The sequence below is a fragment of the Leptospira kemamanensis genome (genome assembly GCF_004769665.1).
Taxonomy (GTDB): Bacteria; Spirochaetota; Leptospiria; order Leptospirales; family Leptospiraceae; genus Leptospira_A; species Leptospira_A kemamanensis.
In genome coordinates, this window is record NZ_RQGG01000036.1 from 115,026 (window position 1) to 172,696 (window position 57,671).

The 57,671-nt window shown below is 39.1% G+C and carries 56 protein-coding genes and 4 tRNA genes (2 of these 60 cut by a window edge); 18 read left to right on the forward strand and 42 right to left on the reverse strand.

Features of this window, described 5'->3' with window-relative positions; genetic code table 11:
- The 7 genes from gyrB to EHQ59_RS13345 form a co-directional block, all read right to left on the reverse strand.
- A protein-coding gene (gene gyrB / locus EHQ59_RS13315; RefSeq protein WP_135620138.1) for a DNA topoisomerase (ATP-hydrolyzing) subunit B crosses the window boundary here: on the reverse strand, positions 1-1,378 show its 5' portion. It extends 542 nt beyond the left edge of the window; 1,378 of the gene's 1,920 nt are visible here — the first part of the coding sequence; it begins with the start codon at positions 1,376-1,378; its stop codon lies off the left edge, out of view.
- 78 nt (positions 1,379-1,456) lie between these two features.
- The gene (locus EHQ59_RS13320) at positions 1,457-1,780 is read right to left on the reverse strand and encodes a DciA family protein (protein ID WP_135620139.1); all 324 of its coding nucleotides are present in this window, start codon (positions 1,778-1,780) and stop codon (positions 1,457-1,459) included.
- Positions 1,777-2,880, reverse strand: coding sequence for a DNA replication/repair protein RecF (gene recF, locus EHQ59_RS13325; RefSeq protein WP_135620140.1), 1,104 nt, complete (start codon positions 2,878-2,880; stop codon positions 1,777-1,779). Before recF ends, EHQ59_RS13320 begins: the two co-directional genes overlap by 4 nt.
- Positions 2,880-3,998 (reverse strand): DNA polymerase III subunit beta, encoded by a 1,119-nt coding sequence (dnaN, locus tag EHQ59_RS13330; RefSeq protein WP_135620141.1) that lies wholly within the window; start codon positions 3,996-3,998, stop codon positions 2,880-2,882. Before dnaN ends, recF begins: the two co-directional genes overlap by 1 nt.
- A gap of 246 nt (positions 3,999-4,244) precedes the next feature.
- Complete coding sequence (gene dnaA / locus EHQ59_RS13335) at positions 4,245-5,570, reverse strand: chromosomal replication initiator protein DnaA (protein WP_135620142.1); 1,326 nt, start codon at positions 5,568-5,570, stop codon at positions 4,245-4,247.
- Between the two features lie 273 nt (positions 5,571-5,843).
- On the reverse strand, positions 5,844-6,776 hold the full coding sequence (locus EHQ59_RS13340; protein WP_135620143.1) for a hypothetical protein: 933 nt from the start codon (positions 6,774-6,776) through the stop codon (positions 5,844-5,846).
- Positions 6,777-6,782: 6 nt separating this feature from the next.
- Positions 6,783-7,706 carry a branched-chain amino acid transaminase gene (locus tag EHQ59_RS13345; protein ID WP_135620144.1) on the reverse strand — a complete coding sequence of 308 codons (924 nt, stop codon included), beginning with the start codon at positions 7,704-7,706 and terminating at the stop codon, positions 6,783-6,785.
- A 168-nt stretch (positions 7,707-7,874) separates the two neighbouring features.
- Between EHQ59_RS13345 and mnmG the strand changes: the two genes are divergently transcribed.
- Positions 7,875-9,749: a tRNA uridine-5-carboxymethylaminomethyl(34) synthesis enzyme MnmG gene (gene mnmG / locus EHQ59_RS13350; RefSeq protein WP_135620145.1), complete on the forward strand. Its 1,875-nt coding sequence runs from the start codon at positions 7,875-7,877 to the stop codon at positions 9,747-9,749.
- A 568-nt stretch (positions 9,750-10,317) separates the two neighbouring features.
- Here the strand turns inward: mnmG and EHQ59_RS13355 are convergent.
- Complete coding sequence (locus EHQ59_RS13355) at positions 10,318-11,043, reverse strand: hypothetical protein (RefSeq protein ID WP_135620146.1); 726 nt, start codon at positions 11,041-11,043, stop codon at positions 10,318-10,320.
- Between the two features lie 58 nt (positions 11,044-11,101).
- Between EHQ59_RS13355 and EHQ59_RS13360 the strand changes: the two genes are divergently transcribed.
- From EHQ59_RS13360 to EHQ59_RS13370, 3 genes are read left to right on the forward strand one after another with little or no spacing between them, the layout of a single operon-like run.
- Positions 11,102-11,845, forward strand: a complete 744-nt coding sequence (locus EHQ59_RS13360) for an RsmG family class I SAM-dependent methyltransferase (RefSeq protein ID WP_135620147.1) — start codon at positions 11,102-11,104, stop codon at positions 11,843-11,845.
- Positions 11,838-12,599: a ParA family protein gene (locus tag EHQ59_RS13365; RefSeq protein ID WP_135620148.1), complete on the forward strand. Its 762-nt coding sequence runs from the start codon at positions 11,838-11,840 to the stop codon at positions 12,597-12,599. Before EHQ59_RS13360 ends, EHQ59_RS13365 begins: the two co-directional genes overlap by 8 nt.
- A 3-nt stretch (positions 12,600-12,602) precedes the next feature.
- On the forward strand, positions 12,603-13,499 hold the full coding sequence (locus tag EHQ59_RS13370; RefSeq protein WP_135620149.1) for a ParB/RepB/Spo0J family partition protein: 897 nt from the start codon (positions 12,603-12,605) through the stop codon (positions 13,497-13,499).
- On the opposite strand, the gene EHQ59_RS13375 is transcribed toward EHQ59_RS13370, so the two are convergent.
- Genes EHQ59_RS13375 through EHQ59_RS13390 form a run of 4 tightly spaced genes read right to left on the reverse strand, consistent with a single transcriptional unit; the run spans position 13,473 to position 17,119 of the window.
- Complete coding sequence (locus EHQ59_RS13375; RefSeq protein WP_135620150.1) at positions 13,473-15,293, reverse strand: ABC transporter transmembrane domain-containing protein; 1,821 nt, start codon at positions 15,291-15,293, stop codon at positions 13,473-13,475. The genes EHQ59_RS13370 and EHQ59_RS13375 overlap by 27 nt on opposite strands.
- A gap of 4 nt (positions 15,294-15,297) precedes the next feature.
- The gene (locus EHQ59_RS13380) at positions 15,298-15,768 is read right to left on the reverse strand and encodes a YaaR family protein (protein WP_135620151.1); all 471 of its coding nucleotides are present in this window, start codon (positions 15,766-15,768) and stop codon (positions 15,298-15,300) included.
- An 8-nt stretch (positions 15,769-15,776) separates the two neighbouring features.
- Positions 15,777-16,130, reverse strand: a complete 354-nt coding sequence (locus EHQ59_RS13385) for a bactofilin family protein (RefSeq protein WP_135620152.1) — start codon at positions 16,128-16,130, stop codon at positions 15,777-15,779.
- The gene (locus tag EHQ59_RS13390; protein WP_135620153.1) at positions 16,130-17,119 is read right to left on the reverse strand and encodes a M23 family metallopeptidase; all 990 of its coding nucleotides are present in this window, start codon (positions 17,117-17,119) and stop codon (positions 16,130-16,132) included. Before EHQ59_RS13390 ends, EHQ59_RS13385 begins: the two co-directional genes overlap by 1 nt.
- 105 nt (positions 17,120-17,224) lie before the next feature.
- On the opposite strand from EHQ59_RS13390, the gene EHQ59_RS13395 reads away from it, so the two are divergent.
- From EHQ59_RS13395 to EHQ59_RS13420, 6 genes are all read left to right on the forward strand, one after another.
- The gene (locus EHQ59_RS13395) at positions 17,225-18,034 is read left to right on the forward strand and encodes a TatD family hydrolase (RefSeq protein WP_208652391.1); all 810 of its coding nucleotides are present in this window, start codon (positions 17,225-17,227) and stop codon (positions 18,032-18,034) included.
- Positions 18,027-19,283, forward strand: coding sequence for a serine--tRNA ligase (serS, locus tag EHQ59_RS13400; RefSeq protein ID WP_135620155.1), 1,257 nt, complete (start codon positions 18,027-18,029; stop codon positions 19,281-19,283). Before EHQ59_RS13395 ends, serS begins: the two co-directional genes overlap by 8 nt.
- Positions 19,284-19,508: 225 nt before the next feature.
- Positions 19,509-20,945: an OmpA family protein gene (locus tag EHQ59_RS13405; RefSeq protein WP_244245536.1), complete on the forward strand. Its 1,437-nt coding sequence runs from the start codon at positions 19,509-19,511 to the stop codon at positions 20,943-20,945.
- A gap of 42 nt (positions 20,946-20,987) precedes the next feature.
- A complete protein-coding gene (locus EHQ59_RS13410) occupies positions 20,988-21,842 on the forward strand; it encodes a substrate-binding periplasmic protein (RefSeq protein WP_135620156.1) in 855 nt (284 codons plus the stop codon).
- 7 nt (positions 21,843-21,849) lie between these two features.
- Positions 21,850-23,394, forward strand: coding sequence for an alginate export family protein (locus EHQ59_RS13415; protein WP_135620157.1), 1,545 nt, complete (start codon positions 21,850-21,852; stop codon positions 23,392-23,394).
- Between the two features lie 183 nt (positions 23,395-23,577).
- Positions 23,578-24,015: a hypothetical protein gene (locus EHQ59_RS13420; RefSeq protein WP_135620158.1), complete on the forward strand. Its 438-nt coding sequence runs from the start codon at positions 23,578-23,580 to the stop codon at positions 24,013-24,015.
- Positions 24,016-24,045: 30 nt separating this feature from the next.
- Here EHQ59_RS13420 and recR read toward each other — a convergent pair whose 3' ends face one another.
- From recR to EHQ59_RS13460, 8 genes are all read right to left on the reverse strand, one after another.
- Positions 24,046-24,654, reverse strand: a complete 609-nt coding sequence (recR, locus tag EHQ59_RS13425) for a recombination mediator RecR (protein ID WP_135620159.1) — start codon at positions 24,652-24,654, stop codon at positions 24,046-24,048.
- Positions 24,632-24,997, reverse strand: a complete 366-nt coding sequence (locus EHQ59_RS13430) for a YbaB/EbfC family nucleoid-associated protein (protein WP_208652409.1) — start codon at positions 24,995-24,997, stop codon at positions 24,632-24,634. The genes recR and EHQ59_RS13430 overlap by 23 nt, the downstream gene beginning before the upstream one ends.
- Before the next feature lie 20 nt (positions 24,998-25,017).
- Entirely contained in the window at positions 25,018-26,487 is a 1,470-nt protein-coding gene (gene dnaX / locus EHQ59_RS13435) for a DNA polymerase III subunit gamma/tau (protein WP_135620161.1), read from the reverse strand.
- 130 nt (positions 26,488-26,617) lie between these two features.
- Positions 26,618-26,704, reverse strand: a tRNA-Ser gene (locus EHQ59_RS13440).
- 44 nt (positions 26,705-26,748) lie between these two features.
- Positions 26,749-27,189, reverse strand: a complete 441-nt coding sequence (locus EHQ59_RS13445; protein WP_135620162.1) for a nucleoside deaminase — start codon at positions 27,187-27,189, stop codon at positions 26,749-26,751.
- A 1-nt stretch (position 27,190) separates the two neighbouring features.
- Positions 27,191-27,264: transfer RNA gene (locus EHQ59_RS13450), tRNA-Arg, on the reverse strand.
- Between the two features lie 392 nt (positions 27,265-27,656).
- Positions 27,657-27,743: transfer RNA gene (locus EHQ59_RS13455), tRNA-Ser, on the reverse strand.
- Between the two features lie 7 nt (positions 27,744-27,750).
- Positions 27,751-27,834, reverse strand: a tRNA-Ser gene (locus EHQ59_RS13460).
- Between the two features lie 70 nt (positions 27,835-27,904).
- On the opposite strand from EHQ59_RS13460, the gene EHQ59_RS13465 reads away from it, so the two are divergent.
- Complete coding sequence (locus EHQ59_RS13465; protein ID WP_135620163.1) at positions 27,905-29,080, forward strand: class I SAM-dependent RNA methyltransferase; 1,176 nt, start codon at positions 27,905-27,907, stop codon at positions 29,078-29,080.
- A 66-nt stretch (positions 29,081-29,146) separates the two neighbouring features.
- Here the strand turns inward: EHQ59_RS13465 and EHQ59_RS13470 are convergent, their stop codons facing one another.
- The 6 genes from EHQ59_RS13470 to EHQ59_RS13495 form a co-directional block, all read right to left on the reverse strand.
- Complete coding sequence (locus EHQ59_RS13470; RefSeq protein WP_135620164.1) at positions 29,147-29,347, reverse strand: YgaP family membrane protein; 201 nt, start codon at positions 29,345-29,347, stop codon at positions 29,147-29,149.
- A gap of 43 nt (positions 29,348-29,390) precedes the next feature.
- Entirely contained in the window at positions 29,391-30,269 is an 879-nt protein-coding gene (locus EHQ59_RS13475; protein ID WP_135620165.1) for an alpha/beta fold hydrolase, read from the reverse strand.
- A complete protein-coding gene (locus EHQ59_RS13480; protein ID WP_135620166.1) occupies positions 30,250-31,269 on the reverse strand; it encodes a CE1 family esterase in 1,020 nt (339 codons plus the stop codon). Before EHQ59_RS13480 ends, EHQ59_RS13475 begins: the two co-directional genes overlap by 20 nt.
- A complete protein-coding gene (locus EHQ59_RS13485; RefSeq protein ID WP_135620167.1) occupies positions 31,266-31,739 on the reverse strand; it encodes a WbuC family cupin fold metalloprotein in 474 nt (157 codons plus the stop codon). Before EHQ59_RS13485 ends, EHQ59_RS13480 begins: the two co-directional genes overlap by 4 nt.
- The gene (locus tag EHQ59_RS13490; protein WP_135620168.1) at positions 31,717-31,908 is read right to left on the reverse strand and encodes a (2Fe-2S)-binding protein; all 192 of its coding nucleotides are present in this window, start codon (positions 31,906-31,908) and stop codon (positions 31,717-31,719) included. The genes EHQ59_RS13485 and EHQ59_RS13490 overlap by 23 nt, the downstream gene beginning before the upstream one ends.
- A gap of 71 nt (positions 31,909-31,979) precedes the next feature.
- On the reverse strand, positions 31,980-33,089 hold the full coding sequence (locus tag EHQ59_RS13495) for a glycosyltransferase family 4 protein (protein WP_135620169.1): 1,110 nt from the start codon (positions 33,087-33,089) through the stop codon (positions 31,980-31,982).
- A 147-nt stretch (positions 33,090-33,236) separates the two neighbouring features.
- On the opposite strand from EHQ59_RS13495, the gene folE reads away from it, so the two are divergent.
- The gene (gene folE, locus EHQ59_RS13500) at positions 33,237-33,788 is read left to right on the forward strand and encodes a GTP cyclohydrolase I FolE (RefSeq protein WP_012390367.1); all 552 of its coding nucleotides are present in this window, start codon (positions 33,237-33,239) and stop codon (positions 33,786-33,788) included.
- An 83-nt stretch (positions 33,789-33,871) separates the two neighbouring features.
- Complete coding sequence (gene acs / locus EHQ59_RS13505) at positions 33,872-35,836, forward strand: acetate--CoA ligase (RefSeq protein WP_135620170.1); 1,965 nt, start codon at positions 33,872-33,874, stop codon at positions 35,834-35,836.
- A gap of 183 nt (positions 35,837-36,019) precedes the next feature.
- Here the strand turns inward: acs and EHQ59_RS13510 are convergent, their stop codons facing one another.
- Positions 36,020-37,126: a tetratricopeptide repeat protein gene (locus EHQ59_RS13510; protein ID WP_244245537.1), complete on the reverse strand. Its 1,107-nt coding sequence runs from the start codon at positions 37,124-37,126 to the stop codon at positions 36,020-36,022.
- A gap of 133 nt (positions 37,127-37,259) precedes the next feature.
- Between EHQ59_RS13510 and EHQ59_RS13515 the strand changes: the two genes are divergently transcribed.
- On the forward strand, positions 37,260-39,407 hold the full coding sequence (locus EHQ59_RS13515; protein WP_135620172.1) for a sodium-translocating pyrophosphatase: 2,148 nt from the start codon (positions 37,260-37,262) through the stop codon (positions 39,405-39,407).
- A 164-nt stretch (positions 39,408-39,571) separates the two neighbouring features.
- Here EHQ59_RS13515 and EHQ59_RS13520 read toward each other — a convergent pair whose 3' ends face one another.
- From EHQ59_RS13520 to EHQ59_RS13560, 9 genes are read right to left on the reverse strand one after another with little or no spacing between them, the layout of a single operon-like run.
- Positions 39,572-39,988 carry an Ig-like domain-containing domain gene (locus tag EHQ59_RS13520; protein WP_244245538.1) on the reverse strand — a complete coding sequence of 139 codons (417 nt, stop codon included), beginning with the start codon at positions 39,986-39,988 and terminating at the stop codon, positions 39,572-39,574.
- 27 nt (positions 39,989-40,015) lie between these two features.
- The gene (locus EHQ59_RS13525) at positions 40,016-40,324 is read right to left on the reverse strand and encodes a TRL-like family protein (protein WP_244245539.1); all 309 of its coding nucleotides are present in this window, start codon (positions 40,322-40,324) and stop codon (positions 40,016-40,018) included.
- Between the two features lie 39 nt (positions 40,325-40,363).
- Positions 40,364-40,609, reverse strand: a complete 246-nt coding sequence (locus tag EHQ59_RS13530; protein WP_135620174.1) for a hypothetical protein — start codon at positions 40,607-40,609, stop codon at positions 40,364-40,366.
- Entirely contained in the window at positions 40,606-40,932 is a 327-nt protein-coding gene (locus EHQ59_RS13535; protein ID WP_135620175.1) for a TRL-like family protein, read from the reverse strand. Before EHQ59_RS13535 ends, EHQ59_RS13530 begins: the two co-directional genes overlap by 4 nt.
- Positions 40,933-40,938: 6 nt before the next feature.
- Positions 40,939-41,751 carry a hypothetical protein gene (locus EHQ59_RS13540; protein WP_135620176.1) on the reverse strand — a complete coding sequence of 271 codons (813 nt, stop codon included), beginning with the start codon at positions 41,749-41,751 and terminating at the stop codon, positions 40,939-40,941.
- A gap of 2 nt (positions 41,752-41,753) precedes the next feature.
- Positions 41,754-42,605, reverse strand: coding sequence for an SGNH/GDSL hydrolase family protein (locus EHQ59_RS13545; RefSeq protein WP_135620177.1), 852 nt, complete (start codon positions 42,603-42,605; stop codon positions 41,754-41,756).
- A complete protein-coding gene (locus EHQ59_RS13550) occupies positions 42,605-43,864 on the reverse strand; it encodes a dicarboxylate/amino acid:cation symporter (protein ID WP_135620178.1) in 1,260 nt (419 codons plus the stop codon). Before EHQ59_RS13550 ends, EHQ59_RS13545 begins: the two co-directional genes overlap by 1 nt.
- Before the next feature lie 44 nt (positions 43,865-43,908).
- Positions 43,909-46,752, reverse strand: a complete 2,844-nt coding sequence (locus EHQ59_RS13555; protein ID WP_135620179.1) for a DEAD/DEAH box helicase — start codon at positions 46,750-46,752, stop codon at positions 43,909-43,911.
- Positions 46,752-47,462 (reverse strand): 7-carboxy-7-deazaguanine synthase QueE, encoded by a 711-nt coding sequence (locus tag EHQ59_RS13560; protein ID WP_135620180.1) that lies wholly within the window; start codon positions 47,460-47,462, stop codon positions 46,752-46,754. Before EHQ59_RS13560 ends, EHQ59_RS13555 begins: the two co-directional genes overlap by 1 nt.
- A 75-nt stretch (positions 47,463-47,537) precedes the next feature.
- On the opposite strand from EHQ59_RS13560, the gene EHQ59_RS13565 reads away from it, so the two are divergent.
- Positions 47,538-49,184, forward strand: a complete 1,647-nt coding sequence (locus tag EHQ59_RS13565) for an anti-sigma factor antagonist (protein ID WP_208652393.1) — start codon at positions 47,538-47,540, stop codon at positions 49,182-49,184.
- Between the two features lie 16 nt (positions 49,185-49,200).
- Here the strand turns inward: EHQ59_RS13565 and EHQ59_RS13570 are convergent, their stop codons facing one another.
- Together EHQ59_RS13570 and EHQ59_RS13575 are read right to left on the reverse strand one after the other, a co-directional pair.
- Entirely contained in the window at positions 49,201-49,422 is a 222-nt protein-coding gene (locus EHQ59_RS13570; protein WP_100716083.1) for a transcriptional coactivator p15/PC4 family protein, read from the reverse strand.
- A 1-nt stretch (position 49,423) separates the two neighbouring features.
- Positions 49,424-50,347, reverse strand: coding sequence for an FAD-binding oxidoreductase (locus EHQ59_RS13575; RefSeq protein WP_135620181.1), 924 nt, complete (start codon positions 50,345-50,347; stop codon positions 49,424-49,426).
- 187 nt (positions 50,348-50,534) lie between these two features.
- Here EHQ59_RS13575 and EHQ59_RS13580 point away from each other — a divergent pair, with 187 nt between their 5' ends.
- Together EHQ59_RS13580 and EHQ59_RS13585 are read left to right on the forward strand one after the other, a co-directional pair.
- Positions 50,535-50,756, forward strand: a complete 222-nt coding sequence (locus tag EHQ59_RS13580) for a hypothetical protein (protein WP_135620182.1) — start codon at positions 50,535-50,537, stop codon at positions 50,754-50,756.
- Positions 50,757-50,770: 14 nt separating this feature from the next.
- Positions 50,771-51,295 (forward strand): DUF3015 domain-containing protein, encoded by a 525-nt coding sequence (locus EHQ59_RS13585; RefSeq protein ID WP_135620183.1) that lies wholly within the window; start codon positions 50,771-50,773, stop codon positions 51,293-51,295.
- On the opposite strand, the gene EHQ59_RS13590 is transcribed toward EHQ59_RS13585, so the two are convergent.
- From EHQ59_RS13590 to EHQ59_RS13605, 4 genes are read right to left on the reverse strand one after another with little or no spacing between them, the layout of a single operon-like run.
- Positions 51,292-51,936 carry a hypothetical protein gene (locus EHQ59_RS13590; RefSeq protein WP_135620184.1) on the reverse strand — a complete coding sequence of 215 codons (645 nt, stop codon included), beginning with the start codon at positions 51,934-51,936 and terminating at the stop codon, positions 51,292-51,294. The two genes, EHQ59_RS13585 and EHQ59_RS13590, sit on opposite strands and share 4 nt — an antisense overlap.
- A complete protein-coding gene (locus EHQ59_RS13595) occupies positions 51,911-54,088 on the reverse strand; it encodes a TonB-dependent receptor plug domain-containing protein (RefSeq protein WP_135620185.1) in 2,178 nt (725 codons plus the stop codon). Before EHQ59_RS13595 ends, EHQ59_RS13590 begins: the two co-directional genes overlap by 26 nt.
- Positions 54,088-54,750 (reverse strand): HmuY family protein, encoded by a 663-nt coding sequence (locus tag EHQ59_RS13600; protein ID WP_244245540.1) that lies wholly within the window; start codon positions 54,748-54,750, stop codon positions 54,088-54,090. Before EHQ59_RS13600 ends, EHQ59_RS13595 begins: the two co-directional genes overlap by 1 nt.
- Before the next feature lie 3 nt (positions 54,751-54,753).
- Positions 54,754-55,308 (reverse strand): LIC20153 family lipoprotein, encoded by a 555-nt coding sequence (locus tag EHQ59_RS13605; RefSeq protein WP_135620186.1) that lies wholly within the window; start codon positions 55,306-55,308, stop codon positions 54,754-54,756.
- 238 nt (positions 55,309-55,546) lie between these two features.
- Between EHQ59_RS13605 and EHQ59_RS13610 the strand changes: the two genes are divergently transcribed.
- Positions 55,547-57,671, forward strand: the 5' portion of a protein-coding gene (locus EHQ59_RS13610; RefSeq protein ID WP_135620187.1) for a sensor domain-containing protein. It continues 332 nt past the right edge of the window; 2,125 of the gene's 2,457 nt are visible here — the first part of the coding sequence; the start codon lies at positions 55,547-55,549; the stop codon falls past the right edge of the window.

A 57,671-nucleotide genomic window follows, 5' to 3' on the forward strand; every position in this document is an offset into this window, starting at 1 on the left:
TTTCCACGTTTAGGATTTTACCTTTGAGTGGGAGTATCGCTTGTGTATTTCTGTCACGACCTTGTTTGGCTGATCCACCCGCCGAGTCCCCCTCCACAAGGAAGAGTTCGCAGTGTTCGGGATCCTTTTCAGAACAGTCAGCAAGTTTCCCTGGAAGGCCACCACCTTCTAACACCGTTTTACGACGAGTGAGGTCGCGAGCGCGTCTTGCTGCTTCCCTTGCTTTCGATGCTAAGATACATTTTTCGAGAATCTTTTTGATGACAGCAGGATTTTCCTCAAAGTATCGATTGAGTCCTTCTCCCGTAATGGTTTGCATGAGACCCTTAACTTCCGCGTTCACTAATTTTTCTTTTGTTTGAGAGTTAAACTGTGGTTGTGGAATTTTAATGGAGATGACAGCACAAATTCCTTCTTTGATGTCATCACCTTGCAAACCGTTAGGTTGTTTTTTAAACAAGGTTTGGTCTTTTTTTAGATGGTCGTTGAGTGTTCTTGTAAGAGCGGTTCTAAACCCTTCTAAGTGTGTTCCACCTAAGTTGTTATTAATGGCATTGGTAAAACAGAAAATATTTTCACTATAGGTATCACAATACTGAAGCGCAATCTCTGCCCAAACATTTTCTTTTTCACCCACAAAGTGTAATACTTTATGAAGGGGATGTTTTGATTCTGTGATGTATTCCACGAAGGAAACGATTCCACCATCAAACTTAAATTCATGTTTAGCGATCTCTTCTTTTCTTTGGTCTTCGATGCGAATGAGAAGTCCTTTGTTTAAGAAGGCAATTTCTCTAAATCTGGCAGAAAGAGTATCAAAGGAAAAATCAACAGTGGTAAAAATGGTATCATCTGGCTTAAAGCGAACCACTGTTCCTCGGTGAGTTGTCTCCCCAATGATTTTTACATCTTCCATTGGAACACCGGCTTGGTATTTTTGGTAATGGAGTTTACCTTCTTGGTGAACTTCCACTTCCAAATACGTTGAGAGTGCGTTTACAACAGAAACCCCAACCCCATGTAATCCACCAGATACCTTATAAGCATCGTTTTCAAACTTACCACCTGCGTGAAGGATGGTAAGAACCACCTCGATGGTGGACTTACCTTTGTCTGGGTGAATTTCAGTGGGAATCCCCCGTCCATTGTCTCGGACTTCGATGATATTCTCTGGTAAAATACGAACGTCAATTTCGGTACAGTGGCCAGCCATCGCTTCGTCGACGGAGTTATCCACGACCTCGTAAACCATCTTGTGGAGTCCCGATTCATCTTGGGTTCCGATATACATTCCGGGACGTTTCCGGACCGCCTCTAGACCCTCTAGGATCTTGATTTTTGAGGCTGAATAGGCGTTTTGATCGGTTTGGTTGGACATAGAATTTTGAGATACCCTATAGGAAGTATCCCAAAAAGACCCTCGAAGGGCAAGTGAAATCGGGGGGAATGGGTGGCTTTACGACCTTGGATTTTGGAATTCATTCCCTGTTTTGAATTGGATTTTTTCCAATAAAACTGGGCTTGTGATGCGATTGATTTTTTGTAAAAGTTCTGCTTTTTGGAACTCAAATTCTTGGGATACCATCGAGTGACGACAAACGACTGTCAGTTTTTTACCATCAATGGATTTGGGAAAACTCTGTTTGCCAAAAACTTCTCCCACAATGTCATTCCACTGTAAGCGTAGTTTTTTCAGGATTTGGTCTTGGAAAACGGATTCCCGATCGAGACCAAGTTTCTCAAGGCTTTGGAAGAGTTCAGAGAGTTCTACTTTTTTCATAGACCCGTGATTTCCTTCACTTTCCCCGACTCAATTTGGTAAATTTCTTTATCCACTGTTAGGTTTCCAACATATTCATTGATTCCTTCCAAATCTGTGGTGGTAAAAAATGCCTGACCACATTCCGAAATCAAATTCACAAAGTATTCCCTTCGTTTTACATCGAGTTCCCGAATGATATCATCGATGAGTAGCACTGGTGCCTCGCCAGTTGTATCCCGAATCATTTGGAAACAGGCAGTTTTTAATGCAATGACCGCACTTCGTTTTTGCCCTTGAGATCCAAATCCACTTAAATCTTTATCATCAAATCCGATCGGTAACGTATCACGGTGGTTTCCACAACTTGTGTAACCAATGGCTTTGTCTTTTCGTAAGTTATCAAATAATCTTTGTCTATGTTCTTCCTTGGATGAAACATTTGGTTTATAGGTAAGATAAAATGGATCTTTTCCTGAGCTCAGTTGCAAAAGATTTTGGTGGAAGTAACCTGCTAAAGATTCAATGGTTTTCGTTCGAATCTCACGAATTTCCGAGTCATGTTCAATGATCGGTTCGTCCCAAATTCCAATTTCACGATCACTTACATTTTCTTTTTTTAAGGCAGCATTCCTTTGTTTTAGTAAACGATCATACTCAATGAGTTGTTTTAAGTAATAACGATTAGTGGAAGAAATAAAAGCATCTAAAAATCTGCGTCTTTCTACATTCCCATCTTCAATGATAAGAATATCAGGTGGGCTCATCACAATCGAACGAAAGTAACCTACATAGTCAGAGATTTTTTTAAATTCTTCTCCATTCACTTTGAGTTTTTTTCGTTTAGTATGAGAATGTTCAATTCCATATTCAAAAAGATAATCATTCCCTTCCGATTCAAATTCAGCGCGGATGAACGTGTCAGACGTATCCCAACGTAAAAATTGGTTTTGGTCTGATTCTCGAAAACTTTTTAAGTAAGATAAAAGAGATATTGATTCTAGTAAATTTGTTTTGCCTTCTCCATTGTTTCCAATGAAGAAGACAAGACGGGATCGAAAGGTAAGTTGTGTTTCTTCGTGGTTACGAAAATTCTTAATGTAGATTTTCTTAAGAAACATTAAAGTTTCATTGGCATGATGACTGAAACAAAGTCACTGTCAGAAGGATCCTTAAACAACACGGGAGCACTGGAAGTTGTAAATTCGAGAATCACTTCTGGGTCATCTACTGCTTTTACCACATCACTTAAATAATCCCCTTTAAACGCGATGGTGATTGCTTCTCCATTGTATTCAATTGGCATATTGTGATCAAACATCATGGTTCCAGGATTGGAAGAGCTGATGTTTACATTTCCTTTTGTGAAAGCCAAACGAATTTGTTTGGAAGGTTCTTCGGCAGAGATCAATGCTTGTTTTAAGAAAGTTAAAAAGTCAGCTTTTACCACACGAACCGATTCTGTAGTTTGTTTTGGAATCACTTGTTCGTAATCAGGGAAGTTTCCATCAATCAATTTGAAAAGAAGTTCTACGTTTCCAGAGGAAACATAAATTTGTTCTTCCACAAAACCAATCTTTGCAGTTTCTTTTCCTTCCATCATTTTTAACATTTCACGAACTGCTTTGTGAGGAATGATCACACCATTTTTGAATGGAAATTGTTTTGGAAATTTACGAACAATTTTTGACAAACGACGTCCATCTGTTCCCACAACAATGAGATCCGTGTTATCTGGTTTTAAAAACAAACCATTGAATACAAAACGTGTTTCTTCAATCGCCATCGCATAAGAAGTTTTACGAAACATCTCCCGAATGGTTTGGCAAGGAAATTCAACTACACTTCCCTCTTCCACTTTCGGAATGGTTTTGATATCTTCTGAATCAATACCGTTCACTTTGAACTTTGTATCCATCTTTCCAGAAGCATCAGTAATCGTAGTTTCCGAATTTTCGGATTGTTCTGTCGTCGTGAGTAAACTTGTATCAAAGTTTAAATTTTTAAAAATACTGGAGAGTTGTTTTGCAGGAAGGGAAGCCGTTCCTTTTTCTCCGATGGTGGAAGGTACAGAAGTTTTGATTGCGATTTCTAAATCCGTCGCAGAAAGATACACTTCGTTGTCCCCAGTTTGGATTTTTAAATTGGAGAGAGCCGACTTAATCTCACGAACTGAGATTACTCCATCCACTGAGTTAATTGCTTTTAGGAATTCTGTAGTATTGACAGTGAATTTCATTTTTCCTCTTCTTCTTATTTATATTATATATCTTTATATATATTATGTCGTTTCCGTTGGTTCTGTCAGTATGTCGATAAAGCCCGGAAAGTTCAATTTTTATTGAATTATGTCAGTTTTTTTCCATTTGGCAAGTGTGAATATTTATGTCCCTTTGAACAGGTCTACCGTCAAAATTGGAACCATAAATCGTGACTATGTCCTATCAACAGTTTATCGACAGTCTTTCTAGGTTTTACGAACAGTTTATTGGAAACTAATCTTGTGTTTGATGGAGTGAAAGAGGTCTTCCCACTGCGGTTCGGTCGCCTTTCGTTCCTTAAATTTATCGATCCCGTGGATGACAGTCGAATGTGTCGTAGAAAAAATTCGACCAATTTGCGCCTTCGGAACATGTAATACGTCGTGTAAGAGAAGCATACAAAGGTGACGCGGAGGAATAAAATCTGCCTTTCTACTTTTTCCGAGTAAATCCTTTCTGGCAACGTTAGTCCTTTCACAAACCAAATCAATGACCATATCGGGACTAAACCCAATTCGTTTTTTATTCGTGAGAAAACGTGCTTCGGCAATTTCTTTGATTTTGTCTTCGGTGAGTAAAAAATACTCATACGCTTTTTTGTACATCACGAGGTCATTGACAATCCCAATGAGAGCACGGGAATCACCTTCTAATCGTTCGGCGAGCCAATGTAATAAACTGTCACTTGCAGGAATATTAAATTCGGAAAAACTATTCTTCAGTAAGGACTTACGTAATTCTAAATCATGAGATTTGATGTCCGCTTGTAAACCATGCACGAATCGAGATTTAAGTCTTTCGTGGAGAGGTAACTCGTAACTTGGCCTGTCTGATGCGATGACAATTTGGCGTTTTCGGTCATATAAGAAATTGAAGAGGGCAAAAAACTCTTCTTGGGTTTTTTCTGCCCCACCATTTAAAAACTGAATGTCATCAAAGAGTAAAACATTATAAGATTGGTAACGAATCTTAAACGATTCAAGGGATTCACGATTGTTTTGTCTGACAGTAAAAATGAATTCATTCAAAAAGGATGTACTGTTCACGTAACGAACCGTTTTCCATGGATCCTTTTTTTTGATCTCATTTCCAATGGCGTGAAGTAAATGTGTTTTACCAACACCAACAGGTCCAAACAAATACAATGGATTGTATTTACCAGGTTGTTCCACCACGGTTTTTGCGGCAGTGAAGGCAATTCGATTCGAATCAGAAGTGATATAATTGCTAAAGATGTAATCAGGATTGAGATCCGAGTCAGAATCATCAAATTTAGATTGGATGACATCTTTTAAAACATGCGAAGAAGTTTCGGATTCTGTAAGGATGGAGACTTTAAATCTGTCTCCTACAACTTGGTACAAAGCATCTTCAATGAAACTGATGTATTTTGTTTCCACATGGCGTTTGATCCCAGTCGATGGTGCCATTAAGTGAACCACTTGGTTCTCCCACTTATCGAAACGAAGTGGTGCAATGAAATTGGAAAAGTACTTGGGAGGTATCTGTTTCGATATTTCTTCTAAAATTTCTTCCCAACGTTTGTCCAAGCTTCCCCGCCCTAAATGTGAAATCGGGTACTATACTTTTAGCAAGTAGGTAGAATTCAAATGAAAAATCGAGAAACCTTCCTAAGTACCAAAAATAGTCGAACCGAATAAAAAAATTATGTCGCTTAATTGATTTGACAGGATATTTGTATTTAATTTTTGTTAGGCGAGTGATTCACTAGATTTGATTTAAGATTTTTTCTGAAAGAATTTTGAAAATCGTATGGAACGTATCAGTGAACCAATTGTGAATCTAATGAAATCGTTTTTAGATTAGGTTGCGAGTCGTAAGAAAAGTTGTGATAAAAGCACATATTCTAAGGCAGGAATTTCATAATGAAGTTTCATTTTGAAATCAAGAATGGCTTCAATACGACCCACATTGGCTTCAAAGTTTTTTTGTCTGTATTCATAAAGTAATAACAAACAAATTAATTCTAAAAAATCGATTCCAGAAAATCCTTCTTTGTTGGATCGAAACTCAGCCAATTGTTCTCTTACCCAATTTTCTAATTTAAAGAGTAAAATTGAATCATGGCAATGTTCTTTTACATAGTTATGCCATTCCTCTAAAAACTCATCCGTGATATCAAAGGGATTGAGGGAACCACCATAATACAATTTAGATTCTGAGATTTCATTCCTTCGAATTTTTTTGATTTCTTCTTGTGGAAGATAATGGAATGGAATACAAACCGAACGAGAAATAATCGTTTGTTTTAAATTGTTTATATCATTTACGATCAGAATGAACTTTGTATGCGGTGGTGGTTCTTCTAATGTTTTCAGTAAGGTTGTTTCCGCTTCATTATTGATGCGGTTCGGTTCGGGAAATAAAACAATTCGGTAATCGGATGTATGGGGTTTATAAGGAATTCGAGTGGAGAGTAACCAACGAATTGTTAACTCTTCTGGATCTTTTTCTTTTCCAATGGCTATATTTTTTCGAATGGGAAATTGGATAAAATCAGGATGGACTCCTTTCATGAACTGACGGCAAGAATCACATTCACCACAGGATGTTCCCTTTAAACAAAGTACATGCCTTGCAAATCGTTCCGCTGCCAACCACTTCCCCACTCCATCGGGTCCATGAAAAATGAGAGAACCTGGAATTTTCGATCTATCCTTTAAAAAGGAATGAAGATAGGTCAGTGCAACATCTTGGCCTGACACCTGTTCGAATGAAAACAAAGTATCAGTCATTTTGTTTTAATATACCGGTGTGAGCCAATTCATGTAGTTTGGTTGTTCACCACGTACGGTTTCAAAAAAGACAGATTGGATTTTCTTTGTGATCGGTCCAATGGTTCCATTTCCAATCACACGTCTGTCTACTTCTTTCACCCAAGCCACTTGCACACCGGTTCCTGAAAAAAACAATTCATCTGCGATATACAATTCAGATCTTGCAATGTCACGTTCGACAACTTGGTAACCCAAATCTTTTGCAATTTGAAGGATACTTCTTCGTGTGATACCTTCAAGAATTGATGAAGGAATGGTTGGTGTATGGATCACACCATCACGAACGATAAACAAATTTTCAGCAGAACCTTCCGAGACAAATCCTCTAGCATCTAAAAAGATCGCTTCATCCATTCCATTTTGAACTGCTTCAGATTTAGCTAACGCAGAGTTTACATACCCACCACTTACTTTAGATAAAGTTGGGATTTGGTTGTCTGAGAAACGTTGCCAAGAAGACACCATCGTTGTGAGACCATTTTGTGTGTCTAAGTAGTCATCTAGTTTCAAAGCATACACAGTGATGTCTGCTTTCACATCATGGAAACGTGGAGATAGTTGTAGGGCTGATGTATAGATGAAAGGTCGTAAGTATACATTTTGTTTTGCCTCATTTTTACGAAGCAGATCCAAGATGATGGTTTGGATTTCTTCTGGTGTGATTTTGATTTGAAGTTGCATGATCTTGGTGGAGTTCACAAGTCGTTTGCAATGTTCTGGCAATCGGAACACAAACAGATTTTTTTTTGCTTCGTTGTAGTAACCTCTGATTCCACCAAAGACACCAGTTCCATATTGGAGTGCATGGGTTTGGACACTGACTTTCGCGTCTTCTGACGGAACAATTTTGCCTTCAAAGTATGTATATGGAAATGAATTCTGAGCCATTGAGATTCCTATCCTTCCAATCTTCAGGAGTTTCAAAATTAGAAAATGAATTTTATCTTTTTTTCTCTCGAAGCATACGCCGATGGTTTTGATATCGTTCTAGAGAGTGGTCTGAACTCTCCTTATTTTTCATAAGACATAAGAATCGTTATACCAAGAAGACATAATATGAATCCTTCCTTTTATCCCAACCAATTTGATTGTATCGTTGTCGGCGCAGGTCATGCCGGAACCGAAGCCGCGTATATTTCTGCCAAAGCTGGTCTCAAAACCTTACTCATCACAATGAACTTAGATACGATTGGGCAGATGAGTTGTAACCCGGCGATCGGTGGAATTGCAAAAGGCCATATGGTGCGAGAGGTGGATGCTCTCGGTGGTCTTATGGGTCGGGTGATTGACCAAACAGGGATCCAATTTAAGATGTTAAACACATCCAAAGGTCCTTCCGTTTGGGCGCCGCGTGCACAAGCAGAGAAAAAACAATACCAACTGATGGTGAAACACCAGTTGGAAAAATTACAACATCTCTCCATCAGACAAGATACAGTAGAAGATTTGATTGTGGAAGGAAACCAAGTGACTGGTGTCATCACTGGTCGTGGCTTTACGTTTTATACAAACCATGTGATCTTAACCACGGGAACATTTTTATCGAGTGTGATTCACATTGGTACCTACCAAAAAGAATCAGGTAGGATTGGGGAACCAACCACCAAAGGTTTATCGCATACACTCGCTCGTTTTGAATTACGCCTTGGTCGTTTGAAAACAGGAACCCCTGCTCGTGTTCATAAAAACTCCATCAACTTTGATGGACTCGAAATCCAAGACGGTGATGAAAACCCACGCCCCTTTTCTTTCTCCACAAAGAAGATTGATCGTAGACAAATTCCTTGTTACATCACTTACACAAACGACACCACTCATGAACTCATCAAACAAAACTTAGAATACTCACCGATGTATTCTGGTCAGATCAAAAGTATAGGTCCAAGATACTGTCCTTCTATCGAAGATAAGGTAGTTCGTTTTGCAGAGAGAGACCGTCACCAAATCTTTATCGAACCGGAAGGTTACGAAACAAACGAGATGTATCTCAATGGTGTCTCTACTAGTTTACCGGAAGAAGTGCAATGGAAGTTCTTACGAAGCATCAAAGGTTTGGAAGAAGTAGAACTCATGCGACCTGGTTATGCCATCGAGTATGATTATGTGGATCCCACAGAACTCAATCCAACTCTCGAAACAAAAAAGGTAAAGGGTCTTTACCATGCGGGTCAGATCAATGGAACCACTGGGTATGAAGAAGCGGCAGCGCAAGGACTTGTGGCGGCATATAATGTGATTCGGTCTGTGAGAAAAGAAGAACCAATTCTTTTCAAACGAAGTGAATCTTATATCGGAGTTCTTGTGGATGATCTTGTCTACAAAGGTGTGGAAGACCCATACCGTATGTTCACAAGTCGTGCTGAGTATCGTCTCCTCCTCAGACAAGACAACGCTGACCAAAGGCTTATGCAGTATGGTTATGAGATGGGTCTTGTAGAAGAATCATTGTACAACGAGATGAAAGATCGCTACGCAAGGATTGAAAAAATCAAATCCCATCTTTTTGTTTCGGCAATGAAACCATCGGAAGAGCTTGCAAAACTCTTAGAAGAAAAGCAGATCACCAATTACAAATTTGGTCATACCCTTGCTTCCTTTTTGAAACGATCTGATATCAAAATCAAAGACATAGAACCTATTGTTTCTGAGCTTTCGATTTTGAACGAAGATGAGAAAGCTGTTTTGGAGATGGAAGTAAAGTATGAAGGGTATTTAAAACGAGAACTCGAAACGATTGAATACCGAAAGAAGTTTTTAAACTTCCAAATCCCATCCGACTTTGATTATGCCAGTGTGAAAGGTTTGAAAACAGAAGCGATTGTGAAGTTAGAAAAACATAGACCACTCAATTTGGAAACTGCCTTACACATTTCGGGTGTGGATCCATCGGATGTGGATCTACTGCTTTACCATTTGGTGGATCGTAGATAATAGATAGATCATTCTTACTCCGAGTCACCACTTCCTTTACGAAAGAATAAAAGAATATATACCAAGGAGGTTTCCCTTCTTGGTTTTTTTATGCCTAAATGCAAGCACTAGATTTGTAAGAAAATGATTTAGCCAAGCGTAGTCGTTTAGAATGAATGATTTTAATAAAGGCATTCCATCAATTATGCACTTTCCTTGCTTCCAGAAATAGACGAACGATCAGAAACTAAGAGCGCATGTAGATTCTAAAGATGGAGATTTTTATTAGATTCGAAAGTAGAGGACCTCTTTTCTTTTGAATCAACAATCATAGAGAACCGATGATTCCAGATGTGAGCTTAGCTGTGACTCCTGGATGATAGTTTCAGAAACAATGGAATCTGTATTTTGAATTTTTAAAATGAATTGTTTCTAGATGAAAGCAAGGTGATAGACGGTTCAACAAGAGAGGAACTGTTTTTGAAAACTGCTTCGTTAGTGGGGAATGAACGGTTTAGTTTCGAATGACTTTCGTTGGCAAAACTTTCTAACTCGCCAACGAAATTGTATTTCTGGGTTACTTTAAAACTCAGTCGTAAACTAAGACGTGGGTTTTTTCTAGAATCCAGTTGTCCCCCTGTTTCACGTGAAACGAATGGGACTCTAAACTTCCATCTGCTTTGTATTTCAGTTTATGAACACGGCGATTTTCACCTTGGAAGAATTCTCTTTCCACTAAGTTTCCTTTTGCATCAAACTTAAAGTGGATCTCGCCCAGTTCCTTCTTTTTATCATCTGTCAAATATTGGATTTGAACATTAGGTCTTTTAGGATCGATTTGAAAACGAAAGGATTCGTTGTCTTTGGTTTCCATGTTTTTACCTTCTGCAGCAAAAACATTTCCTTCCCCATCACTTTCAATGGAGTAAACCATCACAAGTTTTCCTTCCGCATCTTTTATATTCATTTTCTTGAGTGCGCGACCTTTGAATTGAAAGTCCTTACGCTCCACTAAGTGGCCACCATTATCATACACTTCTTCGCTCGTTAATAAACCATCTGTATAACGGAATGTTGTTTTGCCGTCACCCTTCCCTTCTTTGTCTGAATAAGTTTCGGCGATCAATTTCCCATCAGAGTTGTATTCATATTCTGCGACATAAATCACCTGCCCTTCCGCATTTCGAACGATCTCTTTGTTCGGAACTTTTTTTACTTTTTTGAACAGATAAGCATCTTTGTGGGACCACTTGCCAGGTGTGTAACCTAAGATAGGAAACGAAAGGATGATGAAAAAAATAAACATTCGAAACATGGAAATGATTTCTCCTACAGGAGACATCGGCGAAAATCTATAAAACGATAATACGATTATGTCAGAAAAAACGATCCAAGAAGAAATCCAATCCATCATCCCAGAACTCTTTCCCTCTCTTGAACCAGAATTTGATTGGGAGCTCGTGAAAAACTTTTATGAATTTTTAAAGCGAGACAATGAGAAAGGAGGATTCTTTTCGCGAAACGATTCGGAAAAGATTCTTGAGAGACATATTCTGGAATCAATGATCTTTGTTTGGAAATTAAAAACGACAGGTTACGTTTCACGTGAAACAAATATTGCTGATGTCGGAACTGGGCCGGGACTCCCAGGATTTCTTTTTGCTCTTTTGAAAAAAGCACCTCATGTCTTCTTGGTAGATTCTCAAAAGAGAAAGTTAGCCTTGCTCGAAGCAGAAGTCGAAACTGGAAGTTTATCCAAGGTAAAAAAACGTGTGGAGTTTATCTATGCACGCACAGAAGAGATCAATTCCAATTTCGATGTAGTCACTTCCAGAGCCATGGTTCCCTATCCTTACATCGCAGAAGTGACTACCCGGATGTTGAAACAAAAAGGAATCTTATGTCCCTTTCTAGCACAACCCTATTCAGATTTGGAGAAAGAAACAGAGGTTCTCACGAACAATGGCTTTGTAATGAAAAAAGAAATTCCCATTCCTGAATTAGAGTTTGTTGGAAAGAGACATATCAAAATACTGCAAAAGAATTCACTTCCGAAAAAGGGATACCCCCGTGAATGGAAAGAAATCGTAAAGGAGACGAAAAGCAAGAATGGGTAAAATCGTATCGATCAGCAATCAAAAAGGTGGTGTTGGCAAAACAACCACAGCGATCAACTTAGCATCCAATCTTGTTGAACTGGGAAAAAAAGTTCTACTCCTCGATATTGATCCACAAGGGAACTCAGGGTCTGGTCTTGGGTTAGAGGTGCAGTCCTTAAATAAAACTACGTATGAAGTGATGATTGGAGAGTTATCAGCAAGAGAAGCGATCCAAAAAACTTTCATCAGTAATTTAGATATCATTCCTTCTAACATCAACCTCTCAGGACTTGAAGTAGACTTTCTCGGAATTGAAAAAAAAGAATTCAAACTCAAAGATGCACTCGCCTCTATCAAAGAATCCTATGATTATATTTTAATCGATTGTCCCCCTTCTCTTGGTGTTCTTACCATCAATGCCCTTTGTGCTTCTCAATCTGTCATGATTACTTTGCAAACCGAGTACTTTGCACTCGAAGGTCTTTCACAACTCATGCGAATTATTTCTCTCGTACAGTCACAATGGAATCCGTCACTGGCACTCGAAGGTGTACTTCTCACAATGTATGACAAACGTACGAACCTCGCAAACCAAGTAGCCGAAGATGTGAGAAACTATTTCAAAGAAAAAGTTTATGAAACTGTGATCCCACGTAATATAAAATTATCAGAGGCACCTTCTTTTGGAAAACCAATCAACTATTATGATCCCGATGGTGTTGGAGCAAAGAGTTATAAAAGTTTAGCGGAAGAAATTGTAGGGAGGGCATAAGTTATGGCACTCGGCAAAGGAAAAGTTTTAGGAAGAGGACTTGGAAATTTAATCCCAGTCAATGAAAACAATGTTGAGATTTCCAAGGACGAACAATCAGGACTTCGTGAAATCAAAGTATCTGAAATTGCACCGAACCCTCACCAACCAAGAAAACAATTTTCAGATGCATCCATCCAAGAGTTATCCAATACCATTGTAGAACACGGAGTGATCCAACCCATCGTTGTGCAAAAAAATCCATCCGGTTCTGGTTTCTTATTGGTAGCTGGAGAAAGGAGATTACGCGCGTGTAAACTTGCAGGCTTTGCGAAAATTCCAGCCATCGTTCGTGATCTCTCCGAAGCAGACATGATGGAGCTGGCACTCATTGAGAATATCCAAAGGGAAAATTTAAACCCAATGGATGAAGCATATGCTTATCAGGCAATCATCGACAAACGAGGGTTAAAGGTAACAGACCTTGCGACTCGTGTGGGAAAAAACAGAGCCACCATTTCCAATTTGATCCGACTCCTTGCATTGCCAAAGCCATTACAAGATTGGGTGAAGGAAGGGAAACTTTCAGAAGGACAAGCACGTCCCCTTCTATCCATTCCAGATTCCAAAAAACAATTTGAAGTCGCACAAAAGGTGATCAGTGAAGGATGGAATGTTCGGGAAGTAGAAAACTATGTTTCGAATCTTTTGAATCCAGAAAAGAAATCTAGTTCCTCTGCCAGTGGACCTGACAAACGAGATGCGAGTATTGTGAAACTGGAAACTAAGTTACGAAATAAATTCAGTTCTAAAGTGGAAGTGTCTCACAATGAAACAAATGGCAAAGGGAAAATTGTGTTTTCGTATGCAAACTTAAGTGATATGGAACGAATCTTAGAGCAACTCGGTGTGAAATTGTAATTTCGCCAAACGCTCATACAATTCACTAGATCGTAAGAGTTCGTCATGTGTTCCTACAGACTCAATCTCTCCTTCTTTAATCACAACAATTTGATCAGACTTTACGACTGTCGATAAACGATGGGCAATCATAATGGTTGTCCTTTCTTTCACTAAAAAGTCCAAAGCCCTTTGGATCATCTGTTCGGATTCTGAATCGAGTGCTGAGGTTGCTTCATCAAGTAATAGGATTCTTGGATTTCGTAAGATTGCTCTCGCAATTGCGATTCGTTGTTTTTGCCCACCTGAGAGTCGTGTTCCCAAATGGCCTAAGTTCGTATTATAGCCATCAGGCAATTGATTTAAAAATTCTGTTACATATGCATTTTCGGCAGCGGTTTGGATCTCTTCAAAACTGGCATTTGGTTTTCCATAGGCGATATTTTCTCGTAGTGTACCACTGAATAGAATGGGTTGTTGGGGAACGAATCCAATGAGGGATCGTAAGTCTTCTAACTTTAAATCTTTGAGATTGATACCACTGATAGAAATGGAACCAGAAGTTGGATCATAAAAACGAAGGATGAGTTCGAAGAGAGTACTTTTCCCACCACCCGAAGGTCCAACAAGTGCAGTAGTTTTGTTGGAAGGAATTTCTAAATTGATACCATTGATGGCTTTGGACTCGGGACGTGAAGGATAGGAAAATGTTAAATCTTTTAAAAGGATAGTGAATCCATTTTGTTTTCCTAAACCATTTCTTGGTATCGCAGAATTTTCAGAATGGAATACTTCTGCAATAGGTTTTGGATGGATTGGATCTTTGATTTCCGATTCGGATAACAAGAGTTCCATGAGTCTTTCTGTGGCTCCTGCTGCCCTTTGCAAATCACCCAGAACTTCGGATACGGCCCCCACACTATTTGCTACCATGATGGCATAAAAAGAAAAGGCAATGAGTTCGCCCCCAGTGATTTTTCCTTCAAGGACATCCGTTCCTCCCACCCATAACATAAAGCTGATTCCCGTAAGAATGAATAAAATGACAGTCCCGATGAGAAGGGCCCTTTGTCTAATTCTGGAAACGGCAACTCCAAAGGCATCTTCTACTGTTCTGGAGAATACATCGATATCTACTTTTTGGTGGTGGAAGGATTGTAAAATTTTAATGTTGAGAAGGGATTCACTGACATAGGTACCAATGTTTGCAATTTTGTCCTGAGTGTTACGGGAAAGGTTTCTCACTCGTTTTCCATAAAATAGAATCGGAAACACAATGAAGGGAACACTAAAAAGAACAATCATGGTGAGTTTGGCATTGGTAATAAAAAGAAAAATAATCCCACCCACAAACATCAAAAGATTTCTTAATGCGATGGAAGCGGAAGAACCAATGACCGTTTGGATGAGGGTCGTATCGGTTGTGATTCTTGATTGGATTTCCCCAGGAGAGTTGGATTCAAAAAAACTAGGATGGATAAAGATGATATGTTGAAAGACATCTTTTCTGATGTCGGATGCAACCCTTTCCCCGATCCAAGAAACAGTGTAATGGCGGATGTAGGTTCCAATCGCAAGTAGGATACCCACAAAGATGATAAAAACAAGTGCATAACCTAATTCTTGTTTGGATCTGGCAGAAAATCCTGCATCCACCAAATGCCGTAAACCTTGTCCGAGACCTAAGGTAACACCCGCTGTGAATAGAAGGGCAAACGAAGAAAGGATCATTTGCATTCGGTATGGTTTTAGATAAGAAAACGTTTTGGAAAGGACACGGAGGTTTTTTGACTTAGGTCGGTCAGGTGTTTGCAAAGAATTATCCTTTTAGATCAATCAGTAGACCCCTTATTTCATCTAATTGTTTCAAAATAACAAAGGCACTGTTATTGGGTGAAAACATCGTTTTCGCCAATAAGTCCAATTTTTCATCTACTACCTTCACATAACGAACATCTTTTTGGTCATTTCGTCCGCGTTGGGGTGCTTGCATCACTTTGTAGTTTCGTTTGAGAATTATCTCTGCAATTTGTTTGATGTGTTTTTTATAAGATTCAAGGTTTTTGTGATTGGGATCTTTGATGAGATCTTTTTCTAAATCTGGTAAATCTTTCCAAAGTTCATTCAGTTCTCTCGTTTCTTCTTTTCCAGAAGGAACAATGGATTCTAGAATTTCTAAAAAACTTTGTTTGGCTTCATCGACGGGAGCAAGGGAAGAACTTAGTTTTTCTTTGGAACCCTTTTTTGTCTGAGTGGAAACCGACTTAGGGTTGTTGTTTTGGATGATCATAAACCCGCCTAATGACGAGTGGGGTTAATCGTACATTTCCCGTGGAACACAACACCTTCTTCTACGATGAGACGAGGAGTGACAATGTCCCCTTCTAATCGACAACTCGAAAGTAGTGTTACCCGTTCTGTTGCATAAATATTTCCGCGGATTTCTCCACCTGCAACCACCACACGTGCTTTGATATCTGTATCGACGATTCCAGACTTTCCGATAAGGACCTTTCCTGTGGTTTCTAAGACTCCACGGAATTTTCCATCGATACGAATGAGGCCAGGGAACTTAAATTCACCTGTGAATTCAGCCCCTTCTCCGATGATGCTATTAACTAAATATTCTTCTTCTGTAGATGGATTCGACATTATTCTTGGATTTGGTTGAGAAACGAAAACGGATTCAACGCTTGGGTACCAACATGTACTTCATAATGAAGATGGTAAATCGGATTTTCAGGAGATTTTCCGACATATCCTAGAATGTCACCCTTAGAAAGTTTTTCGTTTTTCTTCACACGGATACGATCAAGGTTAGAGTAGATCGTTTTCCATCCAAATCTGTGGGAAATTTTTACATAATAACCAGTTGCTGGTGAGTAACCAGTATCAAACACTAAACCAGGTGCCGTAGCAATGACTTCTGCTCCTGGGAAAGATCCAATGTCTAAACCACGATTGTATTCTTCTTTGCCAGTAATCGGTGAGATGTACTTTCCAAATGGAAACAATACATACCCTTTAGTGGGCCAAATTGATGGTGTGTTTTTGATGATACTTTTTCTTTTTTTGATGAGTTTGATGATTTCTTCAGAAAGTTCAGAAGAGAGTTTCAAATTGTGAATGTCTTCTTTGATACGAAAGGATTCATCTGTGATGTCAGTTTGTGGTGTTCCTTGTAAAGCAAGGAATTGACCCGCTTGTCCACCCATCCCTTTGGAAACGCGAGATGGATCTCCACCTAATTTGATGTAGAGATTCGAAATTCGTTCGTAATAGTATTGGATGGTTTCGTGAAGAGAGTTTACCTCTTCTTTCATCTTCGAGGATTGTCTGATAAAGTCTTTGTTCGTTAAATTGAGTTCTGTGAGTTGGTGGATGGATCCACTATGTGATAAAACATTCACAGCGCTGATGACAAGTAGAACAACCATGATACCAATGAAGATGGAAATGGCTTTGTAGGAGATGACAAAGTTGATGGTTTTGCGGTCCGTATGAGGAATGACCATGATGGTCAGCTTTTCGCGACCCTTTTTGTCCAAATCCTCGTAACGTTGGGATAACTTAAGCTTCCATTCCTGGACTTTATACCGGAGTCGGTAAAAAATTAAATGTAATCTTTGTTTTACTTCCACGTTCGTAATAGACCTAGGTTGATTTAAACAAAAGTTAATCTACCCACTATATCTTTCGATTGAATTTTCATTTTCATCCAGTGGAAATTACAAATCTTGCTATTTATGGGATATTCGACGATAGACACACATTGCCACTTAGACATAATTCGTGAACAAGGACAAAGCATTGAAGAAACCCTGGAGAAATCCCGAAAGGTTGGAGTAGACCGACTGGTGCAGATTGGCATTGATCTACCAAGTTCTATCGAAGCTGTTCATATTTCAGATACATACTCGACAGATGAATTAAAAATTTCGTATTCGATTGGTTGCCATCCAACGGAAACACATGAATTCCCTAATGCTGATCAAATTTTAGATTTAGCAAAATCCCGAATGAATGATCCGAAATTTGCAGCGATCGGAGAGATCGGTGTGGATCTTTATCATGATGCAAGCACTCGTTCCCAACAAAACGATGTATTGCGAAAGTTTTTAGATTTCTCATCGAAATACCAACTCCCTGTTGTGATTCATTCTAGAGATGCATTTGCCGATACCTATGAAGCATTGAAAGAATTTAAAACAAAAGCATTTGGTGTGATTCATTGTTTTACTTATGATTATGAAGCTGCAAAACAATTTGTCGATCTTGGTTATTACATTTCCTTTTCAGGGATTGTAACGTTTAAATCAGCAACTGACATCCAAGAAGCTGCTAAAAAAATTCCAATCGAATCGATCTTAATTGAAACAGATGCTCCTTTTTTATCACCAATGCCACATCGTGGAAAACGAAATGATTCTTCTCATTTGCCCTATGTATTAGAAAAAATGTTTTCACTCAGAACAGAACCTAATGTGGAAGTGGCAAAACGAATTTACAAAAACTCAATAAAATTTACAGAAAGAAAGGCTTATCACCATGCTTGATATCAATCGTATTGTTCAAAACCCAGAGGAATTACTTTCCACCTTACAAAAACGTGGTGTTGTCTCTTCTGATATAGAAGCAAAAATCAAATCCGTTTCTGAAAAACAAAGAAAACTAAAATTAGAAGTTGAGGAACTTCGTGCAGAGCGTAACCGAGTTTCCAAAGAGATCGGAATTCAAAAATCGCAAGGGAAAGACATTACCGAAATTTCCAATTCCATGAAAGGGGTTGGGGATCGAATCAAAGCGATTGAAGATGAACTAACAAAAGAAGAAGAGTCTTTACACGAACTCAATTTAGGCCTTCCTAATTTATTAGATCCATCCGTTCCCGAAGGGAAATCGGAAGAAGACAATGTTCTCGTTAGACAATGGGGTGAGATTCCAAACTATTCCTTTGAAGCAAAAACACATTTTGATATTGGAGAGAAATTAGGAATCTTTGATTTTGAACGCGGAGTCAAACTTTCTGGTGCAAGATTTTATACCTATCGTGGGTTAGGTGCAAAATTAGAACGAGCATTGATGAATTTAATGCTCGATACTCATACTTCTGAAAATGGATATGAAGAGATGTGGGTTCCCGTTCTTGTGAACGATGAATCGATGACGGCCACAGGACAACTTCCTAAATTTGCCGAAGATTTTTATCGATTAGAAAAAGATGGATTGAATCTCATTCCTACAGCAGAAGTTCCACTTACGAATTATTACCGGGATGAAATCATCCAAGAAAAAGAGTTACCGATTTCTGTTTGTGCTCACACCTCTTGTTTTCGCAGGGAAGCTGGTTCGTATGGTCGAGATACACGTGGTTTAGTGCGAGTGCACCAATTTCAAAAAGTGGAACTTGTCAAATTTGTAGAACCTGAAAAATCTACAGAGGAACACGAAAAGATGTTAAATGATGCGGAATCGATTTTGCAAAAATTAAAACTTCCGTATCGCGTGATGTTACTTTGTAGCAAAGATATGTCGAGTGCTTCCTCCAAAACTTATGATATCGAAGTGTGGATGCCTGGACTAGGTCGATTTATGGAAATTTCTTCAGTTTCTAACTTCAAAGACTATCAAGCAAGACGCGGAAAAATTCGATACAAGTCAAAGGAAGGAAAAAACCTGCTCGTCCATACTTTGAATGGTTCTGGTCTTGCGATCGGTCGAACACTGGCAGCAGTGATTGAAAATTACCAGAAAGAAGATGGAACCTTCCAAATTCCGGATGTGTTAAAACAATACATTCGCTAAGAATTTTTGGGCAGATGACCGAGGTGTCAAATGCCCAATGAACTTACTCAACGAAATAGCTTTTCCTTTCCATTATCAAAAATAAAAAGAATCTCATTCCTTACTGGTATTATACGTAATTCCTTAACCAACTTCGTTTGGGGGAATAAGCGAGCTGCTAATAAAAACCTACATATGGTGGATATGCACCGTTCAATTAACATCCTTCATAGGGTTGATAAACGAATGGCAAATATTCGCGATAATCGGGGGAATCAGCGAGCTGCAGATAACACCGCGAAACTTGGTGCTAATAGACTTTCAAATATCTCACACCAACTTTGGTTTAATGGAAATTCCATTACCACTCTAAGCGAAGTGCAAAGTCAGGAAAATCATCGAAAATCCAATATCAGTATCTGCCTTTCGTTGGTATACTTTCTATTTTCATCAATTCTGTTTACATCATCGTTATTCAGCCAAACACGCGATAACGATCCTGTTTTGTTAGTGGCACCGATCCAAGGACCTATCAACACTGAGTTCCAAGAATTTGGTCCGACGATGACACCAGATGCGAAAACATTATATTTTTATTCAAAACGATCAAACCGTGGTTATACGGAAATTTTTAAATCTGAAAGAAATAAAGATGGGACATGGGATTTTCCAGAAGAAGTCAGTGTTTTAAACTCAGCTTTCGATGACCAAAGTCCATTCATTTCTCGTGATGGCAAAACATTGTTATTATCATCGAATCGTGATGGAGCAATCGAAGTGATGTTGCCAGACGGTAAGGTTGGAATTTCAAGAGATTTGTATGTTTCCAATTGGGATGGAAAAGTTTGGTCAACTCCAGTTGCTTTACCTTCACCGATTAATACGGAAGAAATTGAAGAAAATCCACACCTTTTAGGAGATACTTTACTTTTTACCCGATATCCATTTGGAAAACCAAATTTAGCAAAAGTATTCTATAGCCAATTTCAAAATGGACAATGGTCAAATCCAAAACCATTGCCTTCTCCCATTAATGATAGTCATGCGACGATTGCAGCCGCTTTTAACGACGATGGTAAAATCCTTTTTTTTGCATCCAATCGCCCTGGTGGGTACGGTGGTTTTGATTTGTATATGGCAAAAATCGAAGGAGAGAAGTTTACTGATGTTGAGAATTTAGGAGCGCCTATCAACTCATCGGAAGACGAAGCCTATATTGTCTTCCAACAAGTGAAAAAAACCTTCCTGTTTTGTAGAAGAGTAGAAGGAAAATCTTTTGATATTTTTACCGCCTCCGTTCCCAAACAAGAAAACATTGTACAAAAGAAGTTAGAAGAAACGAAAAAGATCTCTTTGGATTCGGTATATTTTGAACGCGCTTCCTCCGTTTTAAAACCAGAATCCTCTGCCCCTCTGGATTCGATTGTAGATTACCTACACGAGAATTCGGATAAAAAAATGAAAATTATCGGTCATACGGATTTAACAGGTACGTTTGAAGACAATATGATTTTATCCAAAGATCGGGCAGAGTCCGTAAAACAATATTTAGTCTCTAAAGGTGTCGAGCCAAAACGTTTGGTGACCGAAGGCAAAGGTCCAACCCAACCCGTTGTGCAAGGAACAGATGAGGAATCTTCCAAAAAGAATCGACGAACTGAATTTGTCTTACTGAATCCATAATTTTTCCTTGCCGATTCCCTTTCAGAAAAGAAGGTTAATTGGATGTTGCCTGTTCACCTTCGTTTCGTTTGGAAAATAGCGCTTTTTATTCTATTGGTCCCAGGTTTTTTAAAGGGGCAAACGAGTCCGACTTTAGAGAAAATTAAAAAAACAAAAACCTTAACGGTATCGGTGAATGAGTTTTATGATCCATTTTATATCGAAAATCCCAATGATTTTTTTCCGGGACTTGATGTAGAACTAGCTCAGGAATATGCAAAGTTTTTAGATGTGGATCTAAAAATCATTCCTCTCAGAACTTTTGACCAACATGCTCGAATGTTAGAGAAAGGTGATACACAGATTGCGATGGCAGGAATTTCTTCTTCTATCAATCGATTTCGAGATGTTTATTTTACGGATCCTTATTTGATCTCCACACCTGCAGCTCTCGTGAACCGAACTGCACTTCCACCAGAACCAGAAGGACAAATTGTCACCGTACAATTGTTTCGGAATTTGAATGATCTAACAAATATTACAGGAGTCTCCTATTCCGTTCTTGCGAATAGTTCCAATCATCAGTTTTTACGAGATGCCTTTCCGAAAGCCCAAGTTTTTTCTTATTTTACAAATGAAGCAGCCCTCAGTGAGCTAAAAAAAAATAATGTAAACGCATTTGTTGCAGATTCGTTTTATATCCAAGCCTTGTTACAAAAAGACTCTTCTCTAAGAGCCAATTATTTACCAATTTTAGGAGTTGTGCAAGAAGATCATATCAGTATGGCACTTGCTAAACGTGACATCGAGTTTTTGTACCATTTGAATTTTTTCATCAAAGAATTAAAACGAACAGGTAAAATCCAACAATTGATCAACAAGTATTTCAAATCCAATAAATGGGTGAAAAAAGAATAATTCAATCATGTTCACTCGTTTTTTTACAATTAGTATCCTATTCCTTTTTCCCTTTGCTTTTTTGTATTCTCAAGAAGAAGAATCACAAAGAACCATTATGAATTTTAATGGTTCCTTTCGGGTTCGTGCTACGAATGTTGGAAGAGATGTTTTACTCGATCGAAAAACCCCTGTAACACCTATTACTAATTTGGAAAAGGAAGATGCGGAACGATTAGATGCAGAACAAAAAACCATCCAATCTGATTTAGAACGTAGACAACAAGGTCTTCCCAGTCAAATCACTCGTCGGAAGGAAGATGTGAGTTATTATGATTCACGTTTTTTATACAATATGAGTTTTTCTGCCAATAAGTATGTAGAAGGGATTTGGGGAATGCAGGTGGGAGATATTCCTTTTGGTGGTAGAGGTCTTAGGGCAACAGGACCCGATGGATTTGATCCAGGACTCGTTGGTCCAGGTTCAGGTGGAGAAAGAGGACGAACTGCTGCCGTTAACGTACAAACAAACTTTTTATATCTGAACTTTCGAATCCCTGAATCAGGTTTATTCATTAAAGTGGGACAACAATTATTTAGTTCGGCACAAGGTAGAGTTTTGTTTTCCACAGGAACGGGCGTTAGTATTTTAAAAAATTTCCAATTTTTACGTTTATCGTTGGAAGGGGGAGTTCTTAGAGCACGAGACCAAAGTTTTTTGGATGTGGATAAAAATGGTTTCGCAGATAAAAATTATCAAAGTTCTAATATCTATTATAACCGGTTGAAGTTTGAGTACTTTCGAAATATTAGAAACGAAGTGTATGCTTACTTTTTAGATGATAACGACAAAACAGACAATGAAACAGCAAGGCTTGCTTGGTATGGTTTGCATAATGAATTTAATTTTCAGAAATTTTCCTTTATCGTTCACGGAATATTAAACACAGGTATTGTTAAAAAATTAAATGCCGTGAATGATACGAATGATGTAACTATTTACAACACCACTCGCCGTCATTTCATCAAAGGTGGAATGTATGATTTCCAGTTTACCTATCGTTGGAATGAATCCTTAAACTTCAATTTAATTGCACTTGGAACAACAGGCCGACCTGGCTATGATGAAAATGGACAAGAAGCCAATTTGAAGGGAAATGGATACCGAACACTGGCTCCTGGATTTTCCATTTCCAATATCGCCACCGACTTTACGGGAGGTTACGCTTTGTTCAATGGATCAAGTTTTTCTGGTTTGAATGAATATGGTTTGTATTCCAATATCATCGCCTTTGGTCCTTATCAATTTACCTTGGGTTACTACCAATTATGGGCCACAAAATCTCCAGAAATTAGAATCAATCGTGAATTTAGTGAACGAAATGGATATCGCACTTCCACCTATATGGGTATGGAATACAACTTTAACGTCCGTTATAACGTGACATCGGATTTTCAAATTATTTTTCGTTCGGGTTATTTTGTAGCTGGGGATGCTTTATTCGTATTGCTTGATTCCAAGTATGGTCGTGTCTTACGAGAAGCGTTTATTGTGTTTGAACACAGGTTTTAGCGAAAGAAACATATTTGATAGTTTATGTTAAAGCATATTTCTTTTTTAGAATTTTAACTTTTTTTACTTTAAGTTTCGAAACTTTGTTTTTGATCGATCTTTGTTATCTAGATGATATCGAAGTAAAGGGAGTGATCCAATATATTGCTTATTCTAAAGATCAGCGAAACTTGTTTTGCATCGTTGAAAAATATTCACCCTATTCATGATCCTTCCGTTTATCTGATAGCAAATGAGTTAGAAAAAGAGTTTCTTGTGAATGGGAATAAGGCTATTAGTGAAGAGTTCAGAAAAAATGATGAAATTTCATCTATATATCTTTATTTTTCAAAGATTTTCAACCATCCAAGTGAAGTGGAGATTATCACGCAAAAATCTGATCATTTCTATGAAACACCATTTTTAATCAATTATCAGTTTGTTTTACTCCAAAGCTTTTTTTTAGCAATAATCTTCATTCAAATCTTGGGGTTTAAATTTCACTATCCTAAATCCGTATCGATTCCCATTTATATAGTTTTATTTTATTTTTCTTTAGCTGGTTACTTTGAAATTGGTAGAAAAATCAAATTCCATTTCTTAGGTGAAGAATTAAAATTTGAAATTGTAGAGTCTAAGTAGACCGAAACGACTTTGATTCAAACAAAATGATTAAAGTGTCAATCTTGACTTAATCGCTTTTCCTAATGTATATTGGTCGGAATACTCGAGAGTGCCACCAATCGTAATCCCATGGGCAATTCTTGTGATTTTGATTTCCATTGGTTTGATGACAGTCGAAAGATAAGAGGCAGTTGCATCTCCTTCGAGCGTAGGATTCGTTGCGATGAGCACTTCCTTGATCTCACCAGAATCCAATCGCGTCATGAGTTGTTTGATTCGCAATTGTTCTGGACCGATCCCGTCTAACGGTGAAATGGCGCCATTTAAAACATGGTATTTGCCTGAGTATTCTTTTGTATTTTCAATGAAAAAGATGTCTTCTGGTTGTTCCACAACACAAAGGATTCCATTTTCTCTTCGATCTGATAAACAAATCGAACAAACTGGATCTTCAGTTAAACCACCACATTCGTCGCAAAATCTTAATTTGGATTTCGATTCTTCAATATTGGAAATCCATGATTGAAAGGTAGATGGATCCATTCGAAGTACATGAAAACCGATTCGTGTCGCACTTTTTTTACCAATGCCAGGTAAACTTGCAAATGCTTGGATGAGTTTTTGAAATTGGGGATCAGACAGGTGGAAATCCTCCATCCTTTTGCATTTGATTGAAGACTCCTTCAAAATCACTTGGATTAAAACCCAAAACATTTTTCATTTCGTGAGCCATGGCTTCTTTGGCTTTTCGTTGTACTTCATTTGTTGCCGATAAAATTAAATCTTCTAACATCTTTTTATCATCCGCATTGAACATGATGGGATTGATATTTAAATTGGTTAGAGTTCCATCAGCGGAAGCAGTCACTTCCACCATACCTGCTCCTGACGAGGCAGTGACACGAATCTGTGCGAGACGTTTTTGGAGTTCTTCTTGTTTTTCTTTGATATTTCCTAGCTGCGAAAATGCTTCTCGCATCTGTTTCATTTGGTCAAAAATTCCCATACTTACCTTTGGACTTATAAATTTTTGAATTGGTTGGAATCTACTTCCACACCAGAAAATTTTTCTTTGAGCAATTTCTCCATATCTTCGGAAGAATTGTCAGTTGGTTTGGTGGATGGAGCAGAAGTATTCGAAGATTGTTTGGTATCAAATGTCTCTGCTTGCGATTTGTTTTGTTTTCCTTCTACATTTGTTTCAAAAGGTGAGGTAGTTTGCGGTTTCGGAGTTTGGTTTTTGGATTCCGCAACTTGTGATTGATTGACACTCGTTTTTTTCAAAGCTTCGGAATGATCCGGTAAAACGCTAATGTCACCTTGTACGAGTTTGGTGAGTTCAGTAATTTTTGCCAATAATCCCGATACACTTGGTTTTTCTCGGTCCAATATCAATTTGCGAAATTGAATTTCTAAATAAACTTTCATTTCGTACGAACTACGAAGTTTCATTAAATTCAATTTTTCGTGAACGGAGAAAATCCGTTCGGCAAGTAAAACTAAAATCTCCCTGTCAAGTTCGCGGTAGTTTTGTTTGAGTTTTTGTAAGTCTTCCTGTGGAATGTTAATCGATTCACGATCCGCTAAATTGTCTTTGATGAGAAGTAGTGAATTCAAAAATTCAATAAAATCCCAAATGAATTTTCCTAAATCAATTCCTGCTTGGAATAAATTCTCCAATGTTTCGAAGATTTGTGCACTTTGAGATGTATCGATGAGTTGGTTTAAAAAATCGGTAAAGGTATCAATTCCATGATACCCGATCATTTTACGTAACTTGGCACCTGTTAGGTTACCATCCGTAAAGATCACTGCTTGTTCCATAAAAGAAAGCGTATCTCTAACAGAACCATCTCCCTTCTTTGCAATCCAAAACAATCCTTCTGAATCGTACTTCAATCCCTCTTTGGTACATAATGTCTCGATATAATTCTGTAAAACGGTGACAGGTACTTTACGGAAATGAAAGTCTTGGCAACGAGACAAAATGGTTTCTGGGATTTTATGATACTCGGTAGTGGCTAAAATAAAAACAACATGTGCAGGTGGTTCTTCCAAGGTTTTGAGAAGTGCATTAAACGCTGCACCACTCAGCATATGCACCTCATCTAAAATATAAACTCGGTACTTGCCACCCATCGCGTTAAATTTTACATTTTCTCTGAGTTCGCGAATGTTATCCACTCCACTGTTGGAAGCAGCATCGATTTCAAATACATCATTGGAATTCCCTTTTGTAATTTCTAAACAAGATGTACATTCATTACAAGGTTCCACCCCATCTGGGTTTTCACAATTCAGGCGTTTGGCAAGGATCCTTGCGATTGTGGTTTTACCCACACCTCGTGGACCGATGAAGATATAAGCATGTCCAATTTTTTTCGATTTAAATGCGTTTTGTAAGGAACCAACAGCGAGGTCTTGGTAAATCACATCCCTAAAGAATTGTGGTCGGTATTTTCGAAAGAGTACTTGGTGGTTTTCGCTCATTGAGTTCTTTGTTTATCTTTCAGAAAGATTTGAATTTTGGATTTCCCTTTGAGTATGAAAATTCACGGCTTAGAAGCAATGAAATAATTTCAAAAGAGGTGAGTTTTGGAAAGATTGCGGGTAGAAAAAGTGGCGGAGAGACCGGGATTCGAACCCGGGGTGCTTTTGGCACACATGCTTTCCAAGCATGCACAATAGACCACTCTGACATCTCTCCTTGATTTCTACTGGCTTCCATAAAAAGAAACGGTCGTAAGAATTCTACCTTTTCTCTTTGAAAAAACTCAGAAATTCAAATTTTATGTGCGACTTCGGTATCAGAGTGCATTTCGGAAAATGGTTTAAGAGGTAAATGGATTCCGTAGTGTAAGAAGAGATCCCTTCCCCTGGTTTTGCCGGTACAAAATAAACCACTTCTGGCAGTTTGACTCGGAGGATGGCTCCAGCACATAGTAAACATGGCTCAAGTGCTGTCAGTAGGATGTGATCTGCTAGATAACGCCCATTTACTAGAGATAAAGCTTTTTCGATGGCTAAAATTTCACTGTGTTTGGTAGGATTTAATGTTTGTTCGACGGAATTAAACGAAGAGGAAACTAAGTTTCCATCTTTTGTCACGATTTCAGAATAAGAGGGGATTTCGTTATGGAATTTGGAAAGTTCTACTTTGTATCGTTTTAGAAACGATTCATAGAGATCCACGCGCGCCCAAGAGGATTTGAACCTCTAACCTTCTGATCCGTAGTCAGATACTCTATCCAGTTGAGCTATGGGCGCAATGAATGCTTGAAGCATTTTTACCCAGTCCGAAAGAACGGGTATCACTATGGTTTTTTGCAAGCGGATGGAGTAAATCAAAAATCCCGCAATTCCTAGATAAAGTAGAATCGAAAGCAGGTGGATGGTAGCAGCGAGGTAAAGTCCCACAAAAGGGAGGAGAGAAAGGATCTGAGCCAGGAAAATTCCGACTAAAAACAAACAAGTATTAACCGCAGAATACAAAGAAAGGGTCACAAATTCAGGAAATTGGCGTTTCCAAGTGAAAATGGGAACCCAGGAAAAATACAAAGGTAACGCAGCAAAAATCTTAGCCGCTTCATCGGTCAGAAGATACGTTTTTAAGGTTTGTAATTTTTCTTTGATTTGGGTGAATTTCATGGCGGTAACATCGGAGACGCAGGGATTCGAACCCTGGGTACGATTGCTCGTACGACGGTTTAGCAAACCGCTCCTTTCGGCCACTCAGGCACGTCTCCAGCGACTCGGAGAAGGTAGGATTCGAACCCACGGTGGGATTACCACGACGGTTTTCAAGACCGCTGCTTTAGACCACTCAGCCACTTCTCCAAGAGTACCTATCCGTTATGTTAAATGCGAGTGCAGTGTCAAATGAATATTCAATGAATGGTCTACAAGAATGGAAAAGTTGCGGATAAAATTAGAAAAGTGGGCCAATGGTGGCTACTGTCTCGCTCACTATGATGGGCATGCTGTGTTTGTAGAAGGTGGAATCCCAGGAGAAACTGTGGACATAACTCTTACCAAACAAGGTAACAAGGAATGGTTTGGATTAGTCGATTCAGTCATTTCATCCTCACCATTAAGGATTCCTTCGGACTGCCCTGTGTATTTAGAATGTGGGGGATGTAGTTACCGACACATTTCCTACGAAGAGGAAGTGAAAGTGAAAACTTCCCTTTTGGAATTTATGTTTCCGGAATGGGTTGGTAAAGTAGAGATCGCAACCGGACCAAGTGTTGGCTATCGCAATAATGTGCAATGGCAAGTGGAAGGTGGACAAATCGGTTTTTTTGCCAAAAATACACACAGAATCATTCCCGATTCATCCTCTCATTGTAAGAATGTCGATAAACGATTGTTAATTGAAAATCCAAACGACTTTGCTATTCTTTCTAAACAAAAACCAAAACAAACCCGATTCCCAAAACAATCCAAAGATTCGAAATTCCAAAAAAAAGAGAATTCCCTTTCCTTAAGACTCTCCCAAAACGCGGTTGTGTTGTATGAAAAAGAGGAAACAAAATTTGAATTCTTGAGCACAAAACTCACCGTGCCAGCAAAAGGATTTTTTCAAATTAACCAATTCCTATTGGAGACTTGGATTCAGAAAATCAAATCCTTGTTACCTAAGGATGCAAATGTTTTGGAACTGTTTTGCGGATGTGGAACGATTGGTATCACCTTACGTGATAAAATTAAATCGTTATATGGGATTGAATCACATGAAAAAAGCATTCAATATGCAAAACAAAATGCAAAAGCCAATGGAATTACAACCTATGAATATGCGGTTTTAGATCTGTATCAAAAACACGTTTCCAAAGAATTGAAAACCTATTCGACATGGATCGTGAATCCACCAAGGGCCGGTTTATCCAAAGGAATCATGGAAACAGTAGAAATACTAAAACCAAGGGAAATTTTGTATTCCAGCTGTAATCCAAGTACTTTGCGAAGAGATGTGACGAGCTTAAAAGAAATAGGTTATGAAATGGACCACTTGAGTCTGTTTGATTTTTTTCCGAGGACAAATCATTATGAAGTGTTGGTTCGGTTACGAAAAAAGAAATGAACAACTCATTGTGTTCCGAATGAGTTGTTAAGATTTGGTAAATAGAGAATCTAAAAATTTAGTTTCTTATTTTCCTTTTGTAGTGATTTTAAATGGTAAGTAGGCTGGGCAAAATCCAATGGCGGAAGTGGCAATCATTACAAGTCCAATGACAAACAGTACAATGGCTGTGGTTCCTTCCACTACCCCACCTAGGTAAAGTCCACCTAACACTAGTCCTACTACAACTCGAATGATTCGATCATACAATCCCATATTTTGAAACATAATTTGTCTCCTTGGAATATCTGACGATGGAACCTGTGAAATTCTATTTATTTTTTTCTAACCACTCTAAGATCAGTTTGGTGACTTCTTCCCGTTTTTCCCAGTGAAGGAAGTGCCCGGCATGATCAAATCCAATCTTCCGAAATCCTCTTGGAAAATCGGATTCATTCAGAAGGTGTTCAAATAAATTTTTATGAAAACACCCATCATTGAGTCCATAGAGAACTTGGGTAGGAACAGTAATATTTGTATCAAAAATTCCTACGATGCTTTCACGACCGGATTCGGTAAAGAGGTCATTGAGATTTCGGTAGTAGGCCAAAGCAGAAGAAAGGATTCCTGGATTTTGGAAATTCGCTTTGATTTCAGCGAGATGGTCTTGGTTGGGTGTGAAACCGGGAGACCAGTCCTTCCATAAAAAATCTACCAAAGCAAATTGGTTCGATCGAATCGTAAGCTCCGCCAAATAGGGAATTTGAAAGAGTGCGACATACCAGGAATGTAAAGTTTGGAGTGGTGCCCAAAAAAAGGAATCCTGAAAGGTTTTTAAGAGAGGAACACCCAAACTCGTAATGGAGTGAAATCGATTCGGGTAATACATCCCAGCGGCATAGGCAATGATGGCTCCCCAATTATGACCTACTAGGTGGACAGAGTCCCATCTTCTGTCATCCATCCATCCGAGGACATCATTCACCAAATCCACAACATGAAGTTTGTTAGCATGTGAAATTGTAGATGGTTCATACCCTCGCATAACGGGTGCAACACATTGATACCCCTTTTTTGCCACTGCCTCCATGATCGGAGAAAAGGTTTTGTGATTATCTGGAAATCCGTGCAAAAAAAGGACAGGTTCACCAACACCTGTTTCCAAGGTTGTAAATACAGTGGAAGAACTTCTAATTTCGGAGTGATGCATTCTGAACCAACTTATCTTTGGAATCGGTATTTCGGAAAAATTGTATCACAATCTCTCTTGTATCCAAGTCCTTACTTAAATATCCGTATTGTTTTTCATTTTGATAATAAAATCCATTTGGCCAGATATGGCCTCCACCTGGGATCAAATACCCTTCTACAATTTCATCCCCCGAACAATCGGTGAGTTTTGTATAATCAATATCACGTTTCCAAAACTTACCCATATGTCTTTTTTTAGATTTAGATTCTTCCTTACAGGAAAAACCAGAACTCCAATATTTAAGTGAATCCTCAAAGGAGAGAACATCTCCCGCGGGAATTCGAGAAGAGTTGGGAGAAAGATCTTTGGGAATGGAAACCGTCCCACCTTGATAGGGGATCACATCGTCAGCTGTGCCCATGATAAAACCTATGGATTTGACTGGTGGGTTTGGGCAAATGGATACAAGACCTTTTGAGGTCACTGCCGCCACCGAATAGCCGGAGCGAAATAAGTCTCCTGATTCGCATAACAAACGTTGTGTCATAAATCCTCCGTTGGAAATTCCAACCGCATGGATTCGGTTGTGATCCACGGGGATTTTTTTATCTAAGTAAGCCACCATATCCCGAAAGAATTGAACATCTTTTGTATTTCGTTTGTCAGTGAGGGAATGGCTTAAGTTTCGGCCATCATTCCATCGGTTCGCGTAACCATCTGGATAAACGGCGATAAAACCATATTCTTCCGCTTTTTCTGACATTCGCGAAAGATAAATCATCCCTTCCCCACTTCCTCCTCCGCCGTGCAAAATGAACACAACGGGAAGTTTTGTTTCGGATCTTTCTTTGGGAATGTAATACCGAAAGGTTCGAATGATTCCATCTGAGACAATGGATTCTAAGGTATGGTCTTTTACTGGGACAACACTTGGTAAAGATTTACAAAAAAACGAAAACGGCAAACTGATCATGAGAAAATTTGCATAAACGGAAACTCGTAAAATCGTTCCCTTCATACAAAAAGAGATTCAAAGGATTGAATGGTTTGGGTTACGGTTGGGTCGCCTTCTAGTGGATAACTTGGGTGAAATTCTTTGTCCACGGTAGGATCATAAGGACCCGATTTCCCTTCAAAACAAACCGCTACGTCTGACAAACAAACCAAACTATGCCATACACCCGGTTGTAAATCGATTCCACGTTTGGGACCGTTCGAAGAAAGTTTGTGGGTTTGTAGAATTTTTCCGTCTTCCGAAAAAATTAAAAATCCAATTTCGCCTTCGAGAACCACAAAGGTTTCGGGTTTTGGATCCGACAAATGTCTGTGAGGTGATATATATGTATTTTTAGATAAAACATTCAGAAACCTTTGGTAAACTTCCTTTTGTTCGTGGAAGTTATGATTGGTACGTTTTCGTTCTGCTTGTTTTGCTTTTGTGATGAGGTTTCCGATTAAATCGGAATCAATGATTTGTATTTCCTGCAAGTTGACCTTCCAATTCCTGTTCGATGAAGGCTAACATATCCGGAACACAAGCCGTACAAGTATCTGCCGCTCCCATCTCACGGGCGACTTCTAGTATAGGGCGATTCGTTTCTTTGACAACATTTAAGATGGTTTCAAAGAAAACTTCTGCACAGTGACACTTGATCATGGTTCTGAGAATCAGTCTCGAAGATCAAAAAAAATCTGACAAGTATTTTTGGAACGAACCTGGTAGATTTTTTACGAATTTTTTGGGTTCAAAACGCTTTGGAACACTTCTAAATAGGGTTTTAGAACGTTTTGCCAAAGGAAACGCTTTGCGTTTGTTAGGCCTTTTTTCTGGGATTCGATTTGTTTTTTTCCATCTTTTAAGAGTGAGAGAAGTTTCGTTTGGAAATCAATTCCCTGGTTAGGATCAAAAAAGGTCGCGGAATCACGAAGCACTTCTGGTAATACAGATGCATGGGAAGAAAGGACGGTTGTGCCCACTGCCTGTGCTTCTAAGACCGGAAAACCAAACCCTTCCAAACGCGAAGGATAAACAAATACTTTGGCCGCTTGGTAGGCAAGGGGTAATCGATCGTAAGGAAGGTGGCTTAAAAAATAAATTCGGTTTGGATTCTTTTTTTGGAATTCTAAAAATTCAGTAGGGATCTCTTTACTGATGCCACCAACCACAAGAGGGAGTTTCAACGAACCTTGCTTCCACATTTGTTCCAAATTGTTTAATAGAAAGGGAAAGTTTTTATGAGCTTTCCCAATTCCAACGGTGAAAAGATAATCCTTTGGTAACTTTTGTTCTTTGATAAACGAACTTACTTGGGTTTGAGAACGTTTGGAAAAATTAGAAAGATCAATTCCATTATAAACAACAGAGATTCTATCTGCTTTAAATCCAAAACTTTTGATGAGGTCATCTTTCGTATACTGGGATACTGTGATAATGTGTTTGGCAAACCACTGGATGGAACGAAATACAATTTGTAAGTACAAACGTTTCACAAGGGAACTATGAGTTTCTTTGAAATGATAAGGAATCAGATCATGGATGGTAACAATGCATTTGCGAAGGTAACGGAGGGGAACGTTGAAATGTGGTATATCCAAAACATCCATCTCTGCCATTCTTGGGTGACCTAAAAATTCTTTGGGTGAATAAATCTTAGTTTTGTATTCGATGATTTCAGCATCTCTCGGAATCTCATATTTTTTAAGAAGATTTGGATCTCCGAAGAGGTAAAGTTTGGCGTCCTTTTCTTTCAGTGGCCAAAATTTTAAAATATGTTGGATACGAATTCCGATCCCGGAATTTTCGATCATCCTTGCATCGTATCCAATTTTTTTTTGCATTTGTTTGATGATTATGTCCTTTCGAATCAAAAAAAGGAAATGTATCTTTTCCTAAGAAGTCAAGTCTAGTCAAATAAGTAGTGAATATTCTGCATTCAAATTTTGAAAGGCAGGTTCACATCGAACTCACTTTCAAAAAGGAATCGGATGGAAAACTTAATCGAAGAAATCCTAAAACAAATTGGTGAAGATCCCAATCGTGAAGGTCTTGTCAAAACGCCCAATCGTGTGAAAAAAGCATACGATTTTTTAACCAGCGGCTACAAGGCAGACATCAACCAATTGGTCAATGGTGCCATTTTTGAAGAGAACACTACTGGAATGGTACTTGTTCGTGATATTGAAATGTATTCTTTGTGCGAACACCACCTACTTCCTTTTTATGGAAGAGCTCATGTTGCTTACATTCCTAATAAAAAAATCATTGGGATCAGTAAAATTCCGCGAATCGTAGATGTTTTTGCACGGAGACTCCAAGTACAAGAAAGACTTACCGACCAAATTGCACAGGCCATCCAAGAAACTTTGGATCCACTTGGGGTAGGTGTTGTCATCAAAGCAAAACATTTGTGTATGATGATGCGTGGTGTGGAAAAACAAAACTCCGAACTATTCACTTCTAGTTTGCTTGGTTTGTTCAAAACAGATCCTACCACTCGAAGCGAATTTTTGGATTTGATCCGAACCGGTTCCCACTAAGTTCAATTTTTAAATTCTTTTTTTCTGATTCATGCTGGACTTTTTTTCAAAAAAGTTCAGTCTTTTTCCTCTAGAGGGACACAATGCCGAAAGAAAGAATCGTGGCACCATCCAAAGAATTTGCCAAACTTGCAAACGTTAGTTTAAAAGAATACAAAGCCAAATACAAAGAATCCATAGAAAAACCAGAAAAATTTTGGGCGGAACAAGCAAAACGCCTAACTTGGTTTAAAAAATGGACCAAGGTTTTAAAACATGATTTTGCAAAAGCGAAAGCCGAATGGTTTGTCGGCGGAAAACTGAATGTATCTTATAATTGTTTAGACCGACACCTCGATTCTCCTTTAAAAAACAAAGCGGCTCTCATTTGGGAAGGAGACAACCCAGACGAATCCAAAGTTCTCACCTATCATGACTTACACCGAGAGGTGAATCATTTTGCCAATGTTCTAAAAAAGTTCAAAGTGAAAAAAGGGGACAGAGTCCTCATTTATCTTCCAATGATCCCGGAACTTGCGATCACCACACTTGCCTGTACGCGGATCGGAGCGGTTCACTCGGTTGTGTTTGGTGGATTTTCACCAGAAGCACTTCTTGGTCGGATTGAAGATTGTAAACCAACACTTGTCATCACAGCCGATGGAGGTTACCGAGGTGGCAAACCCATTGAACTAAAAAAAAATGTCGATACGGCACTCGCTGAATCCAAATACAAAGTAAATGATGTCATTGTAGTCAAACGAACTGGTGATGAAGGAAACCTCAATTGGAAAGAAGGTCGTGACCACTGGTACCATTACCTGATGAAAGACCCTGAGGTAAAAAAAGAATGTCCTGCAGTCGCCATGGATTCGGAAGACCCACTCTTTATTTTATATACCTCTGGTTCCACAGGAAAACCAAAAGGTGTCTTACATACAACTGCTGGTTATTTGTTAGGTGCTAATTTGACCTTTGCCACGGTATTTGATTATAAAGACACGGATACCTATTGGTGTACAGCAGACATTGGTTGGATCACAGGGCATAGTTATATATTATACGGACCACTTTCCAACGGGGCAACTTCCCTGATGTTTGAAGGGGTTCCGAGTTACCCAGACATGGGACGATTTTGGGATGTGATCGATAAATACAAAGTGACAGTGTTTTATACAGCTCCCACTGCCATTCGAGCCCTGATGCGAGAAGGATTGGAACCAATCAAAAAACGTTCACTCGCATCACTGCGGTTACTCGGTTCCGTGGGAGAACCCATCAACCCAGAAGCCTGGGAATGGTATTATGCAAACATTGGGAAATCAAGATGCCCCATTGTGGATACCTGGTGGCAAACAGAAACAGGATCGATTATGATCTCAGGAATCCCCGGTGCCATTCCGCAAAAACCAGGTTCGGCGAGTTGGCCTTTTTATGGAATCCAACCGGTTCTTGTGGACAATGAAGGGGTGGAGTTAAAAGACAAAGGAGAGATCTCTGGCAATCTTTGTATCGCAAAACCTTGGCCTTCGATGATGCGAGGGGTGTATGGAGATCCAAAACGATTCTTTGATACTTACTTTTCTCAGTTCAAAGGGTATTATTTTACAGGGGATGGTGCCAACCGAGATAAAGAAGGATACTATCGCATCACAGGTCGTGTGGATGACGTGCTCAATGTTTCAGGTCATCGCATTGGTTCAGCGGAAGTGGAAAGTGCACTTGTGGAACACAAATCAGTTGCGGAAGCGGCCGTGGTTGGTTTTCCACATGATATCAAAGGCCAAGCGATTTATGCCTATGTGACAGTGAAACAAGGGGTCACAACCAATGACCAATTGAAAAAAGAACTCATCGCGATGGTGGAAAAAGTCATTGGAAAAATAGCAAGACCTGATGTCATCCACTGGGCACCTGGACTTCCGAAAACTCGCTCTGGGAAAATTATGCGGAGGATTTTGCGTAAGATTGCCAACAACGAATTTGATACATTGGGTGACATTAGTACCCTTGCCGATCCATCCGTTGTACAATCCTTAATTGATGATAAGAAGAAGTATCATAGTTAAACAAATCAGTTCGTAAGAGAGAACTTCTTCCAAGACTCGAACAAAGTAGGTTTGGTTTTGGAAGAAGATGGAAAATGGGAAGTCAAGTCAGGTTAGATTAGATTACGATTATACAATCACTAGTTAAAAATTTTGAATCACCAAACAGAAATTCATAAGGGATTGCTGAAATGATTTGTATCCTTATAAATCTTGCGGGAGTGCAGCAAATGGTCCCATCACTCGCAGGAATTCCGATTCTTCAAATTCCAAATCTCGTTCTCTTAATTTTTTTCGGTATTCGATGGTTTTGGATTCATCTCTAGATGAAAACCAATAGATAGCAAATAACAGATATTCTCTATTCTTTCGATACGTCGCAATATGATTTTCCAATTCATTGGCGGTGAGTGATTTTTGATTTAGAAAATCTTTTACCAGGGAATCAATGGCTAACGTATCACGATCTTTTCCCAGATTCGCATAACTTTGGCGAATGAGAAATAAAATTTCTTTGGCATCCGAATTCGGATCATACTTGAGTAGGTTGTAAAAACCTCGTCGAAACAAAGTTAATGCTTCCAAATACCTTAGTTTTTCTTGCAGATAGACTCCGTAACGAGTGAAGTATCTGGTTTCTTTTAAAAAGACGGTTGTTGTCCAAATGTAGGCTTGTTCCAATAAATCGGAGTTTCGGCCACGCCTAGCAAGGATCAAAGTTTCATACATCCCTTCCTCTCTGGGAAAGTAAACTAGGTAACGAAGGCTCAAATCATCCGCTTCTTTCCATTTTCTGTTTTTGATATTTTTAAAAAGGCTTGTTTGGAGAGCGTCCTTTTCGGAGACAAAGGTTTTGTCACTTTCCAAGGTTTGCATATACATTTCATAATCCGATTCCATTCCCAATTGGCGAGAGAGGATGGCCGCTAAGTACAATCTGTACTTAGCCTTTGGTTTTTGTTCCAAATAGAGTTTGGTATAAAAAAGGGATTCTCTAGGTTTTTTCTCTTTTTCATAGAAGTCAGCAATGTAGAGAACCAAATCCAATTGGTCTTTTTTCAATTTGATGGATTCCTCGTAGGCATGAATTCCATCGAAGATTTGCCCTAGTTTCATATGGGCCTGAGCGCTCAAATTATAGTACCGGTAATCAGGTTCCGGATTCAGTTCTTTGGCTTTGATGAGAAAATCGAAGGCCTTGGCGGGAGTTTCCTGAATGATTTTGTCCTCAGCCATGCGGAGAAGGTCCTCATAACTGTAGAACGCTTTCACTGGATTCAGCACTTCTGGTTCTGCTAAAATTGGGTACAAAGACAGAAATAGACTTGTTACCAGAACACTAAATTGCCATATTCTCCTAGACCGAAGTATCATCTATGGATTCTCATCGGTCATCTTCTAAAATATCTTAGAAATACAAATAAACAATCTCAAAGAGGATCTCATGAATGTAGAGTTAATCATTATCGTCATGGCACTGGTCTCCATAGCCACGGCGATTTTCTACGCCGCGAGGGTAATACGTATCCAAGTGGGCGCAGATGGTGGCAACGAAAAAGAAACCGCCAAATTAAAAGAAATCTCCGCCGCGATCGCAGAAGGGGCTATGGCCTTCCTTCTCAGAGAATACCGAGTCATTCTGCTTTTTATCAGCTTCATGACGGTTCTCATTTACCTATTATTAGATAACCCGAATACAGAATTCAACGAAGGAATTTACACTTCGATCGCTTTTGTTTCTGGAGCCCTTATTTCTTGCCTTTCTGGTTTTATCGGAATGAAAATTGCGACTGCCGGTAACGTGAGAACGGCACAAGCGGCAAAAACTTCCCTTTCGAAAGCGTTCCGAGTGGCTTTTGACTCGGGAGCTGTGATGGGATTTGGTCTCATCGGTCTTGCGGTTCTTGGAATGATTGGTTTATTCCTACTTTTCACGGGAGCAAATCCCGCAGTTGCCAAACACATTCTCATGGAATCTCTTGCTGGTTTTGGTCTCGGTGGATCCTCTGTGGCTCTTTTTGGTCGTGTAGGCGGTGGTATTTATACCAAAGCTGCGGACGTGGGTGCTGACCTTGTTGGTAAAGTAGAAAAAGGAATTCCAGAAGATGATCCTCGTAACCCTGCAACGATTGCAGATAACGTAGGAGACAACGTGGGTGACATTGCTGGTATGGGTGCTGACCTTTTTGGTTCTGCAGCGGAAGCAACTTGTGCAGCACTAGTGATTGGTGCAACGGCATCTGCCCTTACGGACAATAACTCTGCTCTTTTATATCCGCTTTTAATTTCTGCGATTGGAATTCCTGCATCCCTCATCACTACTTTTTTTGCGCGAGTGAAAGAAGGTGGAAACGTAGAAAAAGCTCTCAAACTCCAACTTTGGATTTCCACATTCATCGTGGCGGGTGCGCTTTACTTCGCAACTGATCTATTCATGATTGATAGTTTCCAAATCGGAGACAAAACCATCACAAAATGGAATGTGTACACTTCAGTCGCATTAGGTTTGTTTGCTGGTATGTTCATCGGTTGGATCACAGAAATTTATACTTCCCACTCTTATAAACCAGTGCGCGAAGTGGCTGACGCTTGTGATACAGGTGCGGCAACGAACATCATCTACGGTTTGGCACTTGGATACAAATCCACTGTGATTCCTGTGATTTTACTTGTGATCGTAATTGTGGTTTCCAATATCCTTGCTGGGATGTACGGAATTGCAATCGCTGCGATTGGTATGATCTCAACAATAGCCATTGGACTTACGATTGATGCGTATGGTCCTGTTTCCGATAACGCGGGTGGGATTGCGGAAATGGCAGAGCTTGGAAAAGACGTTCGTGACAGAACCGATACTTTGGATGCAGCGGGTAACACAACTGCGGCCGTTGGAAAAGGTTTTGCGATTGGATCTGCGGCTCTTACTTCACTTGCTCTATTTGCCGCGTTTATCACAAGAACTCAAAACGCTTCCAAAGAAATGGGAGAGGGTGCGATTGATTTAACTTCGATCGAACTCCTTGATCCATTGGTATTTGGTGGTCTTCTTTTTGGAGCAATGCTTCCATTTATCTTCTCTGCCATGACAATGAAATCAGTTGGAAAAGCAGCATTGGATATGGTAAAAGAAGTTCGTCGCCAATTCAAAGAGATCCCTGGTCTTATGGAAGGAAAAGCGAAACCTGAGTATGCAAAATGTGTAGATATTTCTACCTCTGCGGCACTTCGGGAAATGATCCCTCCAGGTCTACTTGTCCTCCTTAGCCCAATTGTTGTGGGTTATTTGTTTGGAGTGAAGTCCCTTGCAGGTTTACTTGCAGGAGCTCTTGTTTCTGGTGTGGTTCTTGCGATCTCTTCTGCTAACTCTGGTGGAGCATGGGACAACGCAAAAAAATACATCGAAAAAACGGCTGGTGGAAAAGGTTCTGAAAAACACAAAGCAGCGGTTGTGGGTGATACAGTAGGGGATCCGTTTAAAGATACATCTGGACCTGCAATCAACATTCTCATCAAACTGATGGCTATCACCTCACTCGTGTTTGCTGAATTTTTTGTAACAAAAGGTGGGATCATTTTAAATTTCTTTAAATAAGAGATGAAATGATTTCCGAACGTTGGTGCTTTCGATTGAAAAGTACCAATACGATCAAAAGAACTGTCCTTCTAAATCAGAGGAACAGATTTTTAGATCATCCAATCTCCGAAAGAGTGATTGGAACTTTAGAAGAGCCGGCGAGATTCGTCGGCTTTTTTGTTTTAAAGAGTCGTAAAACTAAAACTAGTATTGGTGCCGAGTGTGAGTCCGAAGGTGGATTGGATGTTTTGGTTTAAGGTGATGGTATAGGTAACACCAGAAGTGAGAGCAGTCGTTGGTGTGAGAGTGATGGTTCTGTTGGACGAGCCCCCAGTCAGACTGGGACAAGACGGAGAACAACTGATATTCGTATTGAGGGAAGTTGGCTCAATCGCTTGTGTCATCACGATTGTGATTGTAGGAGTGAGAGATACTCCTGTGGCTCCATTGGAAGGAACCGTAGATTCAATGGTAAAGGTAGCAGAAGTTTGTGTGACTAGGGGTAAAATAAACACTCCGAGTATAGAGGGAGAAGGTTTTGGAACACAATGTAAGTGAAACAAAACCAAAACACTTAAAACTCTAACTGTTTTCCACATAACCATTGGCTCTATTTATAGTTTCGACTAATTCCCCTTGGTTACCGTACATAGTTTTGCATAAATCCCAAGGAAATTATAGGTCTCTATTTCAATGGATGTAATTTCTTTGATGTTTCCCTGTTTTTGGGCCTCTTCGATGGATCCATTCCCGTAAGCAATGAGACCTAAATAGGACTTCGCACAGGAAAATCCTTCTTTTGTGGCAGAAAGACCGGTTTCCATCATGGAGATCCTTTGGTTTTCGTAGAGAAGCCCTTGGGTTCCAAATCCAGAACTGGCACATTGCATGAGAAAAAAAGGAAGGAGAAAACTGAGGATTCGAATGAGGATCAATGGTCTTTTGTTATGGGAAAACATAGGGGGAAAAAAATTCTATTTTTGGAGTTCTTTGTCTAAGAGATTGGAAAGTTTGTTTTGTAATAGGATGATGTCGTCATATAACTTTTCTATTTGTTCTTCTTTTTTACGAATTTTCTCTGTGAGTACTTCCAAGGATTTGTTGGTTTGATTCGTTTTTTTCGAATGAAATTCTTTTAACTTCGATTCGATTTCTTCGTAAATCAAACCACTCTTTAATTTTTTAGAAAACTCTTTGAGTGATTCTATGTTTTGTTTCATTTGCCCGTGACTCGCAAACAAAGTTCTTGGAAAATAAAGTATTGGTTTTTATAAAAATGATCGACGCTATGAATTTCTTTGAAACGAGAATTTTTAGAAATCCAATCGTAACTTGCATTCCCAAGACTCACAAGTCCAAAATAATTAGTCGTACAGGATTCAACAAAGGTATCACCTGGAACTGGAATTTTTCCAGGTGTATACCAACCGGATTGTCCTTTGTTTTGTAACAATGTCATGGATGGATTTCCAATTTGGATACTCAAACAGTTTCCCAAAGTGAAAACCCAACCCATACAAACAATCCGATTCAATAACTTCATCCCAAATCAATTGGTGTCAAAGAAGTAGAAATAGGAAAAACGAATCCCTCTATCCATTGCATTGTCCGCTTTGGGAAGAACACCAAATAGAAAACTGAAACTAAACGTTCCGAAACTTTCTGTGTTCATGGATATTCCTGGATAAAAATTGAAGTATCGTAAGTTTTTATCAGCAGTTTTATCGATTGGTTCTCTATATTCAAACTCAGTAAAGATACGAACCGACTCAGCAATGGCAAAGGATGGTGCAATTCCTAGTTGGTAATACCGTTTGAATTCTTCCAATTTGGATTCGCGACCGTGGCGGTTAGATTCTGTTTGGAAACGGAACTCGGACATGATTTGGAAAATTCCTGATTTATAACCAAGACCAAAATTCGGACGAATTAAATAGTACTCTGGATTTTCGTATTCACGAAATAATGAATTTCGTTTTTTATCATACACACGAAGTCCCCCACCTATCAAAAATTGGGAACTACCTGATTCAAAAATCTTACCATATTTGAGACCAACATTGTATCTGTCCCAGGTAACTTCTTTTGCCGTATCTGTTTGGGAATACTCCGTTCTTCCAAGGGAAGAAATCACAGAAAAAGAATCACTGAATTTGTATTCTCCTTCTACACTGACATTTTTATTAATCTCTTTTACCGAGTTAAAGTTTTTATCCCAATAACCAACGTTTCCTCTGATTTTAGAATACACGGCCACTGGTTCAATCTGTAAGGGATGGGCAAAACCATTCTGATTGCTTTGTGATTGAATGGAAGTTGTCAGTACTAAAAGAATACTTAATATTAGATAACAATATTTCATAATTAAAAACCTACATTTGTGATTGGGTAAATGGCTCTTGCAAATTTATCAGCTAAAAGTGTATAACCTAAGTTATTTGCATGGATACAATCCAACATAAACTCTGCACGTGAGCTTGGTTTCCCACCCAAAGTATTTCGTAGGTCAACATAAATTAGGTTTGGTTCTTCTCTAGTGATATCAACGAGTAAATTATTAAATGAATCCAATTGGGTGGAAGTAAACGCTGCTGGGTCTGATAAAACAAGACCAACTCGATCAAACTTTGTTTTACAACCTTCATCGGATCCAGAAATTACCGGTGCCATAAATGGATTCGGGTAGTCATATCCATGGATGATCCATTTGAGAGGTGGGCCACCAAAACGTGAAATTTTATACGCATTCCCAGTGATAATCATTTGTTTGAGATTGGCTTTGATGGTTGCAAATCGTTGTGCTTGGACAGCATCAATATTTCCGATGTATTCTGATAAATTGGCCTGAATGTCATTTCCACCTAACGAAAGGATAACGACTTTCATATCGGCGCCACCTTGGTCGATGACTTGGTACTGTAAACCTTGGCTCACTACTTGTTGGAGGGTTTTTCCACCAAGTGTAGCTCCCACAAATTTATATTGGAATCTGTTTTCCAATTGGGGTCTTAAAGTTTCCACAAACGGATATCCAAAAAGTAAATCGGTCCAACTGTCTCCGATGATTCCCGTTTTAGCTGGAGTTTCCCCATTGCAGATCGCAAAGGAAGTACATAGTAAATTTGCTTCAAAATCGGAAAGTGGATCCTTTTTAGTATCACAGTGGATGAGTACGAAACTGATTCCGATTGCCAGAAATATTTTTAACGTTTTCATTATTTGTTTTCTTCCTTCCAGATATGGTTCATGATAAAAGCGCACGAGAGATCGCCGGTCAGATTTACTGAAGTTCTACACATATCCAAAAACCGGTCAACACCAAAAAGAATGGTGATCCCTTCAATGGGAATGTGAAAGGTATATAAGATGGAGGAAAGGATGACAAGTCCCACTCCAGGTGTGGCGGCTGTTCCAATGGACGCTGCCGTCACAGTTCCAACTAACAAAAATAAATCTAACGTACTCAGTTCCACTTGGTAGACTTGGCTTAAAAAAACCGTCGCCACTGCTTGGTACAGTGCAGTTCCATCCATATTGATCGTTGCACCCAAAGGCAAAACAAAATCGGCAACTGTTTCTTTTAGTTTTAATTTCTCTTTGGCAACTTTTAAGCTATAGGGCAATACAGAACTGGAACTCGAAGTTGAAAAACCAAGGATCGGAATTTCTCGAATTTGATTAAAAAACAGGATTGGGTTTTGTTTGGTAAAAAAGAAAACAAGTAAACTATAAAAAACTAGAATTAAAAATAAACCAACTAACACCGTTATGATATAAGATAAAAGCCCAAACACCAACGAAAATCCAATTTGAACCATCGCATAACTCATGAGTCCAAGTACTGCGAGTGGAGCCAGTTTCATCGCGATAGCTACGACCCACAAACAAAAACTTTCTAAGGAATGGCAAAAGGCTTTGAGGGCAGTTCCCGATTCTTTTGATGTTAAAAAGAAAATCCCTAGGATCATTCCTAAAAACACAATGGATAACATTTGTTGTTTGGACCAAACATTGACTATATTTTTGGGGATGATGTTTGCGATGATCTCAGGGATGGATTCTGTAACATTTTGGGAATCCTTTATTGGAACCGAGTTAGTTATGGTTTGATTTTGGATTTTGTTTTGGATCTGTTTTCCTGGTTGAATTGCTGTGGTTAAAAAAATGCCAATGCTAACGGAAACGATGGTGGTGAAGATGAAATAAACTAAAGTTCGACTGCCTAAATGCCATAGGTCTTTTAGATTCTTTAAACTGGAAACTCCCAAAGCAATTGAGACAATCACAAGAGGGATCATGATCATTTGTAATAGGTTTAAAAATAGATCACCTGGTAGTTTGAACCATTGCAGGTAAGGTTGGATCGTTTCCTGTGTTACCAAACCAGATTCAGGATTAAAGCCGATTCCGATACTTAAACCTAACACTAAAGAGATGAGAATTTGTTTCCAAAAGGCAATTTTGGGAAGGGACATTCCCAAATCTTTTGGTCATGAAATTTAATGTAAATGAAATTTAATTAAATACTGATATAAGTCTGGAAGAGTTGGATTCTATGGAAAATTTTGGCTCCGTTTTTGATTTTACGCATCTCCACTGTGAATTCATCTTTTGCTCTTTGGATTTCCTTCATGGTTTTGTGTAGAACTGCTTTTTTTTCAGGTCGGTTGTCCCATTTATAAGCAGCTTCTTGGCGCATCAATTTTTCTTCCAATTGGCGAATCGTTTTTTGGTGAGAAAGTTCTACTTTGTATTCTTCTTTTTGGAAGATGGAAAGAGTTTCTTTACGCAAAATTTCTTTTTTAATTTCAGCTTCCGATTCAACGATTGGATAACATTGAATAAAGGCTTCTTCTAATTTTGAAAGAGGGATTTCTGTTTCAGGGACATAGGTTTTCCCTTCGATCCATTCTTTAGGTTTGTCTGTGACTACTTGAGACTTTTTTTTCTTCATATCATATTCGATGAAAAACAAATCTTTTCGTTTGAGTGAGAAATCAAATTCCACTTGGAAAACAAAAAGGATTTTTTGTCCCAAGTCTTTGGAGTAGAGATATTTCTTTTTACGTCCCACATTACTTTGTGTTAAAAGTTCCGTTACCTTTTCTACGAATGGGTGACCAAATGCCATAAATTCTAAGGAATCATTGGTGAGGGCTAGGTCAGAATCAAAGGTTGCTTTTTTGACCTTACCTTCTTGGTTTTTATACTCATAAGAACCTTTGCTAACGGCCGTTAATGTTCCTGGAAGTTGGTTTTGGAAAAATTTGCTACCTTCCGATACTACTTCTTCTAAATGGCTATTGTTCCATTCTCTTTCTTCGAGTGTGTGGTCGTAATAGTCTTTTAAATTAAAATCCAAAACCTTTGGGGTCACGAGAGCATTGAGTTTTTCAAATCCTTTTTGTGCGACTTGGATACGAAGATCAAATTCAGTTTCTAATTCTTCTTTGGTTTTGGTTCCTGTGATGAATTTCATCAAACTAGAATTAAAATCTAATTCTTCTTCGATGGTGCCGAGTAAATCATCGGAAGCGCCAATGGATTCTTCAAACAAACGGATTTTGTTGGTTAATACTTCTAAAATTCGTTCGGCTACAGTGTCTTTGGAAGCGAAGTTAAAGATATACACATTGTCTTTTTGACCGAAACGGTGGATCCTACCGATCCTTTGTTCAATCTTTAGAGGACTCCAAGGAAGATCGTAATTGAAGAGAATATTTGCAAATTGTAAGTTACGACCTTCTCCACCAGCTTCTGTACAAATGAGGATCTCATAATCTTCTTTGAATTTCTGAATGGCGACTTCTTTTTCATCCATACTAAGAGATCCATGGAAGGGAGAAACTTTGAAGTCTGGTTCTAACACAGATTGTAAATGATCTTGGGTCGTACGAAATTGAGTGAAGATAATAAACTTTTTATGTCCTTCTTTTTTCAATCGATAGAGAGTTTCTTTGAGTTTCTGTGTTTTTTTATCTTCTTTGATTTGTTTTCCTAAATGGATCAATCGATTCAGAGTGAACAATTCACGTTTGATCCTTTGGAAACTTGACATTTCTTCGTCTTCGAGTTCAGTGATAAAATCTTCAACACCTTCTGTTTCATCCAAGTCCCAATCATCTAAATTGGTTTCGTGTTCTTTCATGTAATGGAATTTGGATTCCAACATGAACTTACGTTTCTGAAGAGCGGAAAGTAAGGCAATGACAGAGGAATCGAGTAATTTTTGAAAAACCACCATCACAAATCCAATGGCACGGTTTTTTGTTCCCATTGCCATATTGTATTCGCGTTTGACATAGTCTGTCGTTTCATCATAAAACGCCCGTTCTATGGGTGATAAATCGATGCGAACTGTTTTGGCAAATCGTTTGGTAAATCCACCTACTTCTACTTTGCGACGTCTTAGTAAAACCTTGGAGATTTTTTCCTTTAGATCTCCTTTTTGTCCAACAACATAATCGTTGATAAAGGTGTGATAAGGGCCCAAAATATTGGGATCCACCAAATGCATGAGATAAAATAATTCTTCTAATTTTCCACGAAACGGTGTGGCAGTGAGAAGCAGTAAACATTCTGTTTTACGGGCAATTTTTTCAGCAAATAAATACCCACGTGTGATTTTGGAATAATCTCTACGGAGTCTATGTGCTTCATCGAAAACAACAATGTCCCACTTAGTTCCCAAAATTTCTTCTGCATATCTTGGGTTTTTGATAAAGTCGATGGAAGTGATGATTTTATTAAAATTTCTCCAATGGTCGGGACCGTTTGTCACAAAATTACGACGACGAACGATGGCAAATTCTTCATTGAATTTGTTTTTCATCTCTTGTTGCCACTGCACAAGAAGAGGAGATGGTGCAACTACTAACACTCGCTTTAGGCCTCGTCTAAACATCAGTTCTTTGACAGCAAGACCTGCTTCAATTGTTTTTCCAAGACCTACTTCGTCAGCTAAAATGAATCTAGGTTTTAAACTATTGGCGACGATGAATGTAGATTCGATTTGGTGAGGAAGTAAACGCGTTCTAGAGTTAGATAACGAGGATAGTTTATTAAAATTATAAGTGAGTTTGAGTTGGCTTGCAGTGAGAGCCAAATCCATTGCTTTGGGGAATTCTTCCCAAACACGAAGGGATTCCGGATATTGGTTTAAAAAATGTAAATTACGATTGGATTTATTGACAGTTCGAAAGATTTCTTTGGATTCAAAGAACAATTCTACAGTTGTGGCATTCTCTTTTGTAACTTTTGCGAGACCTAACTCAGGTTCGTCGATTAGGAACCCATACTCTTTTGATTGTTTTGGTTCAACCGTTGTTTCAAAATCTAAACTTAACTGAGTAGGGATATCCATCAAACTCCTTTCTGATTTCCCCAAAGCACTTTATGAATTTGAAGCGACAAACGACACTTAGGTGGGTTGTCTATTTTGATCCATTCAACTAGTTCTTTGGCATCCACTTCACCGTGGACTGGCGAATACAATATATTTGTCTGTATTTTTTGTTCGCGAATGACTTCGATACTTCTCTCAAAGTCGATTCTATCTCGCACAACGAACTTAATTTCGTCAAGTGAATTATGTCTCTTTTCTAAGATCTGGAAATTTTCTAGATCCATCCGATCTTCCATTCCTGACCCGGGTAGTTTGTAATCCATTGTGAAAATAAAATAGGGATCGAGTGTGATTTTTTCGCTCCCATTGGTTTCCACACGAGAAGCAGGGTATGGTTTGTTTTCCTTCGTACGGTACGAAAATAGAAACTCTGCAATGGACTTGGAAAGATCTCGGTTTTGCCCCTCCAAAGGTTCTCCCCCTGTGAGTAAAATTTGAAATCCATGGTCTTTGTCTAAAGCCTCTATCTCTTCGATGATGGAAGCCAAGGGTTTTGTTTCTCCTTGGTTTGGGCCAAGTGCGTAAGGGGTATCACACCAAAGTTGTTTTGTTTCTGTTTTACCACAACGTAAGCTACAACCAGCAAACCTTACAAAAACTGTTGGGATCCCTTGGGAGATTCCTTCTCCTGATATCGATGAATAAATTTCATGAATTTTTCCGTACATGGTCGTTTGCCTTCCTGTCAGTTTCTTTGAAATTGTTCTTGCGAAAACATTAATTCGGAATTTGCTTTTAGGGTCATGTTTTTAGAAGCAAAATTGGAATATCCAATCATCCAAGAGAAGGAAATCCAGGAAAACCATCTATTGTTGCGGTTTCGAACTCCTGCCAACCCGAAGGTAGAAAAAAGAAAACCACTCGTGATTGGACTCGCCATTGATAAAAGTTGGTCGATGAAGGGAGAAAAGATGGAAGCAGTGATTGATGCTTCCTGTGCTCTCGTCAATTGGTTAACAAGACATGATGCTGTTTCGATTATTGCATATTCATCTGATGTACAACTCATCCAACCAGTAACTCACCTAACAGAAAAAGTTTCTGTAACTGATAAAATTCGAAACATCCAAGTCGCAACATCTACCAATTTGAGTGGTGGATGGTTATCTACCTTAAAAAGTCTCAGCCAATCCAAAATCCCCAATGCTTATAAACGAGTGATCCTCTTAACCGATGGGAATCCTACTTTAGGGATTAAAGAAAAAGAAGCACTTGTGACCATTGCCAGTGATCATTTGGCGATGGGAATTTCGACCACGACCATCGGTGTGGGAAATGATTTTAATGAAGAGATGTTAGTTGAGATTGCGAAAGCAGGTGGTGGAAATTTTTATTATATCGATAACCCGGAAACTGCGTCGGATATCTTTTTTGAAGAATTTGGCGATATTGGTGCCTTGTATGCACAGGCCATCGATGTAGAACTTGAGTTTGCACCTGGAGTTCGTTTGAAACAAGTTTTGTCAGAAACCTCACACCAAGTTTTGGAAGAATTTGATGAATTTTTGGGAGATTCCAAAACCATTTCTCGTCAGAAAATCAATTTACAGTTAGGTGATCTCAGAGCTGATGACCTTCGCAATTTAGTTTTACGATTGGAAATTGATGATCGTGTTCACAAGGCTGAGACTCCTTTTTGCGAAGTAAATGTTTCTTATTATAATTTGTTAAAACAGAATGTATTAGAATCTGTGAAGGAAAACTTTTCCTTTGAACGTGGAAAGAACCGTGGAAAACAAGATCCTGATGTTTTAGTCGAAATTCTAATTGCCAATGCGACTGTTGGAATCAAAGAAATCACAGAATTTGTGAAACGTGGCCAAACGGAAGACGCAAAGACCATGTTAGTTGGTCTGATCCAAGACATCCGTAACAATGTTCATTTTGCTCCGAATGCACTTGGTTCTTTACTCAATCGTTTGTCTGTTTTAGAATCGAAAATACTCACCAAATCAGATGACTTACACAAACATCTTTTTATGAATTCTCAAATGATGGCAAAAGGAACCGACAAAATCGATTTAAAAGATGTTGTGGTTCATAATCAGATTTTTGAATACCATACCGTGGGTGATATTGATTTGTACAAATGCCCCGAAATCAAACAACTGATGGAACAAAAAATAGCAGAAGGTTTTCGTTATATGATTTTCGATTTTTCGCATACTTCCCATATCGATTCTTCCGCGATTGGAATGGTGATTCAGATCGTTGGTTGGTTACGAAGGAGGGGTGGAGAACTTGTGGTGGCAAACATTCATGATTCCGTAAAAAAAATCTTCGAAATCACAAGGTTGTACAACCACATTCGAGTCGCAGAAACTTTGTCATCTGCAAAGGAAGTTTTACAGAGGATTGTCTATGCGAAGGAAGGCGACGAAATCACATAAGATACTAACTGTATCTTTAAGCTAACCAACGTTCGGCTTCTTCAATCGCTTCTTTTAATTCACTGACAAGAGTTGGAGCAATCGCAATTCCTTTTTGAGTCGGTTTTAATTCCCCATTGGGATCTGTGTACCAAACTCGAATGTTAAAAAACGTTTGTCCTTTGTATTCGGAAATCTCCACGCGGATGACTTCTCCTCTACCTTTGTCAATGTCTCGGATAATTCCTGTTTTTGCCATGTTAGTACGTCTCTACAAATAATTTTTCTTTTTCTTCCAGGTCTTTTTTGAAAGCTTCGTAAGTGAGTTCAGTGCCACAAGCAGACATCATTTCCTGAATCACTCCTTTCTCCATTCCCTTCGGACCGCCACAAATATAAAACTTACCGTTTCCATTCACAGCATTTTTAATGGCCTCTGCATTTTCTTTTGCACGGTGGGTGATGTACATTTTACCCCCATCAAAACTGTTTTTCTCTTCACGGCTAATGGCAGTTACAAAATGAAACCTAGAGTGTTCTTTTGCTTTTTCTTCAAAATACTCACGAAGGACAATTTCATCGGAATAAGGAGCCCCGTAAATCAACCAAAGTTGTCCTCGAAACTGGATCAGTTTTTGTACGAGAAGTTCTTCTACCATTCCAAAAAAAGGACTGATCCCTGTTCCCGTTGCAAAAAAGAAAATATCTCCCGAAAAATCCGTTTGAGGGAGTAGGAATTTTTTCCCAGCAGGACCAGTCATCGTCACTACATCCCCAGGTTTGAGGTCGCAAATATAATTGGAACAAACTCCCTTGTGGAGAAGGTTTCCGTTCTCATCATAGACATTGTCTCTTTTTACAATGAATTCGATATTGTCTTTGGTTTGGCCAAAACTATAAGACGGGGAAGCAATGGAATAGAGACGCACCGTATAACTGGCATCAGCGAGTCCTTTTGCCTGTTTTTCGGGATCAAGTCCTGGTGGGATGATCCCCGCACTCTGGCCAATCATATAAGGATAAACAGAATGGTCGATGGCAACCGTAATGCGGTGGACTGCCGCCTCTCCTTCTTTTGATTGGCGTTTCCCTTTCCCGAGTTCGGGAGTCAAACGGGTGTTTGCTAGGACTTGAGCTTGGATGGGATTGGATTTTTTGAATAAATTGATCTGAGGGGTAAGCAAAGTCGTCCTCGTAACAGGTAGTTTTACGTCAAGTTTGGCAAGGTTGGGCTTCGGGAAAAGGAGAACTTAGAATTTCATTTTTCGTCCTCGGAATTATGTCTCTTCCTTGACTCAAAATTTGGATTTTTTAAACTTTAGTCATTCCGGCCTTCCCGCCGATCCTTAAACCACAAGGGATAACAGTTGCATGAGATCGACAGAAGTACAAGAAAAGAAGTCCTATCCATTTCCGAACTCCGTCCTTCAGCAAAAATTGGAAAGTTTTACCAATACCATGCTTGATTCCTTACAAAACCAACCGAAACAGGAAACAACTTGGGCTGTCATCGCCATGACAGGTGAAGTTTTGGCACATGGTTCCAAACACTCCCACCAAGATCCAAGTTCCGATTCTCTTTTTTCTCTCTAATTTAGGAGTTTTTGATGCATTCAAACAATAGAAAAAATTTGTTTTATTTCCACATAACAATAATTAGTATTCTACTACTTTCGGTTCCACGATCCATTGCCGCTGAACCCTATGGGATGGCGGGATGTGGGCTTGGTTCCATGGTGCCCGTTTGGAAAAATGACATTGGTCAAATCCTTGCGGCAACGACCAACGGAAGTTTTTCTTCCCAAACTTTTGGAATCACGTCTGGAACATCCAATTGCACAACCGATGGTTTGGTGAAAAGAGAAATTGCACAAGAAGTATTCATTGCATCCAACGAAGAACCGCTAGAATTAGAAACCACGCAAGGGAGTGGGGAACGAATTAGAGCCGTAGCATCTTTGTTAGGTTGTCCGAAACATGCGGTGGAACTGGGAAAACTGATGAAAGAAAATCATACCTATCTTTTTCCTAAAACAAAATTGGAAAATGAATCTCGTTCGAAAGAAATTCTGTCGCGATTAAAAACACAAATCTCTTCTGACGAATCCTTACGATTGGTTTGTGAGTACTAATCTCGGATCACTCTCGAAATTTCTGAGTTATAACGATACGCAGCTTCCGTTTGATTTAAATAACCATAAGCACCCAATTCAAATAAAAAAGAAGCCGTAATTCCATACCCTCCATCGGGCACTGAGTCACATCCTTTTTTACCAGCAGGATGGATTTTCCAATCTCTTGTATTTAAAAAAGGAAAATCATCTGGGCATTCTACATGGCGATAATTTTTTCCATCAGCATGTCTTGCTTCATGTAATAAAACCAAAATCCGATCCAATCGATTTAAACTAAAAAAACCACGACCCAGAAGCACTTCTCCATCTTGGTACATGGCCACATAATCACCAGTGGATCCATAATTGAATTTTTTGATCCTCGATTGGATCCAACGCGATAATTTTTTTCCAGAGAAAGGAAACTTAAAAAATGATTCAAATTGGGAATGGCGGTTGTAAGTAGAACGATCGATTTTGATTTTTTTAGGTTCAAGTGATTCTAAATATACGAACGTATCCTTTAAGATTCTGGCTTGTTTGGCAGTTAACTTTGATTCATCGGAAAAAATCGAGTTTGTAACAAAAAAGTAAATGAAACATCCAAAGAAGAACAGATTTTGTGTATTGAATTTAGAATGTGGCTTGGAGTCCGCCATAGTAAAACCTTGGACGAATAGGATTGTAAGTAAGCTCGTATTGGTCCAAAAGGTTGTCTACTCCGAAAAATAAGGACATCCTTCCTTCAAAAAATTTTTTCTCCAATCGTACATTGAGAAGGGTGAACGGTTTTCCATAGACCACTTTATTGTTCTCTTCAGGTGTGCGTGTCTGTTGGTCAATGAGAGCCGTACTTGTTCCCGCAGTAAAATCATTGGTAGTACTATAAAAAGGACGTTTGTCTAAACGTTTGGCACGAAGGGCAAATTCCCAACCACCTGGAGCGTTCACAAAAAAATTCATGGTTCCTTGGTGGAGGGCTCGGCCTTCTAAGGGTCTATCCGTTGTTAGGTCCCGTGTGTCTGTTTGGTTATAACCAAGTTCTAAGGCAAAGTACTTCAGGAAACGTAAACGGGAACCAGCTTCCACACCACGTGTGTATGCACGTTGTACGTTTTTCAACTGGAAGGTAGCAAATTCACTCGTTCTGGTTCCAAAACTGTATTGGATGAGATCCGTAATGTCGTTGCGAAATACACTGAGAGATAAGGTCCAAAATTTGAAAGGAGTGTATTCGAGATCGGCATTGACAGTGGTCGATTTTTCCGGCCTTAGTTTGTCATTTCCTTCTACCGTATAACCAACACCAGGGTTTTCAAATCGTAAGTACAACTCGCGAAAGGATGGGGGACGAAATCCTTTACCATAACTAGCTCGGAAAACCAAATCACTTGTGATGTCCACTTTGGTTGCAATTTTGGGAGTGGTTTGTCCTCCAAATTGTGAATCCACATCATGCCGAACCCCTGGAACGAGTCGCCAAACAAAGCCTTGGCGCCAAATCACCCATTCGTCTTGGATGAAGGCGGCCCGTCTTGTTCGATAGGCATTTCGTCTTGCCAATCGGTCTGTTTGTAATTCTTCCGAAAATGATTCCACACCAGCCGTAATCATGTGGTCTTTATGGACTTCATGATCAATTTGAGCTACCCCTTGTGAGGAAAATTCATTTGTGATTTCTTTTACATCGAGTTCGTTGGAATTTCGTTGATCGAGTTTGTAATGGTTTTCCCAACGAGAAAAGTTTCCACGAAGGGAAACCATATTTCGTTTTCCATAGGTATATTCTAAAGCACCTAACGCTAAAAAGTCGTTTGTCATATTGGTGCGATCAAAAACTCCACCAGTGGATCGTGAATCCACACCAGCTTGGTTCCGATTTAAATAATTGATTCCCGTTTTGACTTTAAACTGTCCATCGGGATTAAAAGTCATGTTTCCACCTAAGTTATTGTCTTGGAACGAGTTCCCAGTGGTTGCAGGAGTTCTTGGATCTAAATCGTAAGCAGCAGCTTGGTTAAACCCACCAAAAAAATTGGTCGCAACAAAATCATTTTTAAACCCAACATCGGCGATCATATTTTTTTCGCCTTGGGATCCAAAGTTCATTTGTCGGCCGTTACCGTATGAGGTACGGAATTGATAGTGTTCTGGTTTTTCTGCTTGTTTCGTGATGATATTAATCACACCACCAATTGCATCTGCTCCGTATAAAGAAGAACTACTTCCTTTTACGATTTCAACACGTTCAATGTTTTGTACCTTGAAACGAGTTAGGTCAATGGTGTTATTGAGCCTTCCTGCAACTCTTTGCCCATCCACTAAAAATAATACATATTTGGAATCGAGTCCCAACATTTGTACTTGGGATCCACCAAAAAATGGTGTGACATTGATTCCCAGTTGTGTATCAAGCACCTCACCTAAGTTACGTGCTCCCGTTTGTTCAATCCGTTTTCGAGAAATGACTTCCGTGGCAACTGCTGAATCTTTGAGGCGTCTTTCCCCACGGGATCCTGTCACGACGATTCCATTTTTATGATCTAAGTCTTTGAATCGATCATCGTCACTTGGTTCTTCCGTTTTACCGACATCCGAATTCTCTTGGAATTTTTTGGGACTTGTCTCAGCATTTTGATTCGGTTGTGCATTGGGATCTACAGGTGTAACTGGTTGGATCTCGGAACTTGGATCGGTTTTACCATTTGGCTTTGGTTGTTTACCATTGGGTTTGGTTTGAGCCTGCAGTTCTCCCCATACAAGGAAAAAGAAACAAAGATAGGAAAGCGAACGATTGAATGGGAATGACATTAGGGAAGTTTTTTCCAACGGATGGTGGGGTAACCTGAGGTGCCAGCATCACTATAATAATTTTCTACATGAACTGCATAAATAGAATTCCCTGATCCTGAGCGAATGAGAAAGATATCAGGTTTAGGTGATAATTCACCAATCGAATAATTATACCATTCGGTTACAAGTGGATTTCCCACAAACACCGATCCAGCTCCACCTATCCCTTGTGTGGTGGCAGCGCTATCAGTTGTAAATGTACTACAACCTTGGCTTGTCGCCGACGTGGAACTGGCAGTAGCAAAATCTGTAGTGTTACTTTTACAAGCTCCACCGAGACCAAAACGATTAGTCTCTCCTGAATTTGTCGCCACCTTATAACGATTAAAAGCTATATCCCAATTTAAGGTATCTTTTTCAGAGAAAGGGATTTGTTTGTTTGCTTCAAATTGGAAATAGATATAAAAATCTAAATTGGTAGCATTGAACCTTGTTGTAACACTCCCATCCCCATTGGAACGGGAGAAAACAATTTTATCCAAAGCATTGGGATTACTCGCATTGATTAGATTTGTAACCAATTGGTTTACATACAAATCTTGGTCTGTTAATGCCGGCTTCTGCCTCGCGCAAAAACTGAATCCGAGTAAGAGAACTCCGATGCTAAGGATGCGAATCACTGTTTATTGAGAAAAAGTGTAAGTCACAGCAGCAGATTGTCCACTTCTTGGAATCGCGTAAATGAATACATAGAATCCGGTAGAAGCTGTAAATGTAATGCTCGCAGTCTGGTTTGTAATTTTGTATGAATCTGGAAATTCACCATTGGAATCAGCCCCACCAGAAATTGAATAATCTGTTCCACGAACAGCTACATTATTTGTGCCGAGTGGGCAAGTACTGGATTTGTAAACAATGATAAATGCACTCCCTTGGACTGTCATGGATGTACTGCCGTCACCTGTGAGTTTCATCGCTGTTGTCACGTGTCCAATACCCATTGTACTTAATTTAGGAGGAGTTCCACTAGTTGTTCCAGTGATATCATTTGTCCATGTGTTGATTTGAGCTTTACCGGAAGCAAATACCGCACAATCCCCAGGAGAATACGTGAGAGCTGCTAAACCTAAGAGTAAGGTTTCATTTTGATTATCTTCTTTTTTTTCGCACTGGAGGGTAAGAGCACCCACAATCGCCAGTAGAACGAACAAACTCATCTTTTTTTCAAGGGATTTCATAAGAACCTCGGTCTTTTTTATCCAAACTTCCGTACTAGTATTGAGAATCAATTTCATTTTATTGAAACCACTCTTTTTTTCTAGTACTGACATTTCTGTGACAAGAGTCGCCTAATTCCAAATAAGGTGGTCATATTCATGACAGCTTCATTGGGAGCGTTAGATCACTCTCTCATAAGCGTATGGTGTAAAAAATCTATTGTAAGGAAAAGGATTTTTCGTCTACTATGCCTAGGTCATGTCACTCAAGCAGATCACAATCTATATTGAAGAAGCGGAGAATGACTTTTATAACCGCCTATTGCGGGACATAACTAATATCGAAACTTGCCATGTGCATAGTTTTCCCTCGATCTTAAAAATCAAACCTGGGTCCATCCAAGAATCTGCTGTTTTCCTTTTTTGGAATGATTCAAAGGCGATGGACAAACAAAAATTTATTTTTGAACATTTTCCTGAGTCTCCCTATGTCATTTTATCAACAATCGCCTTAACACCTGAAGTTTTATCGCAGGTGGCACATCCTACGTGTTTGCATTTGGCAGAACCAAGTTACTCAATCGGAAACTTAGATTTAGTATTAAACTTCGCTGAGCGTTTGATAGAGGATATGATTCGTTCAATTGCCTATGATAAAATTCGTGAAAAGGTAGTTGTTTTAGAAAATGTCTTTGAAGAATCCTTAGACATTTTGATGCAAATTGATCCAACTACCAAACAAATCATCAACGCCAACAAACAAGCAGTTGTGGTTTTGGAATATAGATTGGATGAAATCATCGGTAAAGAATTTTCTTTTTTTATACCACCAGTGGAAATCGATGAAGACGAAGAATTTCAAGGAAACTTAATCGAAAGTTCTTCTCTTCGTTCTAAGTCTGGAAGATTGATTCCAACAGAGTCTTCGTTTCGATTATTTCCGGTAAATGGAAAGATGGCGATTTGGGCGACGTTTCGAGACATCACAGAACGGAAACGATCGCAAGAACAGGTGAAAAACCAAAAAGCGTTTTATGAATTTATTTTGGATAATTTAGATTCCGACATTGCTGTATTAAATTCCAATTTTGAATATGAATACACGAACCCAGTATTTTTATCCAATAAAGAAATTCGGAAGTGGTTGTACAAAAAAACAGATGTGGATCTTGCTGAAAAATTAGATTTAGCACCTGAATTTTACGAAACACGAAAGAAGTATTTAGAAGTTGCGGCCAAAGAAAATGAAATTGTTGAGTTTGAAGAACTCATTCAAGACCACAATGACAAAGTCACTTATTTACTAAGAAAATACATTCCAATCGACGATTCTGAAACAAAACAAAAACGATTTATTAGTTTTGGTGTCGATATCACAGAACGAAAACTTTCAGAAGAAAGGATCACCTATCTTGCGTATTACGATGCACTGACTGGTTTATCCAATCGTACATTGTTCATTGATCACGCAAACCAAGCCCTAAAAAATCATAAATCCACCGAAACCCTATTAGCTTTTTATTTTTTCGATATCGATAACTTCAAATTCATCAATGATAGTCTTGGTCATACAAAAGGAGATATTCTTTTGCAAATGGTGGGAGCAAGACTCAAACGTGTGATGACGGAAGTTGATACCGTTGCGCGATTTGGTGGTGATGAGTTTGCGATTTTAAAAGTAGATGTTCCCAACAAAAGTGCGGCCGCAGAATTTGCACAAAAGATTTTGGATATTTTAAGCCAACCCTTCCATATCATGGGTCGGGATTTATTTACAACCATCAGTATGGGGATTGCACTTTCTCCCAATGATGGAGTTACTTCTGCAGAGTTACTCAAAAACTCAGACATGGCGATGTACAAAGCTAAAGAACTTGGTCGTAACAATTATAAGTTTTATACCTATGAATTGATACTACGTTCTGAAAAACGTTTGTACATCGAAAACTCACTTCGCAAAGCCATTCAAAACGAAGAACTCATCTTATTTTTGCAACCTAAAATTTCTACCATCACCAACCAAGTTTGTGGCGCAGAAGCTCTCATTCGCTGGAAACATCCAGAACGAGGATGGGTGCCACCCATTGAATTTATCCCAGTAGCAGAAGACTCAGGGATCATCGAAAGGATTGGGGATTGGGTTTTGGAAGAAGCCTGTCGTTTGAAAAAACAATGGACGGAGATGGATATACCTAGTTTTCCTTTGAGCATCAATGTGAGTGGAAAACAATTGGCGAGATCCAATTGGTCTCATCGTGTCCAAGCCACCATCTTACAATATGGAATCAATCCAGAAGAGATCGAATTGGAACTCACTGAAAGTTCCATCATGGAAAATCCAGAAAAAAGTATCGAAGCATTTGCGTATCTTTCTGAATTAGGGA

Bases quoted from the DNA above. Each gene is read 5' to 3' on its own strand.
- dnaX (WP_135620161.1), bottom strand. From the start codon at position 26,487: ATGAGCGAAAACCACCAAGTACTCTTTCGAAAATACCGACCACAATTC.
- EHQ59_RS13370 (WP_135620149.1), top strand. From the start codon at position 12,603: ATGGCACTCGGCAAAGGAAAAGTTTTAGGAAGAGGACTTGGAAATTTA.
- EHQ59_RS13585 (WP_135620183.1), top strand. From the start codon at position 50,771: ATGCATTCAAACAATAGAAAAAATTTGTTTTATTTCCACATAACAATA.
- EHQ59_RS13365 (WP_135620148.1), top strand. From the start codon at position 11,838: ATGGGTAAAATCGTATCGATCAGCAATCAAAAAGGTGGTGTTGGCAAA.
- EHQ59_RS13530 (WP_135620174.1), bottom strand. From the start codon at position 40,609: ATGAAACAAAACATAGAATCACTCAAAGAGTTTTCTAAAAAATTAAAG.
- EHQ59_RS13415 (WP_135620157.1), top strand. From the start codon at position 21,850: ATGTTCACTCGTTTTTTTACAATTAGTATCCTATTCCTTTTTCCCTTT.
- EHQ59_RS13550 (WP_135620178.1), bottom strand. From the start codon at position 43,864: ATGTCCCTTCCCAAAATTGCCTTTTGGAAACAAATTCTCATCTCTTTA.
- EHQ59_RS13565 (WP_208652393.1), top strand. From the start codon at position 47,538: ATGTTTTTAGAAGCAAAATTGGAATATCCAATCATCCAAGAGAAGGAA.
- EHQ59_RS13560 (WP_135620180.1), bottom strand. From the start codon at position 47,462: ATGTACGGAAAAATTCATGAAATTTATTCATCGATATCAGGAGAAGGA.
- EHQ59_RS13380 (WP_135620151.1), bottom strand. From the start codon at position 15,768: ATGATCATCCAAAACAACAACCCTAAGTCGGTTTCCACTCAGACAAAA.
- EHQ59_RS13555 (WP_135620179.1), bottom strand. From the start codon at position 46,752: ATGGATATCCCTACTCAGTTAAGTTTAGATTTTGAAACAACGGTTGAA.
- recF (WP_135620140.1), bottom strand. From the start codon at position 2,880: ATGTTTCTTAAGAAAATCTACATTAAGAATTTTCGTAACCACGAAGAA.
- EHQ59_RS13385 (WP_135620152.1), bottom strand. From the start codon at position 16,130: ATGTCGAATCCATCTACAGAAGAAGAATATTTAGTTAATAGCATCATC.
- recR (WP_135620159.1), bottom strand. From the start codon at position 24,654: ATGGAGGATTTCCACCTGTCTGATCCCCAATTTCAAAAACTCATCCAA.
- EHQ59_RS13405 (WP_244245536.1), top strand. From the start codon at position 19,509: ATGGCAAATATTCGCGATAATCGGGGGAATCAGCGAGCTGCAGATAAC.
- EHQ59_RS13570 (WP_100716083.1), bottom strand. From the start codon at position 49,422: ATGGCAAAAACAGGAATTATCCGAGACATTGACAAAGGTAGAGGAGAA.
- EHQ59_RS13320 (WP_135620139.1), bottom strand. From the start codon at position 1,780: ATGAAAAAAGTAGAACTCTCTGAACTCTTCCAAAGCCTTGAGAAACTT.
- EHQ59_RS13535 (WP_135620175.1), bottom strand. From the start codon at position 40,932: ATGAAGTTATTGAATCGGATTGTTTGTATGGGTTGGGTTTTCACTTTG.
- EHQ59_RS13465 (WP_135620163.1), top strand. From the start codon at position 27,905: ATGGAAAAGTTGCGGATAAAATTAGAAAAGTGGGCCAATGGTGGCTAC.
- EHQ59_RS13480 (WP_135620166.1), bottom strand. From the start codon at position 31,269: ATGAAGGGAACGATTTTACGAGTTTCCGTTTATGCAAATTTTCTCATG.
- EHQ59_RS13590 (WP_135620184.1), bottom strand. From the start codon at position 51,936: ATGGCGGACTCCAAGCCACATTCTAAATTCAATACACAAAATCTGTTC.
- EHQ59_RS13605 (WP_135620186.1), bottom strand. From the start codon at position 55,308: ATGAAATCCCTTGAAAAAAAGATGAGTTTGTTCGTTCTACTGGCGATT.
- EHQ59_RS13520 (WP_244245538.1), bottom strand. From the start codon at position 39,988: ATGTGGAAAACAGTTAGAGTTTTAAGTGTTTTGGTTTTGTTTCACTTA.
- EHQ59_RS13545 (WP_135620177.1), bottom strand. From the start codon at position 42,605: ATGAAAACGTTAAAAATATTTCTGGCAATCGGAATCAGTTTCGTACTC.
- EHQ59_RS13515 (WP_135620172.1), top strand. From the start codon at position 37,260: ATGAATGTAGAGTTAATCATTATCGTCATGGCACTGGTCTCCATAGCC.
- EHQ59_RS13360 (WP_135620147.1), top strand. From the start codon at position 11,102: ATGTCAGAAAAAACGATCCAAGAAGAAATCCAATCCATCATCCCAGAA.
- EHQ59_RS13475 (WP_135620165.1), bottom strand. From the start codon at position 30,269: ATGCATCACTCCGAAATTAGAAGTTCTTCCACTGTATTTACAACCTTG.
- EHQ59_RS13470 (WP_135620164.1), bottom strand. From the start codon at position 29,347: ATGTTTCAAAATATGGGATTGTATGATCGAATCATTCGAGTTGTAGTA.
- dnaN (WP_135620141.1), bottom strand. From the start codon at position 3,998: ATGAAATTCACTGTCAATACTACAGAATTCCTAAAAGCAATTAACTCA.
- EHQ59_RS13595 (WP_135620185.1), bottom strand. From the start codon at position 54,088: ATGTCATTCCCATTCAATCGTTCGCTTTCCTATCTTTGTTTCTTTTTC.
- EHQ59_RS13410 (WP_135620156.1), top strand. From the start codon at position 20,988: ATGTTGCCTGTTCACCTTCGTTTCGTTTGGAAAATAGCGCTTTTTATT.
- mnmG (WP_135620145.1), top strand. From the start codon at position 7,875: ATGAATCCTTCCTTTTATCCCAACCAATTTGATTGTATCGTTGTCGGC.
- EHQ59_RS13340 (WP_135620143.1), bottom strand. From the start codon at position 6,776: ATGACTGATACTTTGTTTTCATTCGAACAGGTGTCAGGCCAAGATGTT.
- EHQ59_RS13355 (WP_135620146.1), bottom strand. From the start codon at position 11,043: ATGTTTCGAATGTTTATTTTTTTCATCATCCTTTCGTTTCCTATCTTA.
- serS (WP_135620155.1), top strand. From the start codon at position 18,027: ATGCTTGATATCAATCGTATTGTTCAAAACCCAGAGGAATTACTTTCC.
- EHQ59_RS13495 (WP_135620169.1), bottom strand. From the start codon at position 33,089: ATGCAAAAAAAAATTGGATACGATGCAAGGATGATCGAAAATTCCGGG.
- EHQ59_RS13345 (WP_135620144.1), bottom strand. From the start codon at position 7,706: ATGGCTCAGAATTCATTTCCATATACATACTTTGAAGGCAAAATTGTT.
- EHQ59_RS13540 (WP_135620176.1), bottom strand. From the start codon at position 41,751: ATGAAATATTGTTATCTAATATTAAGTATTCTTTTAGTACTGACAACT.
- folE (WP_012390367.1), top strand. From the start codon at position 33,237: ATGGAAAACTTAATCGAAGAAATCCTAAAACAAATTGGTGAAGATCCC.
- EHQ59_RS13580 (WP_135620182.1), top strand. From the start codon at position 50,535: ATGAGATCGACAGAAGTACAAGAAAAGAAGTCCTATCCATTTCCGAAC.
- acs (WP_135620170.1), top strand. From the start codon at position 33,872: ATGCCGAAAGAAAGAATCGTGGCACCATCCAAAGAATTTGCCAAACTT.
- EHQ59_RS13490 (WP_135620168.1), bottom strand. From the start codon at position 31,908: ATGATCAAGTGTCACTGTGCAGAAGTTTTCTTTGAAACCATCTTAAAT.
- EHQ59_RS13395 (WP_208652391.1), top strand. From the start codon at position 17,225: ATGGGATATTCGACGATAGACACACATTGCCACTTAGACATAATTCGT.